The organism is Pseudomonas sp. URMO17WK12:I7 (genome assembly GCF_003269045.1).
In the GTDB taxonomy this organism is placed as follows: Bacteria; Pseudomonadota; Gammaproteobacteria; order Pseudomonadales; family Pseudomonadaceae; genus Aquipseudomonas; species Aquipseudomonas putida_J.
Map to the genome: position 1 here is coordinate 1 of NZ_QLTL01000014.1, position 56,291 is coordinate 56,291.

General features: G+C 60.6%; 53 protein-coding genes, 6 tRNA genes, 1 rRNA gene and 1 pseudogene (1 of these 61 running past the window's edge). 40 read left to right on the forward strand and 21 right to left on the reverse strand.

Features of this window, described 5'->3' with window-relative positions; genetic code table 11:
* Positions 1-42 precede the first annotated feature (42 nt).
* From rrf to H040_RS19560, 4 genes are all read left to right on the forward strand, one after another.
* Positions 43-158: ribosomal RNA gene (gene rrf, locus H040_RS19545) — 5S ribosomal RNA — on the forward strand.
* Positions 159-295: 137 nt separating this feature from the next.
* Positions 296-955 carry a paraquat-inducible protein A gene (locus H040_RS19550; RefSeq protein WP_027918211.1) on the forward strand — a complete coding sequence of 220 codons (660 nt, stop codon included), beginning with the start codon at positions 296-298 and terminating at the stop codon, positions 953-955.
* Positions 942-1,565 (forward strand): paraquat-inducible protein A, encoded by a 624-nt coding sequence (locus tag H040_RS19555; RefSeq protein WP_027918212.1) that lies wholly within the window; start codon positions 942-944, stop codon positions 1,563-1,565. The genes H040_RS19550 and H040_RS19555 overlap by 14 nt, the downstream gene beginning before the upstream one ends.
* Positions 1,558-3,858 carry a PqiB family protein gene (locus H040_RS19560; RefSeq protein WP_027918213.1) on the forward strand — a complete coding sequence of 767 codons (2,301 nt, stop codon included), beginning with the start codon at positions 1,558-1,560 and terminating at the stop codon, positions 3,856-3,858. Before H040_RS19555 ends, H040_RS19560 begins: the two co-directional genes overlap by 8 nt.
* 124 nt (positions 3,859-3,982) lie before the next feature.
* Here the strand turns inward: H040_RS19560 and rpsT are convergent, their stop codons facing one another.
* Entirely contained in the window at positions 3,983-4,261 is a 279-nt protein-coding gene (rpsT, locus tag H040_RS19565) for a 30S ribosomal protein S20 (RefSeq protein ID WP_003247625.1), read from the reverse strand.
* Between the two features lie 250 nt (positions 4,262-4,511).
* Here rpsT and murJ point away from each other — a divergent pair, with 250 nt between their 5' ends.
* The 6 genes from murJ (at position 4,512) to ispH (ending at position 11,847) form a co-directional block, all read left to right on the forward strand.
* A complete protein-coding gene (gene murJ, locus H040_RS19570; protein ID WP_027918214.1) occupies positions 4,512-6,050 on the forward strand; it encodes a murein biosynthesis integral membrane protein MurJ in 1,539 nt (512 codons plus the stop codon).
* Between the two features lie 118 nt (positions 6,051-6,168).
* Positions 6,169-7,119: a bifunctional riboflavin kinase/FAD synthetase gene (gene ribF / locus H040_RS19575; protein WP_027918215.1), complete on the forward strand. Its 951-nt coding sequence runs from the start codon at positions 6,169-6,171 to the stop codon at positions 7,117-7,119.
* Positions 7,116-9,947: an isoleucine--tRNA ligase gene (gene ileS / locus H040_RS19580; protein ID WP_027918216.1), complete on the forward strand. Its 2,832-nt coding sequence runs from the start codon at positions 7,116-7,118 to the stop codon at positions 9,945-9,947. The genes ribF and ileS overlap by 4 nt, the downstream gene beginning before the upstream one ends.
* On the forward strand, positions 9,940-10,455 hold the full coding sequence (gene lspA / locus H040_RS19585) for a signal peptidase II (protein ID WP_027918217.1): 516 nt from the start codon (positions 9,940-9,942) through the stop codon (positions 10,453-10,455). Before ileS ends, lspA begins: the two co-directional genes overlap by 8 nt.
* Entirely contained in the window at positions 10,448-10,885 is a 438-nt protein-coding gene (gene fkpB / locus H040_RS19590) for an FKBP-type peptidyl-prolyl cis-trans isomerase (protein WP_027918218.1), read from the forward strand. The genes lspA and fkpB overlap by 8 nt, the downstream gene beginning before the upstream one ends.
* 14 nt (positions 10,886-10,899) lie before the next feature.
* Complete coding sequence (gene ispH / locus H040_RS19595; RefSeq protein ID WP_027918219.1) at positions 10,900-11,847, forward strand: 4-hydroxy-3-methylbut-2-enyl diphosphate reductase; 948 nt, start codon at positions 10,900-10,902, stop codon at positions 11,845-11,847.
* Between the two features lies 1 nt (position 11,848).
* Here ispH and H040_RS19600 read toward each other — a convergent pair whose 3' ends face one another.
* A complete protein-coding gene (locus H040_RS19600; protein ID WP_027918220.1) occupies positions 11,849-12,328 on the reverse strand; it encodes a GspH/FimT family pseudopilin in 480 nt (159 codons plus the stop codon).
* 109 nt (positions 12,329-12,437) lie between these two features.
* Between H040_RS19600 and H040_RS19605 the strand changes: the two genes are divergently transcribed.
* The 5 genes from H040_RS19605 to thiO are packed head-to-tail and all read left to right on the forward strand — an operon-like array spanning position 12,438 to position 15,276.
* Positions 12,438-12,620, forward strand: coding sequence for a prepilin-type N-terminal cleavage/methylation domain-containing protein (locus H040_RS19605; protein WP_027918221.1), 183 nt, complete (start codon positions 12,438-12,440; stop codon positions 12,618-12,620).
* On the forward strand, positions 12,617-13,264 hold the full coding sequence (locus tag H040_RS19610) for a PilW family protein (RefSeq protein WP_027918222.1): 648 nt from the start codon (positions 12,617-12,619) through the stop codon (positions 13,262-13,264). Before H040_RS19605 ends, H040_RS19610 begins: the two co-directional genes overlap by 4 nt.
* Positions 13,261-13,734, forward strand: coding sequence for a hypothetical protein (locus H040_RS19615; protein ID WP_027918223.1), 474 nt, complete (start codon positions 13,261-13,263; stop codon positions 13,732-13,734). Before H040_RS19610 ends, H040_RS19615 begins: the two co-directional genes overlap by 4 nt.
* Before the next feature lies 1 nt (position 13,735).
* Positions 13,736-14,125 (forward strand): type IV pilin protein, encoded by a 390-nt coding sequence (locus tag H040_RS19620; RefSeq protein ID WP_027918224.1) that lies wholly within the window; start codon positions 13,736-13,738, stop codon positions 14,123-14,125.
* Positions 14,126-14,178: 53 nt separating this feature from the next.
* The gene (thiO, locus tag H040_RS19625) at positions 14,179-15,276 is read left to right on the forward strand and encodes a glycine oxidase ThiO (RefSeq protein ID WP_027918225.1); all 1,098 of its coding nucleotides are present in this window, start codon (positions 14,179-14,181) and stop codon (positions 15,274-15,276) included.
* Between the two features lie 143 nt (positions 15,277-15,419).
* Here the strand turns inward: thiO and H040_RS19630 are convergent, their stop codons facing one another.
* A complete protein-coding gene (locus tag H040_RS19630; protein ID WP_027918226.1) occupies positions 15,420-15,650 on the reverse strand; it encodes a PP0621 family protein in 231 nt (76 codons plus the stop codon).
* Positions 15,651-15,743: 93 nt separating this feature from the next.
* Positions 15,744-16,763 carry an outer membrane protein assembly factor BamD gene (locus H040_RS19635; RefSeq protein WP_027918227.1) on the reverse strand — a complete coding sequence of 340 codons (1,020 nt, stop codon included), beginning with the start codon at positions 16,761-16,763 and terminating at the stop codon, positions 15,744-15,746.
* 147 nt (positions 16,764-16,910) lie between these two features.
* Between H040_RS19635 and rluD the strand changes: the two genes are divergently transcribed.
* The 8 genes from rluD to H040_RS19675 all read left to right on the forward strand — a co-directional run bounded on the left by rluD (position 16,911) and on the right by H040_RS19675 (position 22,308).
* Positions 16,911-17,873 (forward strand): 23S rRNA pseudouridine(1911/1915/1917) synthase RluD, encoded by a 963-nt coding sequence (gene rluD / locus H040_RS19640; RefSeq protein WP_027918228.1) that lies wholly within the window; start codon positions 16,911-16,913, stop codon positions 17,871-17,873.
* Positions 17,870-18,610 carry a peptidoglycan editing factor PgeF gene (gene pgeF, locus H040_RS19645; RefSeq protein ID WP_027918229.1) on the forward strand — a complete coding sequence of 247 codons (741 nt, stop codon included), beginning with the start codon at positions 17,870-17,872 and terminating at the stop codon, positions 18,608-18,610. Before rluD ends, pgeF begins: the two co-directional genes overlap by 4 nt.
* 230 nt (positions 18,611-18,840) lie before the next feature.
* A complete protein-coding gene (clpB, locus tag H040_RS19650) occupies positions 18,841-21,405 on the forward strand; it encodes an ATP-dependent chaperone ClpB (protein ID WP_027918230.1) in 2,565 nt (854 codons plus the stop codon).
* 459 nt (positions 21,406-21,864) lie between these two features.
* A tRNA-Asn gene (locus tag H040_RS19655) sits at positions 21,865-21,940 on the forward strand.
* 4 nt (positions 21,941-21,944) lie between these two features.
* Positions 21,945-22,021, forward strand: a tRNA-Pro gene (locus tag H040_RS19660).
* A gap of 6 nt (positions 22,022-22,027) precedes the next feature.
* Positions 22,028-22,103, forward strand: a tRNA-Lys gene (locus H040_RS19665).
* A 47-nt stretch (positions 22,104-22,150) separates the two neighbouring features.
* Positions 22,151-22,227, forward strand: a tRNA-Pro gene (locus tag H040_RS19670).
* Positions 22,228-22,232: 5 nt separating this feature from the next.
* A tRNA-Lys gene (locus H040_RS19675) sits at positions 22,233-22,308 on the forward strand.
* A 199-nt stretch (positions 22,309-22,507) separates the two neighbouring features.
* Here the strand turns inward: H040_RS19675 and H040_RS19680 are convergent.
* The 3 genes from H040_RS19680 to H040_RS19690 all read right to left on the reverse strand — a co-directional run bounded on the left by H040_RS19680 (position 22,508) and on the right by H040_RS19690 (position 24,823).
* A complete protein-coding gene (locus tag H040_RS19680; RefSeq protein WP_027918231.1) occupies positions 22,508-23,803 on the reverse strand; it encodes an NAD(P)/FAD-dependent oxidoreductase in 1,296 nt (431 codons plus the stop codon).
* An 84-nt stretch (positions 23,804-23,887) separates the two neighbouring features.
* Complete coding sequence (locus H040_RS19685; RefSeq protein ID WP_003247547.1) at positions 23,888-24,061, reverse strand: DUF3094 family protein; 174 nt, start codon at positions 24,059-24,061, stop codon at positions 23,888-23,890.
* A gap of 132 nt (positions 24,062-24,193) precedes the next feature.
* Positions 24,194-24,823, reverse strand: coding sequence for a DUF1780 domain-containing protein (locus H040_RS19690; RefSeq protein WP_027918232.1), 630 nt, complete (start codon positions 24,821-24,823; stop codon positions 24,194-24,196).
* Between the two features lie 144 nt (positions 24,824-24,967).
* On the opposite strand from H040_RS19690, the gene H040_RS19695 reads away from it, so the two are divergent.
* Entirely contained in the window at positions 24,968-25,651 is a 684-nt protein-coding gene (locus H040_RS19695; protein ID WP_027918233.1) for an energy-coupling factor ABC transporter permease, read from the forward strand.
* Between the two features lie 136 nt (positions 25,652-25,787).
* On the opposite strand, the gene yacG is transcribed toward H040_RS19695, so the two are convergent.
* Genes yacG through H040_RS19715 form a run of 4 tightly spaced genes read right to left on the reverse strand, consistent with a single transcriptional unit; the run spans position 25,788 to position 28,685 of the window.
* The gene (yacG, locus tag H040_RS19700) at positions 25,788-25,988 is read right to left on the reverse strand and encodes a DNA gyrase inhibitor YacG (RefSeq protein ID WP_027918234.1); all 201 of its coding nucleotides are present in this window, start codon (positions 25,986-25,988) and stop codon (positions 25,788-25,790) included.
* Positions 25,985-26,608 (reverse strand): dephospho-CoA kinase, encoded by a 624-nt coding sequence (coaE, locus tag H040_RS19705; RefSeq protein ID WP_027918235.1) that lies wholly within the window; start codon positions 26,606-26,608, stop codon positions 25,985-25,987. Before coaE ends, yacG begins: the two co-directional genes overlap by 4 nt.
* Entirely contained in the window at positions 26,608-27,474 is an 867-nt protein-coding gene (locus H040_RS19710; protein ID WP_027918236.1) for a prepilin peptidase, read from the reverse strand. Before H040_RS19710 ends, coaE begins: the two co-directional genes overlap by 1 nt.
* 2 nt (positions 27,475-27,476) lie before the next feature.
* Complete coding sequence (locus H040_RS19715) at positions 27,477-28,685, reverse strand: type II secretion system F family protein (protein WP_027918237.1); 1,209 nt, start codon at positions 28,683-28,685, stop codon at positions 27,477-27,479.
* A gap of 215 nt (positions 28,686-28,900) precedes the next feature.
* Between H040_RS19715 and H040_RS19720 the strand changes: the two genes are divergently transcribed.
* From H040_RS19720 to H040_RS19745, 6 genes and pseudogenes are all read left to right on the forward strand, one after another.
* Positions 28,901-29,311 (forward strand): pilin, encoded by a 411-nt coding sequence (locus H040_RS19720; RefSeq protein WP_027918238.1) that lies wholly within the window; start codon positions 28,901-28,903, stop codon positions 29,309-29,311.
* 71 nt (positions 29,312-29,382) lie between these two features.
* Positions 29,383-29,458 (forward strand) — tRNA-Thr (locus tag H040_RS19725).
* 161 nt (positions 29,459-29,619) lie between these two features.
* A pseudogene (locus H040_RS28185) lies at positions 29,620-29,841 on the forward strand (integrase arm-type DNA-binding domain-containing protein); the annotation flags it as partial.
* Between the two features lie 15 nt (positions 29,842-29,856).
* Positions 29,857-30,942 (forward strand): tyrosine-type recombinase/integrase, encoded by a 1,086-nt coding sequence (locus H040_RS19730; protein ID WP_256208047.1) that lies wholly within the window; start codon positions 29,857-29,859, stop codon positions 30,940-30,942.
* Positions 30,943-31,840: 898 nt separating this feature from the next.
* Complete coding sequence (locus H040_RS19740) at positions 31,841-32,821, forward strand: integrase domain-containing protein (RefSeq protein WP_027918240.1); 981 nt, start codon at positions 31,841-31,843, stop codon at positions 32,819-32,821.
* Positions 32,818-33,093: a hypothetical protein gene (locus H040_RS19745; RefSeq protein WP_027918241.1), complete on the forward strand. Its 276-nt coding sequence runs from the start codon at positions 32,818-32,820 to the stop codon at positions 33,091-33,093. Before H040_RS19740 ends, H040_RS19745 begins: the two co-directional genes overlap by 4 nt.
* A gap of 213 nt (positions 33,094-33,306) precedes the next feature.
* Here H040_RS19745 and H040_RS19750 read toward each other — a convergent pair whose 3' ends face one another.
* The 3 genes from H040_RS19750 to H040_RS27515 form a co-directional block, all read right to left on the reverse strand.
* On the reverse strand, positions 33,307-33,930 hold the full coding sequence (locus H040_RS19750) for a hypothetical protein (RefSeq protein WP_143512527.1): 624 nt from the start codon (positions 33,928-33,930) through the stop codon (positions 33,307-33,309).
* A 221-nt stretch (positions 33,931-34,151) separates the two neighbouring features.
* Positions 34,152-34,247, reverse strand: coding sequence for a 4-fold beta flower protein (locus H040_RS28190; RefSeq protein ID WP_371260241.1), 96 nt, complete (start codon positions 34,245-34,247; stop codon positions 34,152-34,154).
* A 68-nt stretch (positions 34,248-34,315) separates the two neighbouring features.
* A complete protein-coding gene (locus tag H040_RS27515) occupies positions 34,316-34,462 on the reverse strand; it encodes a hypothetical protein (RefSeq protein ID WP_177326693.1) in 147 nt (48 codons plus the stop codon).
* Between the two features lie 372 nt (positions 34,463-34,834).
* Here H040_RS27515 and H040_RS19755 point away from each other — a divergent pair, with 372 nt between their 5' ends.
* On the forward strand, positions 34,835-35,746 hold the full coding sequence (locus H040_RS19755; RefSeq protein WP_033696103.1) for a helix-turn-helix transcriptional regulator: 912 nt from the start codon (positions 34,835-34,837) through the stop codon (positions 35,744-35,746).
* Between the two features lie 109 nt (positions 35,747-35,855).
* Here H040_RS19755 and H040_RS19760 read toward each other — a convergent pair whose 3' ends face one another.
* Positions 35,856-36,986 (reverse strand): hypothetical protein, encoded by a 1,131-nt coding sequence (locus H040_RS19760; protein WP_081784268.1) that lies wholly within the window; start codon positions 36,984-36,986, stop codon positions 35,856-35,858.
* Between the two features lie 539 nt (positions 36,987-37,525).
* On the opposite strand from H040_RS19760, the gene H040_RS19765 reads away from it, so the two are divergent.
* The 3 genes from H040_RS19765 to H040_RS19780 all read left to right on the forward strand — a co-directional run bounded on the left by H040_RS19765 (position 37,526) and on the right by H040_RS19780 (position 40,119).
* Positions 37,526-38,020: a DUF1543 domain-containing protein gene (locus tag H040_RS19765; RefSeq protein ID WP_081784269.1), complete on the forward strand. Its 495-nt coding sequence runs from the start codon at positions 37,526-37,528 to the stop codon at positions 38,018-38,020.
* 988 nt (positions 38,021-39,008) lie between these two features.
* Complete coding sequence (locus H040_RS19775; RefSeq protein WP_027918244.1) at positions 39,009-39,239, forward strand: hypothetical protein; 231 nt, start codon at positions 39,009-39,011, stop codon at positions 39,237-39,239.
* Between the two features lie 79 nt (positions 39,240-39,318).
* Entirely contained in the window at positions 39,319-40,119 is an 801-nt protein-coding gene (locus H040_RS19780; RefSeq protein WP_027918245.1) for a class I SAM-dependent methyltransferase, read from the forward strand.
* Between the two features lie 58 nt (positions 40,120-40,177).
* Here H040_RS19780 and H040_RS19785 read toward each other — a convergent pair whose 3' ends face one another.
* On the reverse strand, positions 40,178-40,567 hold the full coding sequence (locus H040_RS19785) for a tautomerase family protein (protein WP_027918246.1): 390 nt from the start codon (positions 40,565-40,567) through the stop codon (positions 40,178-40,180).
* A gap of 103 nt (positions 40,568-40,670) precedes the next feature.
* Here H040_RS19785 and H040_RS19790 point away from each other — a divergent pair, with 103 nt between their 5' ends.
* Positions 40,671-41,513 (forward strand): LysR family transcriptional regulator, encoded by an 843-nt coding sequence (locus H040_RS19790; RefSeq protein ID WP_027918247.1) that lies wholly within the window; start codon positions 40,671-40,673, stop codon positions 41,511-41,513.
* 89 nt (positions 41,514-41,602) lie between these two features.
* Positions 41,603-42,049: a GFA family protein gene (locus tag H040_RS19795; RefSeq protein ID WP_027918248.1), complete on the forward strand. Its 447-nt coding sequence runs from the start codon at positions 41,603-41,605 to the stop codon at positions 42,047-42,049.
* Between the two features lie 47 nt (positions 42,050-42,096).
* Here H040_RS19795 and H040_RS19800 read toward each other — a convergent pair whose 3' ends face one another.
* Positions 42,097-43,482, reverse strand: a complete 1,386-nt coding sequence (locus H040_RS19800) for a GntP family permease (RefSeq protein WP_027918249.1) — start codon at positions 43,480-43,482, stop codon at positions 42,097-42,099.
* Between the two features lie 379 nt (positions 43,483-43,861).
* Here H040_RS19800 and H040_RS19805 point away from each other — a divergent pair, with 379 nt between their 5' ends.
* Complete coding sequence (locus H040_RS19805) at positions 43,862-44,791, forward strand: malate dehydrogenase (protein WP_027918250.1); 930 nt, start codon at positions 43,862-43,864, stop codon at positions 44,789-44,791.
* A 99-nt stretch (positions 44,792-44,890) separates the two neighbouring features.
* On the opposite strand, the gene H040_RS19810 is transcribed toward H040_RS19805, so the two are convergent.
* The 4 genes from H040_RS19810 to H040_RS19830 all read right to left on the reverse strand — a co-directional run bounded on the left by H040_RS19810 (position 44,891) and on the right by H040_RS19830 (position 52,165).
* Complete coding sequence (locus H040_RS19810; protein ID WP_027918251.1) at positions 44,891-45,844, reverse strand: arsenic resistance protein; 954 nt, start codon at positions 45,842-45,844, stop codon at positions 44,891-44,893.
* A gap of 180 nt (positions 45,845-46,024) precedes the next feature.
* Positions 46,025-46,618, reverse strand: a complete 594-nt coding sequence (locus H040_RS19815) for a hypothetical protein (protein WP_027918252.1) — start codon at positions 46,616-46,618, stop codon at positions 46,025-46,027.
* 146 nt (positions 46,619-46,764) lie between these two features.
* On the reverse strand, positions 46,765-48,018 hold the full coding sequence (glyA, locus tag H040_RS19820; RefSeq protein ID WP_027918253.1) for a serine hydroxymethyltransferase: 1,254 nt from the start codon (positions 48,016-48,018) through the stop codon (positions 46,765-46,767).
* A 316-nt stretch (positions 48,019-48,334) separates the two neighbouring features.
* Complete coding sequence (locus H040_RS19830) at positions 48,335-52,165, reverse strand: sensor domain-containing protein (RefSeq protein ID WP_027918254.1); 3,831 nt, start codon at positions 52,163-52,165, stop codon at positions 48,335-48,337.
* A gap of 260 nt (positions 52,166-52,425) precedes the next feature.
* On the opposite strand from H040_RS19830, the gene H040_RS19835 reads away from it, so the two are divergent.
* The 3 genes from H040_RS19835 to gdhA form a co-directional block, all read left to right on the forward strand.
* Positions 52,426-52,836 (forward strand): hypothetical protein, encoded by a 411-nt coding sequence (locus H040_RS19835; protein ID WP_027918255.1) that lies wholly within the window; start codon positions 52,426-52,428, stop codon positions 52,834-52,836.
* 388 nt (positions 52,837-53,224) lie between these two features.
* A complete protein-coding gene (ettA, locus tag H040_RS19840; RefSeq protein ID WP_027918256.1) occupies positions 53,225-54,892 on the forward strand; it encodes an energy-dependent translational throttle protein EttA in 1,668 nt (555 codons plus the stop codon).
* A gap of 314 nt (positions 54,893-55,206) precedes the next feature.
* Positions 55,207-56,291 carry the 5' portion of an NADP-specific glutamate dehydrogenase gene (gdhA, locus tag H040_RS19850; protein ID WP_027918257.1) on the forward strand. Its footprint extends 256 nt past the window's final position, so the window shows 1,085 of its 1,341 coding nt (coding positions 1-1,085); the start codon lies at positions 55,207-55,209; its stop codon lies off the right edge, out of view.

The window sequence follows — 56,291 nt, forward strand, 5'->3', positions numbered from 1 at the left end:
ATTCGCTGGGCTGTCCATCTGGACATTCTGGCTACAGAATTTCTTGACGACCATAGAGCATTGGAACCACCTGATCCCATCCCGAACTCAGCAGTGAAACGATGCATCGCCGATGGTAGTGTGGGGTTTCCCCATGTGAGAGTAGGTCATCGTCAAGATTCATTTCGCAAAACCCCTATCTGCGCATGCAGGTAGGGGTTTTGTCTTTCTGGATCCATGGCAGGCGTTAGTCGTCTCCCACATTTTGAGCTGAGACCACTAGAATAGAGCTGACGTACCTATTCAGAATCTCGAGATGCCCGATCCCGTCGAAACCCAAGCCTTAGAGCAGTTGCCGCTGGACGAACTGGTCGCCTGCCACGAGTGCGACCTGCTGATGCGCAAGCCGGTGCTGCAGCATGACGAAAAAGCCCAATGCCCACGCTGTGGCTATGAGCTGTACGCCCACCGGCACAATGTGGTCAGCCGCAGCCTGGCCTTGGTGCTGACGGCCCTGCTGCTGTTCGTGCCAGCCAACTTCCTGCCCATCATGCAGCTGCACCTTCTTGGTCAGACTTCGGACGACACCGTTTGGAGTGGTGTGCTAGGTCTGTATAACTCGGAAATGCGTGGCGTGGCCGTGGTGGTGTTCCTGTGCAGCATGGCCATCCCCTTGCTCAAGTTGCTGTGCCAGCTGGCCGTGCTGCTGAGCATCCGCCTGAATGTCGGGCGCAGTTACGGTCTGCTGTTCTATCGCGTCTATCACCACCTGCGGGACTGGGGCATGCTCGAGGTCTATTTCATGGGCGTGCTGGTGGCGATCGTCAAACTCGTCGACCTGGCCGAATTGACTATTGGCCTTGGCCTGTTCTGTTTCATCAGCCTGTTGCTGATCCAGGTCTGGCTCGAAGTGGTGATGTCGCCACACCAGATCTGGAGCGCATTGTCGGGGGAGGATCTCCATGCGGGCGATTGATGCAGGCATTCTGGTTTGCAATGAGTGCCATGAGCTGAACCGCCAGGACGCCGAGAGCGATTCGCAGACCTGCACGCGCTGCGGCGCCGTCGTGCATGCGCGGCGACCCAACAGCATCATCCGTACCTGGGCGTTGTTGATCACTGCCTCGATTCTGTACATACCAGCCAATCTGTTGCCGATCATGACGGTCAGTACATTGGGGCAGGGTAGCGGCGACACCATCATGTCCGGCGTCATCACCTTGCTCAAGCACGGCATGCTGCCAATTGCCGCCGTGGTTTTCATTGCCAGCATCCTGGTGCCTACCTTCAAGCTGGTGGGTATCGGCCTGCTGCTGTATTCGGTCCAGCGCCGTCAGCCGCTGTCGGCAAGGCAACGAATCCTGATGTACCGCTTCATCGAGTTCATAGGGCGCTGGTCCATGCTGGACATCTTCGTTATCGCCATTCTGGTGGCGGTGGTGAATTTTGGCCGTATCGCCAGTGTCGAAGCCAACCTGGGCGCTGTCGCCTTCGCTACTGTGGTGATCCTCACAATGCTTGCTGCTTTAACTTTCGATCCCCGACTGATCTGGGATAACACGGAGTCGGATGACGACCATGAGTGACATGCCAACGGCTAAAACCCGCCCTGCGTCGAACTGGTCGGCGATCTGGATCCTGCCGCTGATCGCGCTGATGATCGGTGGCTGGCTGGCCTGGCAGGCCTACCGTGATGCTGGCGTGGAAATCGAAGTGCGTTTCGAGACTGGCGAGGGCATTGTCGCCAACAAGACCGAAGTGATCTTCAAAGGTATGCCGGTTGGCAAGGTCACGAAGCTGGTGCTGGATGCAAAGGGTGAGAACCAGGGGGTAATCGCCACCATCGAGATGAACAAGGCCGCCGAACCGCACCTGACCAAGGGCACACGGTTCTGGCTGGTCAAGCCAAGTGTCAGTCTGGCTGGTATCTCTGGTCTGGAGACGCTGGTATCCGGCAACTACATCGCTGTCAGCCCGGGTGAAGGCGAGCCGACCAAGCGCTTTAACGCACTCAAGGTCGCGCCACCACTGTCCGACAGTGAGCCTGGCCTGCACCTGACGCTCAAGGCCGACCGCCTAGGCTCGCTCAATCGTGACAGCCCGGTGTTTTACAAGCAGATTCAGGTTGGCCGGGTGAAAAGCTATCGCCTGTCTGACGACCAGAGCACGGTCGAGGTCAAGGTCTTCATCGAACCGGCCTACGCCAGCCTGGTGCGCAAACACACGCGCTTCTGGAATGCCAGCGGCATCAGCATCGACGCTGACCTGTCGGGCGTGAAGGTGCGCAGCGAGTCACTGTCGAGCATTGTTGCTGGCGGCATCGCCTTTGCCACGCCCGAGTATCGCAAGGACAGCCCGCCTACAGACCCGAGCCTGCCGTTCCGCTTGTATGAAGACTTCGATGCGGCCCAGGCAGGTATCCGCGTCAAGGTGAAGCTCAGCGACTATGAAGGCCTGCAGGCCGGTCGTACGCCGGTCATGTACAAAGGTATTCAGGTCGGTTCGTTGAAAGCCCTGAAGATGGAAGACAACCTGAGCAGCGCCACGGCCGAGCTGACGCTGGACCCCTTGACCGAGGACTATCTGGTCGAGGGTACGCAGTTCTGGGTGGTCAAACCGTCCATTTCCCTGGCGGGTATTACCGGCCTGGAAGCGTTGGTCAAAGGTAACTACATCGCCATTCGCCCAGGCGAAAAAGGCGCCAAGCCGCAGCGCGAGTTCGAGGCCCGGCCCAAGGCGCCGCCGCTGGACCTGAAGGCCCCAGGCCTGCACCTGGTGCTGTTCGCCGATACGCTGGGCTCGCTGGAGATCGGCAGCCCGGTGATGTACCGCCAGGTCAAGGTCGGTAGCGTGCAAAGCTACCAGTTTGCCCGCAACAGCAACCGTATCCTGATTGGTGTGCATATCGAAAAGGACTACGAAAACCTGGTCAACGGCTCCTCGCGGTTCTGGAATGTCAGCGGTATTACCCTGACCGGCGGCCTGTCGGGCATCAAGATCAAGAGTGAGTCGCTGCAGACGCTCATGGCCGGGGGCATCGCCTTCGATACACCCACGCCCAATGTTGCGCTCAAACGCCATATCCCACGTTTCCGCCTGCTGGAAAGCCAAGAGGCGGTGAACCGCACCGGTACCTTGGTCACCATACGGGTAGACCGTGCTGATGGTCTTAAGCCTGGCACGCCAATCCGCTTCCGTGGCCTGGATGTCGGTAGCGTCGAGAGTGTGGACCTGACAAAAGACCTGCAGGCGGTACTGCTGCGAGCACGCATTACCGAGGCGGCTGATCGTATTGCCCGGGCGGGCACGCAGTTCTGGGTGGTCAAGCCGGCACTTGGGCTGGTGCGGACCGAGAACCTCGATACCTTGATTGGCGGGCAGTACATCGAAGTGCAGCCAGCGGTGAAGGACAAGGGGCCGCAGCGTGATTTCATCGCGTTGAGCGAAGCGCCTGAAGTCGTAGGCGAGGAAGTGGGCCTGCCGTTGACGCTGAGTGCGCCGCGCCGTGGTTCGATCAAGCCGGGCGTGCCTGTTACCTATCGCGAGGTGGCGGTCGGCAAGGTGACCGGTTTCGAGCTTGGTCAGACTGCGGATCGCGTGTTGATCCATATTCTGATCGAGCCGCGTTATGCCGCCCTGGTGCGCGGTGGCAGCAGGTTCTGGAACAGCAGTGGGTTCGGCTTCGACTGGGGGCTGTTCAAGGGTGCCACGGTGCGTACCGAGTCGCTTGAGACGCTCATCGATGGCGGTATTGCCTTCGCCACGCCTGAGGGCGAGCAGATGGGCAATCCGGCGCGGCCGCAGCAAACCTTCGCCTTGTTCGAGAAGCCAGAGGATGCCTGGCTGCAGTGGGCACCGAAGATCCAGATCGCCAAGTAAGTTCCAAGGCTGGCGCGGTTCCAGTGGGAGCGGGTAAGCCCGCTCTCACCAGGATCGCGTGAGCCTTGAATTGCAGGCATAAAAAAACCGGCCCTAGGGCCGGTTTTTTCGACAAGAACGTCGCTTAGGCAGCTGCAGCTTCTTTCAGCGCCTTGATGTGGCCATTCAGACGGCCTTTGTGGCGAGCAGCTTTGTTCTTGTGGATGATGCCTTTATCGGCCATGCGGTCGATTACAGGCACAGCCAGAACGTAAGCGGCTTGCGCTTTTTCGGCGTCTTTTGCGTCGATGGCTTTAACTACATTCTTGATGTAGGTACGGACCATGGAACGCAGGCTGGCGTTGTGGCTGCGACGCTTCTCAGCCTGTTTTGCACGTTTCTTGGCGGAAGGTGTGTTGGCCACCGTCGAGCTCCTCGAAAGACTTTAGGTAAATAGCAAACAAAATAGGCCGCGAATCATGCCGATGAGTCGACCGGATGTCAAGGCCACCTGCAGGGTTCCGCCGAGTGGTGCAGCAACAGGCGGGAAATATTCCTTTCTGCCGTGCTACCTGTAAACTCGGGATTTTTTGGCTCCCCTGCGAAGGCGCGGGAGTATCGCACATTCGGACGCTGTCTGGCAGCGCCCTCTGTCCCTGGCGTGAATCTTTTCGATGAATCTGCTCAAATCCCTGGCTGCAGTCAGCTCCATCACCATGATTTCGCGGGTGCTGGGCTTCGTGCGCGACACCATCCTGGCCCGTGTTTTCGGGGCCGGTATCGCCACCGACGCCTTCTTCATCGCCTTCAAGCTGCCCAACCTGCTGCGGCGGATCTTTGCCGAAGGGGCATTTTCCCAGGCGTTCGTGCCGATCCTGGCCGAATACAAGACCCAGCAGGGCGAGGAGGCGACGCGCACCTTCATCGCCTACGTCAGCGGCCTGCTGACCCTGGTGCTGGCCCTGGTCACGGCCGTCGGCATTCTCGCCGCACCCTGGGTGGTCTGGGCCACTGCCCCGGGCTTTGTCGACAGCGCCGAGAAGTACGCGCTCACCACAGACCTGTTGCGGGTGACCTTCCCTTATATATTGCTGATTTCGCTGTCCTCCCTGGCCGGCGCGATTCTCAATACCTGGAACCGCTTTTCCGTCCCGGCGTTCACGCCGACCCTGCTCAACGTGGCGATGATCATCTTCGCCGTGCTGCTCACGCCGTATTTCGATCCGCCGATCATGGCCCTGGCCTGGGGCGTGCTGGCCGGAGGCCTGGCGCAACTGCTGTACCAGCTGCCAGCGCTGAAGAAGATCGGCATGCTCGTGCTGCCGCGCCTGAACCTGCGCGATGCGGGCGTATGGCGGGTGCTCAAGCAGATGCTGCCGGCGATCCTCGGGGTATCGGTGAGCCAGATCTCGCTGATCATCAACACCATCTTCGCCTCCTTCCTGGTGGCCGGTTCGGTGTCGTGGATGTACTACGCCGACCGCCTCATGGAGCTGCCTTCCGGTGTGCTGGGCGTGGCCCTTGGCACCATCCTGCTGCCAACCCTGGCCAAGACCTACGCCAGCAAGGACCGTGAGGAGTATTCGCGAATCATGGATTGGGGGCTGCGTCTGTGCTTCCTGCTGGTGTTGCCGTGTACCCTGGCCCTGGCGATCCTCGCCGAGCCGCTGACCGTGGCATTGTTCCAGTACGGCAAGTTCAGCGCCTTCGACGCCGCGATGACTCAGCGTGCGCTGATTGCGTACTCGGTCGGCCTGCTGGCGATCATTCTGGTCAAGGTGCTGGCACCAGGCTTCTATGCGCAGCAGAATATCCGTACCCCGGTGAAGATCGCGATTTTCACCCTGGTCTGCACGCAGCTGTTCAACCTGGCACTGGTCGGCCCGCTGCAGCACGCCGGCCTGGCCTTGGCCATCAGCCTGGGTGCCTGTCTGAACGCAGGCCTGCTGTTCTGGAAACTGCGCAGCCAGCAACTGTTCCAGCCGCAACCGGGCTGGGCGAAGTACCTGCTCAAACTGGTGCTGGCAGTCACCCTGATGGCAGCAGTGCTGCTGGTAGGCATGCACTATTTGCCGGCCTGGGAACAGGGCAACATGCTTGAACGGTTCCTGCGCCTGGGCGCGTTGATCGCAGTGGGTGTGGTGACCTATTTCGGTTGCCTGTACCTGTGCGGCTTCCGGCCCCGGCACTTCGCCCGCAACGCCCTGCATTGAGGTAGAAGGCGGGTCAGGCGTCGGTTTTTCGCATTCCACGCCACCCCTTGGCGCTGCTGCCTGTCACCAGCGCCCGGGTGTGGTTATAATCGGCCACTTTATGAGCAAGAAGCGCGTTATGCAGCTGGTTCGAGGTCTTCACAACCTGCGCCCCGAGCACCGGGGCTGTGTCGCCACCATTGGCAACTTCGACGGGGTTCACCGGGGCCACCAGGCAATCCTGGCGCGCCTGCGCGAGCGCGGGCAAGAGCTGGGCCTGCCGACTTGCGTGGTGATCTTCGAGCCGCAGCCGCGCGAGTACTTCGCCCCGGACACTGCACCCGCCCGCCTGGCGCGCCTGCGCGACAAGGTCGAACTGCTGGCCGCCGAGGGCATCGACCGTGTCCTGTGCCTGGCGTTCAACCAGCGCCTGAGCAAGCTCAGCGCCGATGGGTTCGTCAAGGCAATCCTGGTCGACGGCCTGGGCGTGCGTCACCTTGAAGTGGGCGACGACTTCCGCTTCGGCTGCGACCGCGCCGGCGACTTCACCTTCCTGGTCGCTGCCGGCAAGCAGTACGGGTTTACCGTCGAAGCCGCCAACACCGTGATCCAGGACGGCCTGCGGGTCAGCAGCACCGAAGTACGCAAGGCGCTGTCCGAAGGCAACTTCGAGCTGGCCGAGCATCTGTTGGGCCGCCCATACCGTATTACTGGCCGTGTGCTGCATGGCCAGAAGCTGGCCCGCCAGCTCGGCACCCCGACTGCCAACATCCAGCTCAAGCGCCGCCGTGTGCCGCTGTCCGGGGTCTACCTGGCCAGCATCGAGATCGACGGCAAGGCCTGGCCGGGTGTCGGCAATATTGGTGTGCGCCCGACGGTGGCCGGTGACGGCCGCCCGCACCTCGAGATTCATCTACTGGATTATGCCGGCGATCTGTATGGCCGGCGCCTGACGGTGGAATTCCACCACAAGCTGCGTGAAGAGCAGCGATTCGCCTCCCTGGAGGCGCTGAAGTCGGCGATCGATGCGGATATCGCCGCCGCACGTGCACATTGGCACGCTCAACCGCTAACGAAGAGCCTGAAATGACCGACTACAAAGCCACGCTAAACCTTCCGGACACCGCCTTCCCCATGAAGGCCGGCCTGCCTCAGCGCGAACCGCAGATCCTGCAGCGCTGGGACAGCATTGGCCTGTACCAGAAGCTGCGCGAAATTGGCAAGGATCGTCCGAAGTTCGTCCTGCACGACGGCCCGCCCTATGCCAACGGCAAGATTCACATCGGTCATGCGCTGAACAAGATCCTCAAGGACATGATCGTCCGCTCCAAGACCCTGTCGGGCTTCGATGCGCCGTACGTACCGGGCTGGGACTGCCACGGCCTGCCGATCGAGCACAAGGTCGAGGTCACCCACGGCAAGCACCTGACCGCCGACCGTACCCGCGAGCTGTGCCGCGAGTACGCCGCCGAGCAGATCGAAGGGCAGAAGTCCGAATTCATCCGCCTGGGCGTGCTGGGTGACTGGGACAATCCGTACAAGACCATGAACTTCGCCAACGAGGCCGGTGAAATCCGTGCCCTGGCCGAGATGGTCAAGCAAGGCTTCGTGTTCAAGGGCCTCAAGCCGGTGAACTGGTGCTTCGACTGCGGTTCGGCCCTGGCTGAAGCCGAAGTCGAGTACGCCGACAAGAAATCCCAGACCATCGACGTGGCCTTCCCGGTCGCCGACGAGGCCAAGCTGGCCGCCGCCTTCGGCCTGGCCTCGCTGGCCAAGCCAGCTGCCATCGTGATTTGGACCACCACCCCGTGGACCATCCCGGCCAACCAGGCGCTGAACATCCACCCGGAGTTCAAGTACGCCCTGGTCGACACCGGCGAGCGCCTGCTGGTGCTGGCTGAAGAACTGGTCGAAGCGTGCCTCAAGCGCTACAACCTGGAAGGTTCGGTGATCGCCACCGCCCCGGGCTCGGCCCTGGAGCTGGTCAACTTCCGCCACCCGTTCTACGACCGCCTGTCGCCAGTCTACCTGGCCGACTACGTCGAACTGGGCGCCGGTACCGGCGTGGTGCACTCGGCACCTGCCTACGGTGAAGACGACTTCGTCACCTGCAAGCGCTACGGCATGGTCAACGACGACATCCTCACCCCGGTGCAGAGCAACGGCGTGTACGTCGAGTCGCTGCCATTCTTCGGCGGCCAGTTCATCTGGAAAGCCAACCCAGCCATCGTCGAAAAGCTGAGCGAAGTCGGCGCGCTGATGCACACCGAAACCATCAGCCACAGCTACATGCACTGCTGGCGTCACAAGACCCCGCTGATCTACCGCGCCACCGCGCAGTGGTTCGTCGGCATGGACAAGCAGCCGAGCACCGGCGAGCCGCTGCGCGAGCGCGCACTCAAAGCCATCGAAGAGACCAAGTTCGTCCCGGCCTGGGGCCAGGCGCGCCTGCATTCGATGATCGCCAACCGCCCGGACTGGTGCATCTCGCGTCAACGCAACTGGGGCGTACCAATCCCGTTCTTCCTGCACAAGCAGACCGGCGAGCTGCACCCGCGCACCGTCGAACTGATGGAGGCCGTGGCCAAGCGCGTCGAGCAAGAGGGCATCGAAGCCTGGTTCAAGCTGGACGCCGCCGAACTGCTGGGTGACGAAGCCAGCCAGTACGACAAGATCGCCGATACCCTGGACGTCTGGTTCGACTCCGGTACCACCCACTGGCACGTGCTGCGTGGCTCGCACGACATCGGCCACGCCACCGGCCCGCGTGCCGACCTGTACCTGGAAGGTTCCGACCAGCACCGCGGTTGGTTCCACTCGTCCTTGCTGACCGGTTGCGCCATCGACGGCCACGCGCCGTACCGCGAGCTGTTGACCCATGGCTTCACCGTGGACGAAAGCGGCCGCAAGATGTCCAAGTCGCTGGGCAACACCATCGAGCCGGAGAAGGTCAACAACACCCTGGGTGCCGACATCCTGCGCCTGTGGGTTTCCGCGACCGACTACTCGGGCGAGATGGCTGTTTCCGAGCAGATCCTGCAGCGCAGCGCCGATGCCTACCGCCGTATCCGCAACACCGCGCGCTTCCTGCTCTCCAACCTGTCCGGCTTCGACCCGGCCCGCGACCTGCTGGCCCCGGAAGACATGCTGGCCCTGGACCGCTGGGCGGTGGACCGTACCCTGCTGCTGCAGCGTGAGCTGGAAGAGCATTACGGCGAGTACCGCTTCTGGAACGTCTACTCGAAGATCCACAACTTCTGCGTGCAGGAGCTGGGCGGCTTCTACCTCGACATCATCAAGGACCGCCAGTACACCACCGGCGCCAACAGTGTTGCCCGTCGTTCCTGCCAGACCGCGCTGTACCACATCAGCGAGGCACTGGTGCGCTGGATCGCGCCGATCCTGGCGTTCACCGCCGATGAAATCTGGCAGTACCTGCCGGGCGAGCGCAACGAATCGGTAATGCTCAACGGCTGGTACCAGGGCCTCAGCGAGCTGCCGGAAGGCACCGAACTGGACCGCGCCTACTGGGACCGCGTCATGGCCGTCAAAGCCGCGGTCAACAAGGAGCTGGAAAACCAGCGTACCGCCAAGGTCATAGGCGGCAACCTGCAGGCTGAAGTCACCCTGTTCGCCGAGGAAGGCCTGAGCGCCGACCTGAGCAAGCTGGGTGATGAACTGCGCTTCGTGCTGATCACCTCGGCCGCCAGCGTGGTGCCGTTTGCCCAAGCGCCGGCCGAAGCCGTGGCCACCGAAGTCGAAGGCCTCAAGCTGCAGGTGGTCAAGTCCGGTCACGTGAAGTGCGGCCGTTGCTGGCACTTCCGCGCCGACGTCGGCAGCCACCCGGAGCACCCGGAAATCTGCGGCCGTTGCGTCGACAACCTGACCGGCGAAGGCGAGGTGCGCCACTATGCCTAACCCTACGGCGGGGCGCTTCGGGCGCCTTGCATGGCTTTGGTTGAGCTTGCTGGTCCTGGTCCTGGACCAGGCCACCAAGCTGTACTTCAACAATGCCCTGACCATGTACCAGCAGGTCGTCGTCATCCCTGACTACTTCAGCTGGACCCTGGCCTACAACACCGGCGCGGCGTTCAGCTTCCTGGCCGACAGCTCCGGCTGGCAGCGTTGGCTGTTCGCCTTGATCGCCGTGGTGGTCAGCTCGGTGCTGGTCGTCTGGCTCAAGCGCCTGGGGCGCAACGAGACCTGGCTGGCCGTGGCGCTGGCGCTGGTGCTGGGTGGTGCCATCGGCAACCTGTACGACCGCATCGTGCTTGGCCACGTGGTCGACTTCATCCTGGTGCACTGGCACAACACCTACCGCTTCCCGGCCTTTAACCTGGCCGACAGCGCCATCACCGTTGGTGCGGTGATGCTGGCGCTGGATATGTTCAAGAGCAAGAAGTCCGAGGATCCGGTCCATGACTGACACCCGTATCGGCCAGAACACCGAAGTCACCCTGCACTTCGCGCTGCACCTGGAAAACGGCGACACCGTCGACAGCACCTTCGACAAGGCGCCAGCCACCTTCAAGGTCGGCGACGGCAACCTGCTGCCAGGCTTCGAGAGCGCCCTGTTCGGCTTCAAGGCCGGTGACAAGCGCACTGTGGTAGTGGCCCCGGAGAATGCCTTCGGTCAGCCCAACCCACAGAACGTGCAGGTCATGCCACGCTCCAACTTCGAAGGCATGGAGCTGTCCGAAGGGTTGTTGATCATCTTCAACGACGCTGCCAACACCGAGCTGCCGGGTGTGGTCAAAGCCTTCGACGACGACCAGGTGACCATCGACTTCAACCACCCACTGGCTGGCAAGACCCTGAGCTTCGAGGTGGAAATCCTCGAGGTGAAGGCCCTGTAAGCCTGGAGCCGAGCATGCAAATCAAACTCGCCAACCCTCGCGGTTTCTGTGCTGGGGTCGACCGGGCGATCGAGATCGTCAACCGTGCGCTGGAAGTCTTCGGCCCGCCGATCTACGTGCGCCACGAAGTGGTGCACAACAAGTTCGTGGTGGAAGACCTGCGTAACCGTGGCGCCATCTTCGTCGAAGAGCTGGACCAGGTGCCGGACGATGTCATCGTCATCTTCAGTGCCCACGGCGTTTCCCAGGCAGTGCGCCAGGAAGCCGCCGGCCGTGGCCTCAAAGTGTTCGACGCGACTTGCCCGCTGGTCACCAAGGTGCATATCGAAGTGGCCAAATACAGCCGCGATGGCCGTGAGTGCATTCTCATCGGCCACGAAGGGCACCCGGAAGTCGAAGGCACCATGGGGCAATATGACCCCAGCAACGGCGGTGCCATCTACCTCGTCGAAGACGAAGACGATGTTGCCCAACTGCAGGTGAACGACCCCGACCACCTGGCCTTCGTTACCCAGACCACGTTGTCGATGGACGACACCAGTCGCGTCATCGACGCCTTGCGTGCGCGCTTCCCGAACATTGGCGGCCCGCGCAAGGACGACATCTGCTACGCCACGCAAAACCGCCAGGATGCGGTCAAGCAGCTGGCTGGCGAGAGTGATGTATTGCTGGTGGTGGGCAGCCCTAACAGCTCCAACTCCAACCGCCTGCGCGAGCTGGCCGAGCGCATGGGCACCCCCGCATACCTGATCGATGGTGCCGAGGACATGCAGCGTGTCTGGTTTGAAAAGGCACAACGGGTAGGCATCACTGCCGGTGCTTCGGCCCCCGAAGTGTTGGTGCAGGGCGTGATTGAACAACTCAAGGCCTGGGGCGCCACCGGCGCCGAAGAGCTTGATGGGCGGCCGGAGAACATCACGTTCTCCATGCCTAAAGAGCTGCGGGTTCGCTCGCTGATCTGAATCAGGGGCCTGCGTACGATGAGTTTGTTTGTTCATTTGTGCGCAGGTCTACCTTGCCTGTACTTGATATCACTACCTCGTATTTGCAGCTCGCTGAAGAGCCCTCACAAACTTTCAATGTCGCGCCTAATCGCCCCACTGGCATTCCCAGGGCGCTGAATTTCACCTGTCCCTTGGTGTTTTCGACGATTCTCATTGAACGCGTCAGCCTGTATTCGCGCAGCACTTGCTGATTATGTTCGAGCAGTACAACCCAGCCCTTGCTCCAATCTTTTTGCAGTGGTCGCACAAGCACGGCCCGGCTTTGCAGCATGGCGTGGCTGCGCGCGCTGCGCAGTGCCTGGGCCAGATCCCGGGCTGCGGCCGCTCTATGCAGATCATCGCTCAGCCTCGCGTAGGCCGGCATGCCAAGTTGCGTCAGCAAAACGGCCATGACCAGGGCGAACATCATTTGAATCAGTGTTACACCACGTTGCCTCACCGTGCATTCCTCCCTGGAAGTGCTTGGCTATAGCTTCACGGTCATGGGGCATGAGGTCCAGTCGACCAAGTTCCAGGCAATTGCAGGAAAAGGCGCAGGAGGTGCAGGGATGCACAAGAAACAGCGGGGCATGACGCTTCTGGAAGTGCTGTTGTCGGTCGTTGTGGTGGCTGTTGGCATCTTTGCTTGCGCAGCCATGCAGCTGAAGGCATTGCAAGCGACTGACGGTGCGCGCCGCGATGGGCAGGCGGCATTTGCGGTGCACAGCGAAAACGAGCGGGGCCGACCATGAAGCGCATGCAAGTCGGCTTCGGTCTGCTCGAAGTGATGCTGGCGCTGGCGATCGGGCTGATGGTGCTGGCGGCTGCTAGTCAGCTCTTTGCCACTGCCCATCAGGCATGGCGGCTTCAAGGCGCAGCGCTGCGCCTTCAGGATGATGCACGCCTGGCGTTGCTGCGTATGGCTCAGGATATCCGCATGGCAGGCATGTTCGGTTGCCTGCGACTGAACCCCGACGACTTCGAAGACCCGATTGCTAGGCAGGCATTTGCCCAGCCACTGGTGATTGGCCCGTCCAGCCTGGAGTTGGTGGTCGCCGAGTCATCAGAGCATGCAGGCGAGCCTGACTGGGCACTGCTGACTGACTGCCATACCGAAGCCCTCGTGAAAAAAGATTTCCCGTCGAAACCGGGCACGCTCATGGCCTTGCGAATCAGCCGTCATCGATATGAGCTACGTGGTTCCACCCTGCAGTTCATCTGGAAAGGAAGGTCCCAATCGCTGATTGAGCATGTACGCAAGTTACAGGTGACCCGCGTTGATACGCCCAAAGGGGGGAGGGTTGACCTGAAGCTGACGTTGTTCGAACCGACGCTACAACTTGAGCAGCGCCATGAACTAAGCGTGGCTCTACGTAATCTGGAGTCCGATTCATGAGTCGTGAACGCGGGATGGTTCTGCTGCTATCTCTGGTGCTAAGCCTGCTGCTGGCCTTGCTGGCAGCCTCGGCTTTACGCGACGCGCTGATCGAAACCCGAATGACCGGCGCCATGACGGATGGCCTGCAGGCTTTTGAAGACGCGGAAGCCGTGCTGCTAGCTGGCGTCGAGGCGTTAATGCGCACGCCGCCAGGGAAGTGCAACGACTGCCAACCACCGCCACGCCCGCACGACCTGCAAGGCCAATGGCAAAACCACGAACGCGGTTACTTTCAGCTACAGAACCTGGGTGAAACCGACCGAGCCGCACACATGCCCGAGGGTGAGTGGGCCACCTTGTACCGGATAACAGCCGTCAGCCGGCAGCTGGCAGCCAGGCAGGTACTGGAAGCCGTATACGCCGTACCCACCGCTCAAGCACAAGCCCCCCAGCGCATTCTCTGGCGGCAGAGACTGAGGCAAGACTGACATGCAGCAAGGTATGAGCCTGATCGAATTGTTGATTGTCGTGGCCGTGACCGGCATTCTGGCAGCCATTGCCTACCCCAGTTACAGCGACCAGCTCAGGCGAGCCGCACGCAGCGAAGTGGTTGGCCTGCTGCATGACGCCACCTTGCGCCTGGAGCGCCATCGCGTGCGCACCGGCCAGTACGCCGAAGGCGACCCGCAGTTGCCCGCCGCCAACCGTCATTACCGCCTGCAGGCCCAGCGCGACAGCGATACCTTCACGCTGACCGCCCACCGGCTGCCCGATGGCCTGATGGCCGATGATCGCTGTGGTGACTTCCAGCTCGACCAGGCCGGTGTGCAGAGCAATCCGGGCGCCACTGAAAGCAGCGAGCGCTGCTGGGGAAGCTGAAGGTTGAATGATGCCCGTGCATCGCGGTTTTACTTCAGGTGTTGGATCGACAGATGAGCAAGCAAGTAGTGGTGGTCGGCGGCGGGGTGATCGGCCTGCTGACCGCGTTCAACCTGGCGGCGAAGGTCGGCCAGGTGCTGGTGTGTGACCAGGGCGAAGTTGGGCGCGAGTCTTCCTGGGCTGGTGGCGGTATCGTTTCGCCGTTGTACCCCTGGCGCTATAGCCCGGCGGTGACCGCATTGGCGCACTGGTCGCAGGACTTTTATCCACAACTTGGCGAGCGCCTGTGCGCAGCGACAGGCATCGACCCCGAGGTGCATACCACTGGCCTGTACTGGCTCGACCTTGACGACGAAGCCGAGGCCTTGGCCTGGGCCGAGCGTGAACAGCGGCCACTCAGCGCCGTGGACATCTCGGCAGCCTACGATGCGGTGCCGGTGCTTGGCCCGGGCTTCAGGCACGCGATCTACATGGCTGGTGTGGCCAACGTGCGCAATCCGCGGCTGGTGAAGTCGCTCAAGGCGGCGTTGCAGGCGCTGCCCAATGTGACCTTGCGCGAGCACTGCCAGGTCAGCGGCTTCGTTCATGAGAACGGCCGCGTGACTGGCGTACAGACGGCTGACGGTGTGCTCAAGGCTGATGAAGTGGTGCTCAGTGCCGGCGCCTGGAGTGGCGACCTGCTGCGCACCCTGGGGCTCGAGCTGCCGGTCGAGCCGGTGAAGGGCCAGATGATCCTGTTCAAATGTGCCGAAGACTTCCTGCCGAGCATGGTGCTGGCCAGGGGGCGCTATGCGATTCCGCGTCGTGATGGGCACATTCTGGTGGGCAGTACGCTGGAGCATGCCGGCTACGACAAGACCCCGACCGAGGAGGCGCTGGCCAGCCTCAAGGCGTCGGCCATCGAACTGTTGCCTGAGCTCGAGGATGCCACGGTTGTGGCGCACTGGGCCGGACTGCGCCCAGGCTCGCCTGAAGGCATTCCGTACATCGGGCCAGTGCCTGGGCATGACGGTTTGTGGCTGAACTGCGGGCACTACCGCAACGGGCTGGTGCTGGCGCCGGCTTCGTGTCAGCTGTTCACCGACTTGCTGACCGGGGCCGAGCCGATCATTGATCCTGCGCCTTATAAGCCAGAGGGGCGTTTGGGCTGAGATTGCTGGGCCCGCTTTGCGGGCCTTTCGCGACAAGAGGCCGCTGCTACTGGGATCGCGGCCTCTTGTAGGAGCGGCCTTGCCGGGCGCCGGACCGGTCGGAAAGGGCTGCACAGCAGCCCCCATTTCACCAAGCTAAAAGATCACTGCGATTGGCCGGGCCCCTGCTGCAAGTGCGCCTGGCTGCAATACCAGTCATTCCCCTGCTGCAGCGCCCGGTCATCGGGCAGGTGTACGCCACAGTGGGCGCAGCGCACCATCTTCAGCGGCGCGTCGAGCTTCGGCTCGGAGTGCGATTGCTGGCTGACTTTGAACTTGCGCCACAGCCAGAACGCGGCGGCGATCAGGGCGATCCAGAAAAGTAGGCGAACCATGGTGTCCAGCTTGTTGGTTGTAGAAGCCGACAGTCTAGGACGCAGCCATAAAAAAAGGGAGGCCTCAGGCCCCCCTTTCTCATTGCGCGTGTGTCAGTCGAACAGACCAAAGGTCATGTAGCTGAACCACGAGCGGTCTTTCTCGGCTTCTTTCGGGCCTGCCGGCACGATCGGGTCGCCGTTCTCGTCCTTAGGCAGCAGCTCTTGCGGCATCTCGTCGCGCGCGTCCTGGAACTGCTTGACCACGTCCTGGTTGGCGCGGGTTTCGCCCGGCGGCAGCGGGGTGTCGGTCTCGATCAGGCCCAGGGTGGCCTTGGACAGCCAGCCGCGGCCGTCAGACTCGGTCTGCTTGGGCTGGAACTGGCCATCGACCAGGCTTGGGTGGTCCGGGTAGTTGAGCTTGAGGGTTTCCAGGCTGGTGGCTGCCAGTTCGTCCAGGTGCATCTTCTGGTACGACTCGACCATCACGGCCAGGCCGTCGCCAACCGATGGGGTTTCCTGGAAGTTCTCGACCACGTAGCGGCCACGGTTGGCAGCGGCCACGTAAGCCTGGCGGCTCAGGTAGTAGTCGGCCACGTGGATTTCGTAGGAAGCCAGCAGGTTGCGCAGGTAGATCATGCGCTGCTTGGCGTCTGGCGCGTAGCGGCTGTTGGGGAAGCGGCTGGTCAGCTGGGCGAACTCGTTGTACGAGTCGCGCGCGGCGCCCGGGTCACGCTTGGTCATGTCCAGCGGCAGGAAGCGCGCCAGCAGGCCACGGTCCTGGTCGAACGAAGTCAGGCCCTTGAGGTAGTAGGCGTAGTCGACGTTCGGGTGCTGCGGGTGCAGGCGAATGAAGCGCTCGGCAGCCGATTTGGCAGCCTCAGGCTCGGAGTTCTTGTAGTTGGCGTAGATCAGCTCGAGCTGCGCCTGGTCGGCGTAGCGGCCGAACGGATAACGCGACTCCAGAGCCTTGAGCTTGTTCACGGCGCTGGTGTAGCTGGAGTTGTCCAGGTCAGCCTGAGCCTGTTGATACAGCTCGGCCTCACTGAGGTTCTCGTCAATGACTTCCTTATTGGAGGAACAGGCCGCGGTGAGCCCGAGGATGGCGATCAGCAGCAGGTGTTTCACTTGCATGGCGGCTTGCGTCCCTTTGACGGCCGCTGTCTTGGGCGGTGCCGTCCTGTTATGATGAGCGCCCCGGCAAACCCCGGGACAAAAGAAGCCGTATTTAACCACAAGCTCGCAGCCGAAACCAAAGGCTGTGCGCCCGCCGAATCGAGCATGTCCGAGATCATTCAACTTAGCGCAGAGGTCCCGTCCGAACTGGGCGGTCAACGCCTCGACCAGGTCGCCGCCCAATTGTTCGCCGAGTATTCGCGTTCGCGGCTTACTTCGTGGATCAAAGAGGGCCGCCTGACGGTCGATGGCGCGGTCGTGCGCCCTCGGGACCCGGTCCATGGTGGCTCGCAACTCATCCTGGAGGCCGAGCAAGAGGCCCAGGGTGAGTGGATCGCAGAAGATATCGAACTGGATATCGTCTACGAAGACGACCACATCATGGTGATCAACAAGCCTGCCGGGCTGGTTGTGCACCCGGCTGCCGGGCATGCCAGCGGTACGCTGCTCAATGCGCTGCTGCACCACGTGCCAGACATCGTCAACGTGCCGCGCGCCGGTATCGTGCACCGCCTGGACAAGGACACCACCGGCCTGATGGTGGTGGCCAAGACCTTGCAGGCGCAGACCAAGCTGGTCGAGCAGATGCAGGCCCGTAAAGTCAGCCGTATCTACGAATGCATTGTGATTGGCGTGGTCACCGCCGGTGGCAAGATCGATGCGCCTATCGGCCGTCACGGCGGCATGCGCCAGCGTATGGCGGTCACCGACGGCGGTAAGCCGGCGGTCAGCCACTACCGTGTGCTCAAGCGCTTCCGCTCGCACACCCACGTACGCGTGAAGCTGGAAACCGGCCGTACCCACCAGATTCGTGTGCACATGGCTCATGTCGGTTTCCCGCTGGTTGGCGATCAGACCTACGGCGGGCGCTTCCGCATTCCGCCGGCTGCCAGCCCAACCATGGTCGAGGCGGTGAAGACCTTCCCGCGCCAGGCGCTGCATGCGCGTTTCCTCGCCTTGGCTCACCCGATCACCGGTGAAATCATGAAGTGGGAATCGCCGTTGCCGGACGATTTCGTCTGGTTGCTGTCGCTGCTCAACCAGGACCGCGAGAGCTTTATCGGATGAACGGCCTGACGCAGTCGCTGCTGATCCCCGACTGGCCAGCCCCGGCCTCGGTTCGCGCCTGCGTCACTACCCGTGAGGGCGGGGTCAGCCTGCCGCCCTATGAAACATTCAATCTCGGCGATCACGTCGGCGATGACCCGGCCGCAGTCGTCGAGAACCGCCGTCGCCTGAGCGACGCATTCACCATCCAGCCAGCCTGGCTCAAGCAGGTGCATGGCTTGGTGGTGGCCGATGCCGACCCAGCCGTGGTGGCCGAAGCTGACGCTAGCTGGACCGACCAGCCTGGCATCGCCTGCACCGTGATGACTGCCGATTGCCTGCCGGCACTGTTCTGCGATCGCGCCGGTACGCGGGTGGCTGCAGCCCATGCTGGCTGGCGCGGGCTGGCAGGCGGCGTGCTCGAGGCTACCCTCGATCGCCTGGCGCTGGCGCCTGAAGAGGTGCTGGTGTGGCTCGGGCCGGCCATTGGCCCCAAGGCGTTCGAAGTCGGGCTGGAAGTGCGCGATGCATTTACCGCCGTGCATCCCGAAGCGGCCAGGGCGTTCGTCGACGGCGAGCGGCCAGGCAAGTTGATGGCCGACATCTACGAGCTGGCGCGCATTCGGCTGGCCGCGCGTGGGGTGACGGCTGTTTATGGCGGTGGCTACTGCACGGTCAGTGATGCCCGCTTCTTCTCCTATCGCCGCACCCCTCAAGGTGGGCGCTTCGCCTCGCTGGTCTGGCTGGCCCCGCGCTAGCCTGTACTGGCCTCTCGCGGATAAATCCGCTCCTACACGGGAACGCGAAACCTGTAGGAGCGGATTCATCCGCGAATGCCCCAGCGCTGATCCAGAAAGCTGACCCCGGTCAACCGCGCTACGCTTGAATCTTCCAGAATCACCCTTATCTATAAGGTCATCTCAGGCAGGTTTCTTCATAAACAGGCGCTGTCCATCGCTCCGACCTGCCCTTTAAAGGAAGGTACACCATGCGAATAGACCGTTTGACCAGCAAGCTTCAGCTTGCAATATCCGATGCCCAATCCCTGGCCGTTGGCATGGACCACCCAGCCATCGAGCCCGTGCACCTGCTGCAGGCCCTGCTCGAACAGCAGGGCGGTTCGATCAAGCCGCTGCTGATGCAGGTTGGCTTCGACATCAACAGCCTGCGCCAGGCATTGGTGAAAGAACTCGACCAGTTGCCGAAAATCCAGAACCCCACCGGCGACGTGAACATGTCGCAGGACCTGGCACGCTTGCTCAACCAGGCCGACCGCCTGGCTCAGCAGAAGGGCGACCAGTTCATTTCCAGCGAACTGGTGCTGCTCGCTGCCATGGACGAGAACAGCAAGCTCGGCAAGCTGCTGCTCAGCCAGGGTGTGAGCAAAAAGGCCCTGGAAAACGCCATCAACAACCTGCGCGGCGGCGCGGCGGTGAATGACGCCAACGCCGAAGAGTCGCGCCAGGCCCTGGACAAGTACACCGTCGACCTGACCAAGCGCGCCGAAGAAGGCAAGCTTGACCCGGTGATCGGCCGTGACGACGAAATCCGCCGCACCGTGCAGGTGCTGCAGCGCCGCACCAAGAACAACCCGGTGCTGATCGGTGAGCCTGGCGTGGGTAAAACCGCCATCGCCGAGGGCCTGGCCCAGCGCATCATCAACGGTGAAGTGCCCGATGGCCTGAAAGGCAAGCGCCTGCTGGCGCTGGACATGGGGGCGCTGATCGCCGGTGCCAAGTACCGTGGCGAGTTCGAAGAGCGCCTCAAAGGCCTGCTCAACGAGCTGTCCAAGCAGGAAGGCCAGATCATCCTGTTCATCGACGAACTGCACACCATGGTCGGCGCCGGCAAAGGCGAGGGCGCCATGGACGCCGGCAACATGCTCAAGCCGGCCCTGGCCCGCGGCGAGTTGCACTGCGTTGGCGCTACCACGCTCAACGAATACCGCCAGTTCATCGAGAAGGACGCGGCGCTGGAGCGGCGCTTCCAGAAAGTGCTGGTGGAAGAGCCGAGCGAGGAAGATACCATCGCCATCCTGCGTGGCCTGAAAGAACGCTATGAAGTGCACCACAAGGTGGCCATCACCGACGGTGCGATCATTGCCGCAGCCAAGCTCAGCCACCGCTACATCACCGACCGCCAGCTGCCGGACAAGGCCATCGACCTGATCGACGAAGCGGCCAGCCGCATCCGCATGGAGATTGACTCCAAGCCGGAAGTGCTCGACCGCCTTGACCGTCGCCTGATCCAGTTGAAGGTGGAGTCCCAGGCGCTGAAGAAGGAAGAAGACGAGGCGGCCAAGAAGCGCCTCGAGAAGCTCACCGAGGAAATCGAGCGGCTGGAGCGCGAGTATTCGGACCTGGAGGAAATCTGGGCGTCGGAGAAAGCCGAAGTGCAAGGTTCGGCGCAGATCCAGCAAAAGATCGAGCAGGCTCGCCAGGAACTGGAGGCCGCCCGTCGCAAAGGTGACCTGAGCCGCATGGCCGAGCTGCAGTACGGGGTGATCCCGGACCTGGAGCGCAGCCTGCAGATGGTCGACCAGCACGGCAAGACCGAGAACCAGCTGCTGCGCAACAAAGTGACCGAGGAAGAAATTGCCGAAGTGGTGTCCAAATGGACGGGCATCCCGGTGGCGAAGATGCTCGAAGGCGAGCGTGAGAAGCTGTTGAAGATGGAAGCGTTGCTGCACCAGCGCGTAATCGGCCAAGGCGAAGCGGTGACCGCAGTTGCCAACGCCGTGCGCCGTTCGCGTGCCGGGCTGTCCGACCCGAACCGGCCGAGTGGTTCGTTCCTGTTCCTCGGCCCGACCGGTGTGGGCAAGACCGAGCTGTGCAAGGCACTGGCCGAATTCCTGTTCGATACCGAAGAGGCCATGGTGCGCATCGACATGTCCGAGTTCATGGAGAAACACTCCGTGGCTCGCCTGATTGGTGCCCCGCCAGGCTACGTCGGTTATGAAGAGGGCGGTTACCTGACCGAGGCCGTGCGCCGCAAGCCGTACTCGGTGGTGCTGCTGGACGAAGTGGAGAAGGCCCACCCGGATGTGTTCAACGTGCTGCTGCAGGTGCTGGAAGACGGCCGCCTGACTGATAGTCACGGCCGCACCGTGGACTTCCGCAACACGGTGATCGTGATGACCTCCAACCTGGGCTCGGCGCAGATTCAGGAGCTGGTGGGGGATCGCGAGGCGCAGCGTGCGGCAGTGATGGACGCGGTGGGTTCGCACTTCCGTCCGGAGTTCATCAACCGTATCGACGAAGTGGTGGTGTTCGAGCCACTGGGCCGCGAGCAGATCGCCGGTATTACCGAGATCCAGCTTGGCCGCCTGCGCAGCCGCCTGCTCGAGCGCGAACTGTCGCTGAGCCTGAGCCCGGAGGCGTTGGACAAGCTGATCGCCGTGGGTTACGACCCGGTATATGGCGCGCGTCCGCTGAAGCGGGCGATCCAGCGCTGGATCGAAAACCCGCTGGCGCAGTTGATCCTGGCTGGCAAGTTCGTACCAGGGACGGCGATTACCGCCAAGGTCGAAGGCGACGAAATCGTCTTTGCCTGATTGCTGCTATAAATGAGCCCCGCATCTGCGGGGCTTTTTTTTGCCTGTTTACCTGTGCGGGCCCCTTCGCGGGTAAACCCGCTCCCACAGGATTACCTACCGTTTCAAGGCCTGTGCAGTACCTGTGGGAGCGGGTTTACCCGCGAAGAGGCCCGTGCAGCCCCAGCAAATCCGGGGCTTTACGGGCTTGTTGGTTAACTTGCTGAAAATTTTGAAATTTTTGCTTGCATCATAAAACGAGTGCCCCTAATATACGCCGCGTTGTCAGGCACTAAGCGAATCACCCGCAACATCGGTGACCGCAAAACAACTTACAAATCAGTAAGTTGAATGAAAAAAAGTGGTTGACAAGCAAAACGAAGAATGTAGAATAGCCGGCCTCAGCAGCGACAACGCGAAAGCGGAGAAGCTAAAGGGTCCGAAGCGAACACAGTCTTCGGAGTTGTACCGAAGTTCAGTTCCGCGATAGCTCAGTCGGTAGAGCAAATGACTGTTAATCATTGGGTCCCTGGTTCGAGTCCAGGTCGCGGAGCCAATCTCGGGGTGTAGCGCAGTCCGGTAGCGCGCCTGCTTTGGGAGCAGGATGTCAGGAGTTCGAATCCCCTCACCCCGACCATTTTCCGGGTCGTTAGCTCAGTTGGTAGAGCAGTTGGCTTTTAACCAATTGGTCGTAGGTTCGAATCCTACACGACCCACCATGTAGAAAAGGGCATCTCCAATGAGATGCCCTTTTTTTTGAAAGACCCGGGGTGTAGCGCAGTCCGGTAGCGCGCCTGCTTTGGGAGCAGGATGTCAGGAGTTCGAATCCCCTCACCCCGACCATTTTTGGGTCGTTAGCTCAGTTGGTAGAGCAGTTGGCTTTTAACCAATTGGTCGTAGGTTCGAATCCTACACGACCCACCATGTAAAAAGGGCATCTCGAATGAGATGCCCTTTTTCTTTGCCTCGAAAAACTGCGCCTTCGGTGCAGGCTGCGGGCATCTGATTACAACCACGCCTGTGGGAGTGGGCTTGCCCGCGAAGAAGGCAGCGCGGTGCATGGCACGGGCTTCGCCCGTGTTCGCGGGCAAGCCCGCGGCCACAGGGGAAGCCCTTTGGCCTGTCAGTGCAGCTTCAGGCGCGGCTCAGTGCCCCGACCAATCTTGCTACCCAGCATCATCAAAGCCGTGCGGAAGAACCCATACAGCGCCATCTGGTGCATGCGGTACAGCGACACGTAGAACATCCGCGCCAGCCAGCCCTCCAGCTTCACGCTGCCCATCAGGTTACCCATCAGGTTGCCCACCGCCGAGAAGCGCGACAGCGACACCAGCGAACCGTAGTCCTTGTACTCGTAGGTCGGCAGTGCCTTGTTCTCCAATCGCGCCTTCAGGCTCTGCGCCAGCATCGAAGCCTGCTGGTGCGCGGCCTGTGCCCGTGGCGGCACATTGCGGTCGCTACCTGGCTGCGGGCAGGCAGCGCAGTCACCAAAGGCGAAAATGTTGTCGTCGCGGGTGGTCTGCAGGGTAGGGCGCACCACCAGCTGGTTGATGCGGTTGGTTTCAAGGCCATCGATATCCTTGAGGAAGCCCGGCGCACGGATACCCGCCGCCCACACCTTGAGGCTGGCCTGGATCACTTCACCGTCTTTGGTCTTCAGGCCATCTTCGGTCACTTCACTGACGGCGGCGTTGGTCAGCACCTTGACCCCGAGTTTCTCCAGGGTCTTGTGCACCGGCACGCTGATGCGCTCCGGCAGCGCAGGCAACACGCGCGGTCCAGCCTCGATGATGGTGATGTGCATGTCCTTGGGCTGGATGCGGTCCAGGCCATAGGCCGCCAGTTCGTGGGCCGCGTGGTGCAGCTCTGCCGCCAGCTCCACGCCGGTGGCACCAGCGCCGACGATGGCCACGCTGATCTGCTCGCTGGCCACATCGCCGGCGTGGGCACGCAGGTAGTGGTTCAGCAGCTGCTGGTGGAAGCGCTCGGCCTGCTTGCGGGTGTCGAGGAACAGGCAGTGCTGCGCGGCGCCCAAGGTGCCGAAGTCGTTGGTGTTGGAGCCGACGGCGATCACCAGGGTGTCGTAGCCCAGGGTGCGCGCAGGCAGCAGCTCACGGCCCTCTTCATCCAGGGTAGCGGCCAACTGGATTTGCTTGCCTTCACGGTCCAGGCCGCTCATGCGCCCCAGCTGGAAGTTGAAGTGGTTCCACTTGGCCTGGGCCACGTAGTTCAGTTCGTCTTCCGAGGAGTTCAGCGAGCCGGCGGCCACTTCGTGCAGGAGCGGCTTCCAGATGTGCGTGAGGTTGGCGTCGACCAGGGTGATCTCGGCCTGCTTGCGCTTGCCCAGGCTTTTACCCAGGCGGGTCGCCAGTTCCAGGCCGCCGGCGCCGCCGCCGACAATCACGATGCGATGAGTCATGGGAATATCTCATAAGGTTTACGGAATTCGTGGCCCCAAGGGCCGGCCGCAAACTGCGAGAGAGGAGGGCGAGCGCAAGGCAGCTCATAGCACCAGTCCACTCAGCAGGCGGCTGATGAGACCCAACCCGATGGTCACGGCCAGTACCAGCGCAAGGAGCAGCCAGGGCCGAAATGGCCGGCGCTCGACTTGGTGCTGGGGGGCTCGCAGATACTCATCGACACGACGCTGATCTTCCGGGTTCAGGCGGCTGGTCATGGTGGGCCTCGTCAGGTAGACGTCTGTGACTGCACGAACGCCACAGCGTTCATGCAAGCGCTTCAAACAAATGATAATGCTTTCTATCCCTGGCGCCGAGTTTACGCCATCGCAAAGACTCTCGGCACTGGATCAAAGACTGATGCCCACGTCGAAGACGATGCTGCGCCCCAGGTTGCCACGCAGAAAGTCCGGTGCATCGGGGTGGGCGAACAGTACACGGGCAAAGGTCGGCCCGACCAGCGACAGCGAGCGCCAGCCCTGGCGCAGGTACTCGGTGGGCGGCGGGAAGTGGGTGTTGAGGTCCAGCACTTCGCGCTTGAGGCTGGCAAAGGCGATGATGTCCAGCTCGCTCAGGTCCAGCCCGCGCTCGCGGTAGTTGTGCGCCTTCTTGCGCAAGGTCGGCGCCAGGCGCCCCAGCAGCTCGGCGGCGGCGATGCGCCGGGGGCGGGCTTCGCGGCGCACCAGCTGGGCCAGGGAAAACGCACTGCGCCGACGCTGCAGCTCTTCGCGCCATTCGTCGTTGAGGCGGCGGCCTTCGTCGAGCACGAAAAACACTTCAAAGGCGGCATCGCGGAACAGCACATCCGGGGGCTCCTGGCCGGCCGGGGTGAAGTCCTCGCTGCGGTATGGGATATTCAGCCCCTGCAACAGGCGCTGGCACACCCACCGCTCCCGCTCCCACTTGCGGGCGTTGGATAGAAAGGCATTGGCTTGTTCGGCCTGGATGGTAAGCAGGCGCAGGTAGTCTGAGTCATCCATGGGAACAAGCTTAGCCGCTAATCGATGACGGTAAGATGCTGTTTGTGCGTGGGAATCAGGCCAATGTCGGCCACCGCTGCAGGCGTTGACGAGAATCGATGTAGACTCAGGTTTATCCACAGGCCAGACAGGGGCATTGTTCGGGTGATCAGCGCGCAGGTTTTATCCACAACCAGCCTGGCCATGGGTTGGCTTGGCTACATACCGCTGCTGATCTGGGCCGCCAGCCGCACGCGCTGGGTCGAGCTGGTGACCGACCGGCGCCGCCAGCACCTGCTGTTTGGCACCGTGTTCTGCCTGTTTGCCCTGTGGCTGGTCAGGCGCGATTTCGATACAGGCGTGTCGTATCACTTCATCGGCATGACGGCGGTGACCTTGTTGCTGGACTGGCCACTGGCAGTGCTCGGTGGCTTCTTCGCCCAGCTCGGCTTGCTGGCGTTGGGGCGGCAGGACTTCGCGGCGCTCGGGGTCAACGGGTTGCTGCTGGTGGGGTTGCCGGTGCTGATCACCGAAGTGTGCGCGATCCTGGTCGAGCGGGCGCAGCCGCGTAACCTGTTCGTCTACATCTTCTGTTCAGGGTTCTTCCCCGCTGCACTGACGGTGCTGATTTGCGTGCCGGTGGCGTTGGGGGTGTTATGGCTGGATGGTCGCTTTGCGATGCCGGAGTGGCTCAGCGATTTTATCGGCTACCTGTGGCTGATGATGTTCCCGGAGGCGTTCATCAACGGCATGGTGATCAGTGCCCTGGTGGTGTTTTGCCCGGAGTGGCTGGAAACATTCAACCGTACGCGGTATCTGCAGGCGCCGTGGAAGGATGATGAGCGCTGAAAGTTGTATTGGCTATGCCGGCCTCTTCGCGGGTAAACCCGCTCCCACAGGGATTTCACCGCTTTCAGATCCTGTGAAGGTCCTGTGGGAGCGGGTTTACCCGCGAAAGGGCCGGCACAGGCAGCCCAAGCGTCCGTCAGTGCCGCGGCTCCAGCTCCCCGGAAAACAGCTCATCCTCGGCATCCGGCGCCACCGGAATCTTGTGCTCCTCCGCGGCCCAGGCCCCCAGGTCGATCAGCTTGCAGCGATCGGAACAGAATGGCCGGAACGTGTTTTTCTCGTTCCATTCCACAGGTGCGCCACAGGTCGGGCAATCGACGGTCAATGGCTGGCTCATGGCTGGCCTCCTCGTAAAGTCAGGTAAAAGTGGTGCAGGCGGTCAATCTGCTCATGCAGTGCGGCCAGGTCGCCGTCATTGACCACCACATCGTCGGCATGGCCCAAGCGCTCCTCCCGGCCCAGCTGGGCCTTGAGAATGGCCTGCACCTGCTCGGCACTGGTGTTGTCACGTGCCAGGGTGCGCGCCACCTGCAGCGCTTGCGGCACATCGATGACCAGCACGCGCTGGACCTTCTGGTGCTGGCCCGACTCGATCAGCAGCGGCGACACGTACACCGCATAGGGTGATTCCGCCTTGGCCAGATAACTGAAGATCTCCTGCCCGATCAGCGGGTGCAGCAGTTGTTCCAGCCACTTGCGCTGAGCAGGGTCGGCAAAGATCAGCTGGCGCAAGGCCGCGCGATCAAGCTGGCCATCGCCCAGCAGCACGCCGGGGCCGAAGCGCTCGACGATGCTGGCCAGTGCCGGGCGGCCGGGTTCGACCACCCAGCGCGCCGCCTGATCGGCATCGACCAGGTGCACGCCAAGTTCGACGAAGCGTTCGGCGGCGGCGCTCTTGCCGCTGCCGATGCCGCCGGTCAGCCCGAGAATCCAGGGGGTGAAGGCCTTGGTGGTCATCACATTCCAAACAGTTGCAGGTAGGAGGCATATATTTCATCACCCCAGAGCACAGCAATCCACCCCGCAATGGCCAGATAAGGGCCAAAGGGTATAGCAGTGCCGACGGACTGCCTGCGCACGCGCAGCAGGCACAGGCCCGCCACCACGCCGATCACCGATGACAGCAGCAAGGTGACCGGCAATACCTGCCAGCCACCCCAGGCCCCGATCAGCGCCAGCAGCTTGAAGTCGCCATAGCCCATGCCTTCCTTGCCGGTGACCAGCTTGAACACCCAGTACACCGACCACAGGCTCAGGTACCCGGCCACTGCGCCCCACAGTGCATCGGGCAATGGCACCACAGTGTCGAAGGCATTGACGACCAGGCCCAGCCACAGCGTCGGCAGCACCAGCACATCGGGCAATAGCTGCTGGTCATGGTCGATCAGGCTCAGCGTCAGCAGGCTCCAGGTCAGCAGCAGCAGTGCCAGGGCCTCGGTGCTTGTGCCGGAATGCCAGGCCACTGCCATCGACAACAGCGCACAGGCCACCTCGACCAGCGGATAACGCGCACTGATCGGCTGCTTGCACGCTGAGCAGCGCCCACGCAACGCCAGGTAACTGATTACGGGAATGTTCTCCCAGGCGCGGATCGCGTGGTTGCAATGGGGGCAGTGGGAAGCGGGGAGGGACAGGTTGAAGCGCTCGTGCTCGGTGGTCGGCAGGCCCAGTACCTCCTGCGCTTCGCGCTGCCACTGGCGCTCGAGCATGATCGGCAGGCGATGCACCACCACATTGAGGAAGCTGCCCACCAGCAGGCCGAGCACAGCCGCCAAGGGGATGAAGTAGGCCGGCTGTTCGGCCAGCAAAGTCCATGAAGTCATGTTCAGATCAAGCTACCCAACTGGAAGATCGGCAGGTACATCGCCACCACCAGGCCACCGACCAACAGGCCCAGGATCAGCACGATGGCTGGCTCCAGCAGGCTGGTCAACTGGTCCAGCGCCTGGCTGACCTGTTCCTCGTAATGGCTGGCGGACTTCGCCAGCATCTGCTCCAGCGTGCCGCTGGATTCACCAATGGCGGTGAGTTGCACCAACAAGGGCGGAAACAGTGGTTCATTGGCCATCGCCTGATTCAGCGCCTGCCCGTTGGCCATGCCCTGACGCAAGCGCTGCACGGCCTGTTCGTGCAGTTCATCGCCGCAAGCCTTGGCCACGGTGACCAGCGCATCCAGCATCGGCACCCCGGCAGCATAAGACGTGGCCAGGGTGCGGGCGAAGCGCGCCAGGGCCGCCTGGCTCAACAGCCTGCCGAACACAGGAAGGCGCAAAGCCTGTGCAGTTATCCACAGCCGTGCTGGCGCATGCCTCTGATACAGCCGGGTAAAGGCGAATGCCAGGCCAACTGCGGTTATCAACAGCAGCGGCGCATAGCGCCCCAGCCCTGTGGACAAGTTGATCACCCACTGTGTGAAGGCCGGTAGCGCTGCATCGAAACCGGCAAACAGGCTTTCGAAGCGCGGAATCACCTCCAGCAACAAGATCGCCGAAACCCCCAAACCGGTCAGCAACAACAGCAACGGATAGAGCATCGCCTTGCGCACCCTTTTACGCAGTAGCTGGCGTTGCTCCAGCATCCCCGCCAACTGCTCCAGCTGCCGATCGAGCGTGCCGGATTGCTCACCCACGCGGATCAGGTTGCAGTACAACCCATCGAACCACGCCGGGTGGCGCTGCAGCGCATCGGCCAGCCCCAGGCCCGAGGCCACATCCCGTTTCAATTTATCCAGCAAGGCTGCCTGCGCCGCATTGCAGCCACTGCGCCCCATCACCTCGAAGGCCTGCAACAGCGGCACCCCGGCCTTGAGCAAGGTCGCCAGCTGGCGACTGAAACCCGCCGGGTCGGCCTTTTCCCGAGCCTTCGGCATACGCCATTCAAACCCGCCGGCCGCCCGCAGGCTGACCACGCGAATGCCCTGGCGCTGCAAGCCGGCCCGTGCGTAAGCCAGGCTGCGCCCGCTGACCTGGCCGCTGACCTTGGCGCCACTGGCATCAGTGCCGCGCCACGAATAAAGATGCGTCGATGAGTTCATGCAAAGGTCCTTTTGTGCTCGTGCGACAAGCCTGGAAACAGCTTGCCGCGTCCATGAGCGGGCGTACGTCCGTGATGCTCACTAGAGTAGTTCAGCGAAGATGACGCCCCGGCGGGCAGGGGTGACAAAAGGTGTCTGTTCAGGCCTACTGCGCCGCTGCCAGCTGGGGGCGAGCCTGACCTCCACGAGTACACGTATCAAAAAGGAAATCGTTCATGAAAGGGCAACGCGGTATCACCCTGATCGAACTGATGATCGTCGTCGCGATCATCGGCATTCTGGCGACCATCGCCATCCCGATGTACACCAACCACCAGTCCCGCACCAAGGCGGCGGCCGGGTTGCTGGAAATCAGCGCGCTGAAGACGGCGATGGAACTGCGCCTGAATGAAGGCAAGGACGTGACCAATGTGGCCGAGCTGGGCGGCCAGCCCGCCACGGCGAACTGTGCGATTGCGGTCAGCAGCAAGGCGGCTGACGGGACTGGCTCGATCGAGTGCACCCTGGTGGATGCGCCGGCCAATGCGGTGGGCAAGCGCCTTACGCTGACCCGCTCGGCGACCGGCTGGAGCTGCACGACCGACATCGAGGAAGACCTTGCGCCGAAGGGCTGCAAAGCGTCCTGAGACGAGGGGGAATAAGGCTGGGGAAACAGGGGTTTACGCAGCGGGTGCGGCAGTGGTACGTTGCGCTACACGCCGGTGTAGCTCAGTCGGTAGAGCAGCGCACTCGTAACGCGAAGGTCGCAGGTTCGATTCCTGTCTCCGGCACCAGTTCAGGTTCCAGCGAAGGCCACCAAAATCTCTGGAACCCCCGTAAAACCCGCCTTCTGGCGGGTTTTTTCGTTATGACGTTCCTTCGGAATCCGACAGCTGCCAGCCGATTTAGGGGTAACGTTTGGGATAAAGTCGATTCGATAAAGGGGTTTACCCTTATGGCTCGTACTACTGCTCCCCTGACTGACACCGCATGTCGCTCGGCCAAACCTACTGACCGCCCATACAAGCTTTTTGACGGTGACGGTCTTTACCTCCTCGTTTACCCCAATGGCCGCAAAGGCTGGCGCTTCCGGTATGTGAAACCGGATGGGCGAGAGGGGCTAACCTCGTTTGGCAACTATCCCGTCATAGGTCTCGCAGATGCTCGGCAGAAGCGTCTAGAGACTAAGCGGATGCTGGCTGAAGGCATTGATCCGATTGCGTCCAAGCAGCAGGCTAAGGCCGAGGCGGTTGTCAGAGGCCACACGTTCGAGCGTGTTGCCTTGGACTGGCATAAGGAAATGTCCGTGAAGTGGGCGCCTGGCCATTCGAGGACCGTGCTGAGTCGTTTGAAGACTCACGTATTCCCACTGCTAGGCGCACGCGCCATCGTTGATCTGGATACCTTCGACCTCATGCAGCCGCTTGAGGCGATCAAGAAGCGCGGCACGATCGATGTGGCCTTAAGGGTACAAAACTATCTTCAGAGCATCATGCGTGAGGCTAAGCGGCAGCGGCTGATCACGGTGAACCCTGCATATGACCTTGAGGGCTTCATCAGCGCGCCACGGGTGACGCATCGGCCTGCACTCCCGCTGTCACGTCTGCCTGAGTTAATGGACCGCATCGAGAACTACAAAGGACGCACGCTCACTCGGCTGACCGTGATGTTGTCGCTGCATGTGTTTGTCCGCTCCAGCGAATTGCGCTTCGCACGTTGGAGTGAGTTCGATCTGAAACGCGGCATATGGGAGATACCTGACACGCGGCCCGCTTTGGAAGGCGTCCCGTATTCGACCAGAGGCACGAAGATGGCGGGCGACATCCATCTGGTGCCTCTGTCACCGCAAGCGGTGGCGTTGCTCGAACAGATTCATGCGATCACGGGGTACTTCGATCTGGTGTTCACCAGTGACGCTCGCTCGTGGAAGCCTATGTCCGAAAATACGGTCAACAGCGCTTTGCGGAACATGGGTTACGACACCAAGACCGAAATCTGCGGGCATGGCTTCCGGTCCATGGCGTGCAGTGCCTTGGTCGAATCCGGGCTTTGGTCAGAGACGGCTATTGAGCGGCAGATGAGCCACAGGGAGCGCAACAACGTTCGGGCGGCGTATATCCACAAGGCCGAGTTCCTGGAGGAACGGCGAATGATCATGAGTTGGTGGAGCCGTTACCTCGAAGCGAATCGGCAGGAGCATATCTCGCCGCATGAGTTCGCGAATCAGACCGGGGCAAACGTATCGAGCCTTAGAACAAGGCGTGGCGCAGTCGAGTGAGCGCACAGCTTTGAAATTTCGGTGATCCGCTTTCCATGCGGGTCCATCCAAACAGGGCTGCAAAGCCGCCCTGTTTGGATGGACCTCACCTAAAAAATCAAAAGCACCAAATCGGTCACTGGAAACCACGGGATTCCGTACACGCCCAATGCCATTTTCAACCGCAAAATCGTGCGGGCGAGTCGCTTGACCCTCTCGGATTGCGGGCGTAGAAAAGACAGTGCAAAGGCTGTCGTTGACAGCACCCCAGGTGACCCGAACCTTAAAGGTCACGCCGCTCCCGCGGTGGTTCTCCCCAATGGCGATTCGCATCCGGCAGCTCGCCCGGTCACTACCCATGTGATGGATGCTCTTATACCTATGGCGCTCGTGCGCCAGATACACCGTAACTCGCTGCCCTGCAGCAACCTATGCACTTGGCCGACTATTGCGCCAACCTGTGCCCGTCTCTTTCTTCTGGAAAGAGACGGGCACCTCTACCACTGCTGCAGCCCTGATCGTACATGGCTTTGCGGCATTCCCCCTCGTGACAATCGGCGTGACAAACGCCGATGTCACCAGCAACAGCCATGTAGATGATGGTGCCGCAGGCCAAGGAATGGACTGCACCTGACTGACAGTCAGGCATGCCCCGGTCATCGCATTGCTGCTTGCACATGGCTCAGGATCTTCAGGCGCAGGTCTCGTCAGCCAGCGCTGCCTCCACCCGCCCACCGGTAACGGTGCTCAGGAGGCCAGATCATGAGATGCCCTTGCTCCCGGACGTAAGGAGCCGCCAGTCCCGCGCTAGAGGACATCCCCACAGGTCGCAGGGGCCTTGATCCCTGATAACACTCAACATTCTTGGCGGGATGACGTGGGGCCGAGGATCGAAGACCAGGCGATGAGGTGATTCGACATGGCATTGGTGGGTAGACGCGATGGCCGTAATTTTGGCTACGGCAGGCAACTGAGCTATGCAGGGCCGCAGGCGTTGAAAGACATGTTCGGCGGCGGCCACTACGGCACAGTCAAGGCGCACAGTGATCGGTGGCAGGCATTCGTGAAGTGGTGCCGCTCCGAACAGGGGCCGGGTATCAATGATGCGCGGCAGATTGATTGGAAGGTATTGGCGGACTATGCGGCGTATCTGCGCGATGTGATTAGGCGCGGTGACCTCGCCATCAGCACCGCGCAAAATCGGCTATCCAGCGTTAACAGAACCATGGCGGCGCTTCGCGGTGATCAGTACGTGAAATTGCCCAGCCCGAGCAAGGCGTTGGGTATGCAGCGCACCGGGGTTCGCCACTCGGTGCCACAAGGACAAGATCGCGAGCACGTGAAGCAGATCGTCAATGCACTTTGCAGCCAACATCATCAACGCGCCGCCGCGATTGTTCTGTTGGCGCGAGCCACCGGCATGCGCTTGCGTGAGGCCATCTTGGCTCACCTGCCACGGCTAAGTGGTGAGGCTGAAAAATTCGGCAAGATCAACATCCAGGATGGCACCAAAGGCGGCCGCTCCGGGGCCTCGGCGCCACGTTGGATTACGGTAGACAACAATGTTCGAGATGCACTTCGGTTTGCACGGCAGGTGTCGTCAGCGGGTAGCAGCAACCTGATAGCCCCGGGCGAAAGTTACCTGGACGTTCTGCAGAAAGTCGTCCGTCCGGCGCGCGACATCCTTCATGCCCACAACCTCAAAGGTTTTCATGAACTACGGGCGGCGTACGCGTGCGAACGCTATGAGCAGATCACCCGACTTCGCGCGCCTATCAACGGTGGTAAATGCTGCCAGATAGATCGGCGCCTTGATCGAGATGCCCAAAGGCAAATCAGCTACGACCTAGGGCACGGTCGTGTCGACGTGGTTGCTGCGTACATTGGGGGGCGGGCATGAGTAAGCCATTCGATATGGAATTGTTCTTGGCTGGCGTGCTGAACGGTTCGCACGCGACCCGGCAACGCCATTTGCGGCAAGCAAAGCTTATCCAAGTTGAAATCGCAGAGCGCTGGCAGCGAGAGACGCCTTGGGCTTGGCAGAGAAAGCATTTGGCTTGGTTTCTCGAGCATCGCCTAGGCCGGCGCAGTGAGGCGACGCGCTATTACTACGTGCTGACTATGCGGGTGCTTACTCGCCGGTTAGAAAAGGCATGGGTATTCGCCCGCTAAGCGAGGAGCCGTTATTGATAGTCGCGGTCGGCAGCAATCGACCCAGCGGACATTCACAGATGGATGATTCGCCAGAAGCAGCATGGAGGAAAAAGAACGGGGCTTTCCTCTCCAGATAATCGATGATGAGCAAAGCTGCGTCGAAGAAAATTTTATGAGGTATTCATGCAGACGCAGTTAACAACCGGATTGTAAGTTAGCGGTTATCTCGCTCTAGGCTTCTCCATTCGAAGGTACATGGACATGCGAATCCCTCGTCGAGGATTGTCTAAGAGCCGTATCCACGAAAACTTCACCATTTTGCATCCGTAGGACTGTGGTTAGTTCATATAATATTCCGTTATAAGTAAACTTAAGATTTTTGGGATTGTTGTATTTTCTTAAAGTAAATTGATATGGTTGAGAGTCGACAAAGCTAATTTGTATGTAGGCATATGGACCATTGTCCCCTTCTAGGAAGTCCATAAAACCTACGTAGAACTCAGGGTTCTTAGGGTGCCAGATCTGCTTCACCATAAGCTGTCTTGAGTCGCTTTTCAATGCGGAGTCAACAAGTTCGGCTTTCTCTGTTAATTCGCTTACGGTCGATTCCAGCTTCCTGAACTGTGCAATCGGAACGTAGCCTGCCTCGACCTCTTTCCTAGGCAGGTAATCCTTCTCAACATCATCTTTTCTTAAATAATTCTGCTCTAGTTGGTCCTTTGTGATGTAGGTGCCGTTCTGAAGGATTTTTGAATTGGTTTTTTCCAGCACCCAATCGGTTTGCTTTAAGCCCATCTGGTAAGCCCCCGCAATCGAGGTCAGTAGAAAAGCCAGGATTAAGCGTTCAGATTTCATAGCAAACATTGTTGAAAAGATCTCTGTATTATTTTCAGCAAAAGATAAGTGTTGTCACTCAGCGGGTGTGCGCAGGGCGTAGCTATATTCCTTGGTTTGCCAAGGTGTATCTGGCGGCGACCATCGATCTTCGATGAAGATTGCGGATGTAAGCATTACTGGCTGAATAACAGGTTCGCTAACGCTCATCAAAACAGCACATCTTGGGAAGCAAGGTGCGATTAGGCGACCGGTCGGCCACTGAAGGTAAAAATGTGCTCGCCATCGTCGGTATACGCGACGGGAGTCCCGTTGCGGTCGTAAAAATCCAAGCTCATGCAGAATTTCCATCCGAAAGGGAGAGGGCAGGGCACTGCTGTGCCCTGAGCTCTGTTAAGCGGTCAACTTAATTGGCCGCTTTAGGGCGAATGACGATGCGGAACGGCTGGCCGTTTGCACGTCGAATCACCTTGCCCGATTTGGTGGTGATGGTCATACGATAGATGACCTCGCCTTCCCCCTCGGGTTTTTCGAACAGCTCAAGCTGGGACATAGAATGTCTCCTGTGAGGCGGCTCGAACACAGAACTCGCTCCCTTGCGAAAGGAGCCCATAGGGGCTACCATCCACAAGCTTTTTCCACAAAGCGCGAGAGACATCTGGAGCCAGTTCAGACGTCTTTTCCCGAAGGCCGGTCAAGTTCGTACCTTGACCGGCCTTTCTGTTTCTGGCGTTCTGAGATCCCATCCATGCCTCCTTTTTGAATCGCCTGAGGTGCTATGGATAGAGATGTATCGCGACCATATCCAAAGGCTATCATCATCATTTTGATTACGTCAAGCGCTCGTGTGTTATCATTGACTATCAGATGTGCCCGACCGGATGTTGGGTCAGCAAGGCAGGTAAAACGGTAAGCCGGAGAGCAAATGATTGATTTGAGCGAATACAGCCAAGCGCAACGGGAGCGCCTGGTGTACATAGATTTCCGCCTGTACTTCACGGGAGCCGTTTCAAGAACTGATCTCATGGAGCGATTCGGGGTGGGGGCTGCAGCTGCCACCCGTGATTTCGCGCAGTATCGGGAGATTGCTCCTGAGAACACTGAGCTCGACACTGTGACCAAGCATTACGTGATACGCGAGACGTTCTCGCCTTTAATCGCGCACTCGCCTGAGCGAGTGCTCACGGCACTTTCCCAAGGGTATGGATACGGCCTGGATGGAGAGAAGCCGCTAATCTTGAACGAATCCGTTTCGCTGCTCAGCAAGCCGAAGGTGGAAGTTTTGGCGCCGATCTCGCGCGCGATCAGCCTCAACCAAGTGGTAAAAATTAGCTATACCTCGGGATCAGGCGAGTCTGAACGGGAAATCGTGCCGTTCGCGATCAGTTGTGATGGCTTGCGCTGGCATGTCCGAGCGTATGATCGGAAACGCCGGAAATTTGTGGACTTCGTTTTAGCTCGAATCGGCAATGCTCAGACTCAGTGGGGTGTTAAACCCAAGAGCGAAGAAAACCAAAAGCACGATGATCAATGGAATCGAATGCTGGATCTCCCCCTCGTGCCGCACCCTGATAAGAATTATGCGCAGATCGTGATGCTCGACTATGAGATGCCTGGCGGCGTTCTCAGGCTTCGAGTACGCGCTGCGATGGCAGGGTACGTCCTGCAGCAGTATCACGTGGACTGCTCACCTGACCACAGCATCGAAGATAAGGCATACCGCCTATGGCTCAGTGATCCCTTGATTCTCTATGGAGTGGAAAGCTCAGTGTTTGCGCCAGGATACAAAAGCCCGAATGGCGGTCTGGGCGGGAGCGATAAAGTTGAAGCCAGTTAAAGAGCTGCGCCTGATGTAAAGTCACGATCAAGTATAGTAAGCGGCCTTCCCATCCAATGGCGTGAGACCAGCGGCCGCTATTCTAACCAATTGTCGATCAGTGGGCTGGTTAATATATTGTATTTTTCGCCATCTCCTGCCACAGGATCTTCCTGTCTAGCTCTTGGCCTTGGTATATGACTTTTCCAAAAGTATCATCTACCAAACGTCGCCCTTTCTCATAGATATGAACGTGAATACCCAGTTCCTGGGGCCTGTCCGCTGTCCATAGAACGGCTGGAGTAGAAGACCAAACCTCGAATTTAAGTCCGGTGTACTCGTCCATATTAAGCGTGCGTTCTGGGACTATATATTTGTTGCTGTTATTGAATTGATCATGCAGAGGTTTCAGTGGTGTTGATACAATTTTTCCTTCACTCCATACGCTGTCATTGCCACAGTTCCCACAGAAATGTTTTGCGTGTGGTGTATTGGCGAAACTACCTAAATCCAAGTGAGGATATCCGCATTTCTTGCACGTCACGCATGCCATTTCTCGGTCATTTTCCAGTGATTTAACGAACTCAAACGCAGCAGGCGGCGTAATCTGGATTTGGGTAATTTCGCTACTGGAAAATAGCCCTAGGTTTTGATTGTACGAGCACACGATAGCGTCAAAATCTCTGTCTAATAGCTTTTTGTTGTCGCCAGAAAAACGCTTATGCACATGTATTTTTGGTGCTCTCGGGACTATCTTGTCACTGGAGAGTGCTGGCGGTAATGAACACCAAACGCCAATTTCCTCAAAGTCGTTAAAGTCCACTACCAACGGGTCAACTACATAGCTCATTCCCATAAGGTGATTACTACAGGTTACCTCCCCGGTAGGAGGCACGGCAGCAATGTCCGCTTTTATACCCCAATGGATTTGGTGGGTCTTGCAATACCATCTATCTGCGCCATTTCTGAATTTTCCACATGGAACAATATTACAAGGCAGTACTGCATTGTCGCCGGATTTTGCCGTGAAGCTACCGAAAACTCCTTCCGAATTTACAGCGATATTTCCGATTGTTCTTCCAGGGGCCCAACATATCGCTGAAGCAGTAGAATACTGTTCAGGGCTATCTTCCTGTTCGCCCTCATTACAGTACTTTCTAATGAAATTTTTTTTTGCCATCCCCGTGCCGGGGTCAGACCATTCGCACTCCCAAACCTCAACCTGCCCTGTTTCTTGGTTTAATTTTCGCGAATAAAACATTAAGTAATCCTTTATCCTGATAGTCAGGTTTTTATAGTGTTGGAGTGCTAGTTTCGTGCTTCGTCTAGCCGCCTCTAGGCTGTGCTGATTTCTGGGTTGACCACGAACCTATGCACACATACAAACATCCGGGGAGGGGATGGCTAAAGGGCACACGATTCGATTGAAGCAGGTCCACAATCGGAGTTCAAGGTAAACCCGTATCCTGCCCGTGCACCCCCTATAAATTAGGCGTCTGGACTGATTGGGGGCCTCGACAACTGGATGCATCGGCCGCCCACCTTGGCGCCTGTGGGCCCAGACATTTTTACGGGTTCCTGACAGCTGTTAAATTTCCATTTATACTCCTACGTGCTCATCCTTTTCTATAGGGTTGTAGCGGGGCGTGCGTTGACTTGATGTTTGAATCAGATGATCGCGTTAATGCTTTATCAGCTTCGAAGGATAGGAGCAGGTTGCAGGTTGAAGTCCCACAAATCAGGCGGCATATCTGGCTTGATTTTTTGACTCATTAATTATTTATATCTGGTAGGCGGATAATGCTTTTTGTTGTAATGCTAGGAGGTAAACATCCTAGAGCGAAAATTGAAGTCCACGACGTGGCCTTTGTAGCCGCTGATAGCCTAGAGGATACGTATCCTCAGCTCAGACAGAACTGGTTTGGAGCTCCCGTAGGCCTTCATATTGATGCATGGATGGCGGTTGATGGGGTTGAAGGCTGGAAAGTAGAACTTAGCCCTCTAGCTCCTCGCCCCGGATCTCTCCGTTTGTACTTCATCAATCTTGGCGGTTATGAGGATAATTCCTTCGGCGAAGCACACCACTATTCGCTGATAGTCGCGAAAGATAAGCGTGACGCGATGAGCCGTGGTAAGCGCCAGATATTTAAGCATTGGGCCCAACCTCATACCGATAACTTATTTGATGTAGACGACTGTTTGCCGATTGATGCGATAGACGGACGTTACGTTCATTTGGTTCCGGAGCCACACGACGGCATAACTCAGCGCAATGACTACATTGTCCTGTCATAACGATCCGTTGAGTTTCCTTAGCATTAAGGCCCGCGAAAGTTAGCTGAGCAGAAACCACCGAGGGTCCAGGCCACCGCTTATCAGATCGCCAACCGCGATGAGTTGCAAGCCATGCTGAGAAGGGCCTTGGCTATATTGCCATGGCTCGTTGAGATGTCTTACGGAGTAGGACCTACAGGTTCTGACATCGTCTTGGACTGACTCCGTCTAGCCTGTTTTCGGTCTTCACTGCGGGGCAAAAATGGGCCGTTTGCTGCTCTCCCCCGTGGGCAGTCTGCTAATGACCCAGAGGTGGAATCACCTGCGTCACGCCAGCAATTCGTGTCCAAAATAGTCCTTTACATCCTGCTATGGATTCTTTTCACAGGTGCGAGAAATCGGCGAGTGACTGGGGGTAGTTTTAGAGATAGCAAGCTGTATCCCCACACATAATATTCATCAAATTCAACCGCTTGTGTATTGATACGATTCCTGTCTCCGCTACATATCAAGGCTTGCAACAATGCAGACCTTTTTTGTTTCTCATCGCCAGTAGATCAAACATTTCCTACAGAACGCGTAGAGGCTTTGCTCCGCTCGAAGGCTTGCGAATACAGCCTCGGGGGGATAAATTGCCCCAGTCGCGGCCAATTCCGTGACCGGGTTTGGCGACCCGTACGAAAAGGCGCAACGGCGCCCCGACCACGATTGCAGGCGCTTTTTTTGCGTCCGCAGTTTCGTGTAATGGCGGCTGTGCGTGGGAGACCTTCGGGTCTGCCGAGTTCCTTTTCCTCGGTTCGCCAACCTGCGTACAGCTGCCACCCTAACCGTTTGGCGACGGTCAGCGTGGTGCTTCAACCGAAAAGGACCTCATGCATGCTCATCCGAAGTCTATCCAGGATCCTCGCATCCGTTCTCCGCCGCCGCCCCGCGCCGGCCCCGAAACCTCACCGCTTCTACCCGATCTGCAACCTGGCGCGCCCCACCTCCCCATCAAGGCAGGTGCCCCATGACTGACCAAGAACGCCTATCCACAATCCAAAGCTACGCCTGGACCCTGGAACTGCTCGGCGAAGCCTTGGTCCAGCACGATGAAGTGCTGGAGTGCGAACACAACCCTCAGCTGAGCTTCCGCAACACCGCAGGTATTCACCAGGCGATCCGGATCATCAGCCGGCTGGCCAGTGAGCAATGCGGGAAGATGATCGATCCCAACGAACTTAGTCACCTGGTCGACTAATGAAAGCAACGCTGTCGCCAGCCTACGGCTGGCGCAGCTGCTAATGTCAGAACCTCAGCGAACAAAGACGAGGTTCAAGATGGTTTCGCACAAGGATGTCATCACCAGCAACCGTGACGCCTGGAATGCCTCCGCCGACCACCACCGGCGCAGCGCCGAGTGGGCTCGGCTTACCGACGCCGTGGCGGACAAAGGCTTTTCTTGCCTGGATTCGACCCTGACTGAACAGTTGCAACAGGTAGGCGTAACAGGCAAGTCAGTTATCCAGTTGGGCTGCAACAATGGCCGCGAGGTGCTATCGCTGTTTGCCCTTGGCGCACTGGAAGTGGTGGGTGTCGATCAGTCTTCGGCGTTTCTCAAGCAAGCGCAGGAGCTGGCCGAGCGCTCCCAGTATTCGCCTGAATTCGTCGAGGCCGACATTCACGCGCTGCCGACCATGCTCAACGCGCGCTTCGATGTCGCCCTGATCACCATCGGTGTTGTGAACTGGATGCCCGACCTTGGTCTGTTCTTCAGCCACGTTGCCAGGACGCTGAAACCCGGCGGGACGCTGGTGATTTACGAGACGCACCCGTTTCTGGAAATGCTCGATCCCGAAGCCAGCGACCCGTGGCGCATCAGTGGTTCCTACTTCCAGACCGAGCCGGTGGTCGAAACGGGTGCGATTGTTTACGAGGGCAGGGGCGAGGCGACCGGGCAGCGGTCTTACTGGCATATCCACCGGCTGGGCGATCTGCTCATGGGGGTGTTGGGCGCGGGGTTGAGGCTGTGCGCATTCAACGAATACGCGCATTCCAATCGGGAAGATCTGTACGACGTCTACACCCAGGGCGTGGTGCAGGTACCCATGTGTTATGCCCTGGTAGCAGAAAAATTGTGAGGCAGCAGATGGGCAGCAGGGTGTTCAGGGGCGTTGTGAATCGCCCCTGATTCCTCTTTCAGCCCCATAGCTTTGCAGCTTGCGGCACCCCGCCATAGCCATAAGCCGTAGCGCGCACGTCTATGATGTAGACGTTCGAATGAGGGTGCACATTCCCGATGCGTCCCGAGAGCAAATCATAGGCTTCACGCTGATACTGCCGTTTCTGCTCCACAGTTGTCGTTTCGTCGGTGATCGTGACCTCCAGGCGAAAGCTGTTTCGCCCTAAGCTCTCGAGCGATTCGCTGTCGATAAACCACAAACCAGCATCGACGAACCGAACGATCACCATCGTTTGTGATGGTTGCTTGTCCAGAACACGTGCAGTCAGTTCAGTAAGTTCATGGCTGAGGTCGGACGCCAGCGCAGCATTCGGCGCGCCGGACAAGGTCAGGGTGATACCAGGCATTTGAGTCATCCTCGTCAGTGAATGTGCCTGTAACTTAGCCTTTGAATATGTTCCTAAAAAGCGGGAAAATCAGTGCTCATCTTCCTGTTTATCCGGAATCTGTATGTACCACCTCGACCTTGCCCAGCTCCACGTCTACTTGGCGGTCTGTGACGCAGGCAGTATCTCTGCAGCCGCTCCGGCCCTGTTTCGCTCAACCTCCGCCATCAGCGAACAGCTGCGCAAGCTGGAAGATGCCATCGGTGTGGAGTTGCTCATTCGAGGCAAGCAAGGCGTTCGCCCCACCCCTGCGGGTGAGCGTCTTGTGCGCCATGCGCGGCAGCTCCTTACCCTGGGAGAGCGGGCGCTGTCGGATGTAAGAGGCGAACAATTCGAAGGGGAGATACGGCTGGCGATCACCGATTACTTCCGCCCCGACGACATTGCTGGCCTACTGAAAAAACTACGTGAATGGCATCCCCGGCTGCGACTTCATGTTGTTATGAAAAAGAGCCTGGAAATTGATCAGGCAAGTGACTACCTGGACATTGGCTTGGCCATGCGTTTTAACGAGCGCGTGTCCACAGCCAACACCTTTGAGGTGAGGCAGGAACCACTGCAATGGGTAGCCGCTGCAGGCTGGGTTCCAGAGCCCGGCCAGCCGCTGCCACTGCTTGCGATCAGCGGGTGCGGATTGTCGGAATACAGCTGCCAGGTGTTGGAGCGCGCCGGGGTGGAATACGAGATCGTTTATTCGACTTCAGGTGTGGCGGGGCTGCAATCGGCGTTGCGGGCAGGGCTTGGAATAGCCTGCCTTAACGCGAGTGCCGTACCGCATGGCGTGGAGCCTTACCGGGCTGGCATGCCGGTGTTGGCGCAAGCCAGGTTCTTGTTGCTTGCGCCGCGTAAGGGGGAGTCTGCGCTAGTGGAAAATGTGCGGCGATTGTTGCAGGGTTATCTCGCATAGGGTTCGGGACGAGGCACTGATCGTTTCATTACCCGTTTTGGCCTTGCCCCGTGAGTATCCAGGTTGGCTTCTCAGACTAGAGTAACGCTATGACTGATGAAAAAAGCGATGATCGCCCTGTTTACCAAGCAGCCTGCCATTGCGGAACAGTGCGCTTTTCACTGCGCTTGACCGACGGCCTGCGTACAGCACGAAGGTGCAACTGCTCGCTCTGCCGCATGCGGGGTGCCGTGGCTGTATCAGCCAACCTGAACGACATCACTGTCACCCAAGGCCAAGAAGCGCTCACCCTTTATCAATTCAACACACACGAAGCCAAGCACTACTTCTGCTCGAAGTGCGGCATCTACACCTTCCACCAGCGTCGTTCTGCGCCGGATCAGTACGGGGTGAACGTGGCCTGTATTGAGGGCATGAGCCCCTTTGACTTCCCAGAGGTGCCGGTCAGTGACGGGCGGAATCATCCTAAAGACCGCGTAGGTGGCGGGGTAGGGGTTGCAGGATGGCTGCGATACGAAAGCAACCGGCACCCCTGAACCCTGTGCCATTGGCTCAGTGTGCCGGCCTCTTGTCCCGACACGGCTCAGCTCACCGTGATCGCCGCATTCAACACCAACACCACGATCAACCCGACCACAGCCACGATGGACTGCACCACCGAGATGGTCTTGGTCGCTTCGCCCATGGTCATGCCGAAGGACTCCTTCACCATCCAGAAGCCTGCATGGTTGGCGTAGTTGAAGAACAGCGAACCGCAACCGATGGACAAGGCCAGCAATGGCAGGTTGAGGCTAGGGTCTGCACCGGCAAGCGGCGCCAGCAACCCGGCAGCCCCTACGATACCGACCGTGGCAGAGCCGGTAGACACCGAGAGCAACATCGCGATCAGCCACCCCAGCAGCAATGGCGGGAAGGCCGACTGCTGGGTGAGGTGCACAATGGCATCGCCCACCTTGGCGCTGGTCAGCATTTCCTGGAAGGCTCCGCCGCCGGCGATGATCATGATGATCGAGGCGATAGGCTTGAGGCTTTTGCCCAGCGCATCGCGCAGCTGTTCGGCGTCGCCGCCGCGCGCCAGCACCAGGCTCGCACCGGCGAACAGCACGCCCAGCAGCATGGCAATCAGCGGGTTGCCCAAGAAGCTGGCCATTTCCAGAACCGCATTGCCCTTGGGCAGCACCATCTCGGCGACGGCGTGCACCAGCATCAGGATCGCCGGTAGCAACGCGGCCAGCATGCCGATCAACACGCCGGGGCGGGGTTGATTACCGGCTTTTTCAGTCAGGGTGAACTGGTCCAGCAACGCCTGGTCGGGCCGCGTGCTCATGCGCGGCGCAATGAACAGGCCATACAGCGGACCGCCCAGGATCATGGCCGGGATAGCCGCAAGGAAGCCATAGAGCATGGTGGGCCCGACCGAGGTCTTGAGCACGGCGATGGCGGTCAACGGGCCTGGGTGCGGCGGTACCATGCCGTGCATGGCGGCAAGCGCCGCAATCACCGGCACACCGACATACACGTACGCCGAGCCCTTGAAGCGAGCCTGGCCTTCCAGCTTGCGCGCCACACTGAAGATCAACGGCAGCATGATCACCAGGCCTACCTCGAAGAACATCGGAATGCCGATGACAAAGGCAACCAGCATCATGGCCCACGGGATCATGCGGTCTGACGTGCGCTTGAGGATGACATCCGCGACCTGTTCAGTAACGCCAGCGTCAGCCAGGATTTTGCCCAGCATCGCGCCAAGTGCGATCACCACCCCGACCGCACCCAGCGTCTTGCCGGCGCCAGTGAGCAGGTGGGAGACGATGCTACCGGGCTCCATGTGGGTCGCAAAGCCCACGCCAATGGACACCACCAGCAAGGCCAGCAGCGGGTGCATCTTGAGACGGGACACGATCAACGCTACCAGCACCAGAACACTGACCAGTGCGGTCAGCAACAGCTGTAGATCTAAAGGAGTCATTCAGGGAATCTCGGTTGGGCTGGCGCGCTAGCGGCACTCAGGCATTGCAGGCATGACAGGGGATTCTGCGGGCAGTAGCGAGCCGTTATCGGTCGCGGGCAGCTGGCCGACTGGATGCGCAAACGTCGAACTTCGGAGGAATGGGGTTGGCGGACGGCGGTGTGACGCCGGGCAAACGCCTAAGGCTGGGCAGTGCGGTCATGAAGCGATTCACCTTGTTATTTGGTCATCTATATGAATCTTTACAAAGTATTTCCGGGACGGTGGGAGGCTGTCAATAGCATGCGGTCGCATCACATGGTCTTTTCGCTTTGGCAGGCAATACTTCTCTGTATACGCAGGCGTGCTCCTGGTGGCGCGCGCCGCTGGGAGGTGTCAGGTGAACAAGCTATCAATCGTAGGTGCCGGGATCGTGGGCGAGGCGGCGGCGCAGATCATCGCCCGGGATGAGTTGTGCCGTGAGCTGGTGTTGATGGATGTGCAGGGTGAGCTGGCGCAGGGCAAGGCGCTGGACGTCTGGCAGGCGGCGGTCGAATCAGGTTCTGATACCCGGGTTGTCGGCGGGGCCAAGGCCGACATGCTGCAGGGCTCTGACCTGGTGGTGATCACTGCGGGTGTGCCGCGCAAGCCTGGCCAGTCGCGTCAGGATGTGCTGAGCATCAACCTGCCAATCCTCGACGGCATCATGCAGGACATCAACAATCATGCGCCTGCAGCGACGGTGCTGGTGGTGTCGAATCCGGTCGATGTGTTGACCTATCGCGCCTGCTCGCTCAGCAAGCTGGGGCGCAGCAGGGTATTCGGCCAGGCCGGCGTGCTGGATACCGCGCGCATGAAGTGCTTCATTGCCGAGCAGACGGGGTTTTCGGCCCGGGATATCACGGCGCTGGTGCTGGGCGGGCATGGCGACAGCATGGTGCCGCTGATGCGTTACTGCCAGATCGGGTCGGTGCCGCTGTCGCACTTCCTGTCCGATGAGCAGATCGAGCGGATCGTCGAACGCACACGCAAAGGTGGCGGCGAGATTCTGGGCTTGAAGAAGGTCGGCAGTGCTTGCGATGCACCGGGTGTGGCCATTGCCCAGATGGTGGATGCGATCGCCAATGGGCGTAACCGCATTCTGCCGGCGGTTGCGATTCTTGAAGGGGAATACGGTCGCACCGATATCGCCATGGGCGTTCCCTGCGTGCTGGCCGAGGAGGGGATTACCAGGGTGATCGAGGTGCCGCTGGATGCCCAGGAGCAGGCGATGTTTGATCGCTCTGCCGATCAGGTGGTGCGGGATATTGCGGAGATGAAAGCGCTTTAAACCGGGAGAAGTGGCATCAGCTGGCGAGATATTGGGGCTGCTTTGCAGCCCTCTCGCGACGCAAGGGCGTTCCCACAGTGATCGCGTGATTGCCTATCGTCATCTTATGAGGGCTGGGATGGCTCGGACGTAAATCAACTCGCTGAGCAATTCCACCAGCGTTTGGGTGATTACCGCAGCTGCCGCCAGCCCGCGCAGGTCCTCGGGCAACGCCAGCGCCAGCGGCAATACCACCAGCGAGTTTCGCGTCGCGGCGCTGAAGGTCACGGAGCGTGCCTCGGCCACGGGCAGGCGCATCAGCCGCGCCGAGACAAACCCGAGTAATGGCGCCAGCAGCATGAAGCCGACATACACCGGAATCACTGGCAGCAACCGATCAAAATCCCGCAGCACCACGGCAATCTGCGAAGCGATCACCGCTATCAGCACCAGTGCCATGGCCGGCACTGGCATCCATGCCCAGGCGTCGTTCCAGGCCGACACTGCGCGGAAGCGGCGGGCGCCGGCGCTGGTGAGCACGGCAAGGATCATTGGCAGCACGATCAGCAGCACGAAGGCTTGCACGAACGGGGCGATGCGGATGGTTACGCCGCTGCTGTGGCCAAGCATCAGTGCCAGGTACACAGGCAGCAGCACCAGCTGCACCAGCAACAGCACGGGCGTGGCGGCGAGGGTCAGGCGCGAGTCGCCTTTGCCGATGTGGGTGAACACCACCACGTAGTCGATGCACGGCGTAAGCAGCACCAGCAGGGTGCCGATGAGGATCGCCGGGTGGTCGGCCAGGCCGCGGGTGAGGGCCCACACCAGCAAGGGCACGAGGATGAAGTTGGCGAGCAGCAGCGCGGCCATGAAGCGGCGGTTGCCCAAGCCTTGGCGCAGGTCGAGGAAGGGGATTTGCAGGAACATCGCGTACATCAGGATGGCGATGGCGGGGGTGACCAGGGTTTGCAGGTGTTGCGCAGTGTCGCTGGCCAGCATGCCGAAGGCCAGGGCTGCGAGAACGGCAGCGAAGTAGATGGGGATCTGTTGGGTTTCGAGTTGCTCTCTGGTCAAAGCCGGGCCTGTGTTTGTTTGCGCTTGGGGTGGCACAGGTTAATACGTGACGGCCAGGGCTGCATGATCTGAATGAACCTGAAGAGACCCAGGTTCACCCGCGTGCACCGCGTCGCCTGCTTCGCGGGTGAACCCGCCCCCACAAGGGTTGGGTCAGTACCGAGGAGGTGAGCAAACACATCAGTCAGGCTTGAGCCAATCGACACCGCGCTCTTGAATGATCAGGCTCAAGGTCCCTTGGCGCGCTGCCGGATAGCACGCCAGAAAGCCGCCTACCGGGTACAGGTTGTGGATCTCCACGGGGTGCCCCTGAGCATTGCTCAGCTGAACTTCTCGCCGGCCATCCTCAAGCTGAGTCAGGTCGAACGCCACACCCGTCTGTGCATCGGTCAGCTTCCACAGGCTTGGGTCTTTTGCCTTGATCGGCTGCACGTTTACCAGGCCATCGCCGGTGGTGAACACCCCTTGGCCCGAATGGGGGCCGCTGCGCAGGTAGATGCGGTAGCCCGCTTCGGTGTGGCGAAAATACAGCAGCAAGGCTGCGGGTTGGGCGGCCTGCTCGAATGTGATCAATCCGACTTCCTGGCCGTGACGCCAGTCTGATTCGTTGCCATTCAGCATGCCCAGGGTCGTGGCCCCCTCAACGGTATATCCCGGCGCCTGGTGAGGGCTTACCAGCGATACGGGCCCGGTGGTCATGTCGCCCAGAACATTGACCGGCGCTTCAGCGACTTGCAAGGTGGCGGTGAAGGACAGTGCTACGTGGTCAGCCATCGCTGGCCTCCTGCTCGTTTTCCAAAAGAGGCGGCAGGTTAGGCGGCCGGGTTCGCTCAGCCCATCCGGAAGCGGTTCCGCTGCTGGGCGACAGGCATGAAAAAGCCCGGCACAAGCCGGGCTTTTTCACATCAGGCTTTCGCCAATCAGTTGCCGTAGACCGGCAGCTTCTTGCAGATGGCCTTGACTTTCTCACGTACGGCGTCGATCACCGCTTCGTTGTTCAGGTCAGCCAGGATGTCGCAGATCCAGCCGGCCAGCTCGCGGCACTCGGTTTCCTTGAAACCACGGGTGGTGACGGCTGGGGTGCCGAAACGCAGGCCCGAGGTGACGAACGGGGAACGTGGGTCGTTCGGTACCGAGTTCTTGTTGACGGTGATGAAGGCTTTGCCCAGGGCAGCGTCAGCATCTTTGCCGGAGATTTCCTGCTTGATCAGCGACAGCAGGAACAGGTGGTTCTGGGTGCCGCCGGAAACGACGTCGAAACCACGCTCGATGAACACTTCGGCCATGGCCTGGGCGTTCTTCACGACCTGCTGCTGGTAAGCCTTGAACTCAGGCTGCAGTGCTTCCTTGAAGCAGATGGCCTTGGCGGCGATCACGTGCTCCAGCGGGCCGCCCTGGGCGCCTGGGAAGACGGCGGAGTTCAGCTTCTTCTCGATGTCGGCGTTGGCACGCGCCAGGATCAGGCCACCACGTGGACCGCGCAGGGTCTTGTGGGTGGTGGTGGTGACCACGTCGGCGAATGGCACCGGGTTCGGGTACACGCCAGCGGCAACCAGGCCAGCAACGTGGGCCATGTCGACGAACAGGTAGGCACCGACCTTGTCGGCGATGGCGCGGAAGCGGGCGAAGTCCAGGACCTGCGAGTAAGCCGAGAAGCCGGCAACGATCATCTTCGGCTTGTGCTCGACCGCCAGGCGCTCGACTTCGTCGTAGTCGATCAGGCCGTTACCGTCGATGCCGTACTGGATGGCGTTGTACAGCTTGCCCGACGAGCTTACCGAAGCGCCGTGGGTCAGGTGGCCACCGTGGGCCAGGCTCATGCCCAGGATGGTGTCACCGGCCGACAGCAGGGCCAGGTAGACCGCGGCGTTGGCTTGCGAGCCAGCGTGCGGCTGGACGTTGGCGTAGTCGGCGCCGAACAGTTCCTTGGCACGGTCGATGGCCAGCTGCTCGACCACGTCGACGTACTCGCAGCCACCGTAGTAGCGCTTGCCTGGGTAGCCTTCGGCGTACTTGTTGGTCAGGACCGAGCCCTGGGCTTCCATGACTGCCGGGCTGGTGTAGTTTTCCGAAGCGATCAGCTCGATATGCTCTTCCTGGCGCAGGGCTTCTTGCTGCATGGCTTCGAAGAGCTCGGCGTCGTACTTGGCAATGGTCAAATCACGGCTGAACATGGCGGTCCTCAAGGATCGGGGTAATTTGGGGGGGCATTCTAACCGATTGATCCACGCCTGGCATATGAACTGGCATCAAGTCGCGGACCAATGGGGCTCATGTTGCATCCCGCGCCGTGTCTGGGCTGGCTGGGGATTGAAGTTGACTCTAAGGTCCGCTTTTGCGGGTGCAAACCCCAGGCCTGGCGCAGCCATTGTAGGAGCGGCCTTGTGTCGCGAAAGGGCTGCGCAGCAGCCCCGGCAATATGTGCAGCGCTGCTGATAGCCTGGGGCCGCGCTGCGGCCCTTTCGCGACACAAGGCCGCTCCTACAACGGTCACTGGAACATGAACAGGGTTTCGTTGGCGAACTGCGCCTCGAACTGGTTGGCCGGCATCGGCCGCCCGAACAGGTAGCCCTGCACCTCGTCACAGCCATGTTCGCGCAGGAACTCCAGTTGCTCATGGGTCTCCACGCCCTCGGCGATCACCGCCAGGTTAAGGCTGTGCGCCATGGCGATGATCGCCCGGGCAATCTGCGCGTCCTGCTCGCCTTCGGGCAGGCCGTCGACGAAGGTGCGGTCGATCTTCAGCACGTCGATCGGGAACTGCTTGAGGTAGTTCAGCGACGAATAACCGGTGCCGAAGTCGTCGACCGCGATGCTCAGGCCGAGGTTCTTCAGGCTGGCCAGAATCTGCAGCGCCTCGTTGACCTCGCGCATCAGGATGCTCTCGGTCAGCTCCAGCTCCAGGCACGCCGGCGGCAGGCCGGTTTCTTCAAGGATGGTGGCAATCCGCGTACCCAGCTGGCCGTCGGAGAACTGCCGCGCCGAGATGTTCACCGACACCTTCGGCACGCGTACCTTGTTCTTGTGCCAGACCTTGAGCTGGCGGCTGGCCTCGCGCAGCACCCAGTCGCCGACATCCACCACCAGGCCCAGTTCTTCGATCACCGGGATGAAGTCCCCCGGCGGCACCAGGCCGCGGGTCGGGTGGCGCCAGCGCAGCAGCGCTTCGGCACCGGTCAGGCGCTTGCCGTCACCGCTGAACTGCGGCTGGTAGTAGAGGATGAACTCGTTCTGTTCCAGCGCGTGGCGCAGGTCGCTCTCCAGTTCCAGGCGCTCCAGGGCGCTGGCGTTCATTTCGGTCTGGTAGAACTGGAAGTTGTTCTTGCCGCGCTCCTTGGCGTGGTACATGGCGGTGTCGGCGTTCTTCATCAGCTGGCTCAGCTCGTTGCCGTCTTGCGGGCTGAGGGCGATGCCGACACTGGCCGTGACGAAGAACTCCCGGCCTTCCAGCACGAACGGCCGCACCAGGCTGCCAAGAATGTTCTCGGCCACGTGGATGGCGCGGTTCAGGGCCATCTCGCGGGTGGCGCGGGGCTGCAGCAGCAAGGTGAATTCGTCGCCGCCCATGCGCGCCACGGTGTCGTCATCGTCGACGCAGGCCAGCAGGCGCAGGGCCATGTCCTTGAGCATGCGGTCGCCCGCGGCGTGGCCGAGGGAGTCGTTGATCGGTTTGAAACGGTCGAGGTCGAGGAACATCAGCACCACCCACGACTTCTGCCGCTCGGCCTGCTGCAGCGCAGTATGCAGGCGGTCCTGGAACAGCGTGCGGTTGGGCAGGTGAGTCAGGGCGTCGTAGTAGGCCAGGCGGTGGATGCGCTGTTCGCTGGCCTTGCGCTCGCTGATGTCGGTGAAGAAGCACACATAGCTGGCCAGGTCGCCTTCGTCGTCGAGTACTGCGGTAATGCCGACCCAGGCCGGGTAACGGTCGCCGTCGCGGCGCTTGAGCCACACTTCGCCTTCCCAGCTGCCGCGCTGGTGCAGTTGCTTGAGCACGTAGCGCAGGTGGCTTTCCTGCTGGTCCTCGACCACCAGCATGGCCGGCAGCTGGTCGAGCACGTCGCTGACCGCGTAGCCACTGACCCGGCTGAATGCTTCGTTGGCCTGCACGATGTAGCCGGCCGGGTCGGTGATGAGGATCGCCGACGTGGAGTGTTCGAAAACCGTCGCGGCCATGCGCAGGTCTTTTTCCGCACGGCGTTGCTGGCTGATGTCGCGGCCCACGCCGAGCACGCCCTCGAAGCGTTGCTGGTCGTCCCACACCAGCACCAGGCGCAATTCGATGGGGATCTTGCGGCCATCGGCGCGCAGGCAGTCGAACAGGAACAGTTGCGTCGGCAGCTGGCTGCGCAGATGTGCCAGTTGCTCGCTGTCGCCCATGGCCTTGCTGACCCGCTCCATCAGGCTGTAGATGCCGGTCAGTTGGGAGGGGTTGGCGATGATCGACTGCCAGCCGTTGTCGAAGATCCAGTCGGCCTGGTAGCCCAGCACGGCCTGTACCGAGGGGCTGAGGTAGTTGAGTTGCAGGTGGCTGTCGGTGGAGAAGATCACGTCGCTGATGCTTTCGGCGAGCATGCGGTAGCGCTGCTCGCTGTCGCGCAACGACTGGCTGGCCTCGATCTGCACGGTGACATCCTTGCCCACGCCGATGATGCGTGTGACCAGGCCACCTTCGTCACGGGTCAGCACCTGCTCGCGGATTTCGTAGCAGCGCCAGCCGCCGTCGCGGTGGCGGAAGCGCAGCTGAGTGTGCAGCGACTGGGCGTGAGCACTGTCACGCTGTTGCTGGCGCAACGCCTGATAGTGCGCGGCGTCTTCGGGGTGCAGCAGCAGTTCCCAGAAGCGGTCGCCCATCTGTGCAAGCTCGGTGCGGTCGTAGCCGAGCGTCTGGCCGAGGTGGCGGTTGCTGAAGATCATCCGCTGGCTGTGCACGTCCTGCACGTACAGCTGGTCGGGCACTGTGCGCACCACGTCGGACCAGAAGCTTTCGCGCTCCAGCAGCGACAACTCCACCTGCTTGCGGCTGGTGATGTCGCTGATGCTGAGGATCACCGCCTGGTAGTCGCGACGCTGTTGCGGCAGGCGTGCCATCAGCCACAGGTGCAGTTCGCCACCCAACGGGGCAGGCAGGCGCACTTCCAGTTCCAGCGACGGGCGTTGTTCGATCAAGGCGTCGATCAGTTGCATGCCGATGCTGTCGCGGCCCGCGCCGCTGCCGTCGATCAGCCGCTGCCAGGCCCCTTCGTGGCACTCGACGTTGAGCAGCTGGCGCGCCACCTGGTTGATCTCGGTGATCTTCAGTTCCAGCAGCAGCGAGCGGCGCAGGTTAGGGTCCAGCGCCAGGCTCTGCTTGAGCCCGGCCAGGTTGCGCAGGTGATGGCGGTCGAGCTGGCCGGGCAGGCTCGACAGGTCGAGCACGCACAACGCCACGCCCGTGCCTTCGAAGATTTCCTGGTAGCGCCGGCGGTCTTCCTGCAAGGCGCGCTGGCGGCGGCGCATGTTGATCAGTGCCAGCACTGGCAGCAGGGCGCAGAACAGCGCCAGCAGGCACTTGCCGATCAGTGCCGGCAGCAGTTTCTGCTGGGCCAGGCCTGCGTCGAACAGGCCACGCAATTGCCAGGCGCTGTTGTCGATGAACGCGAGCATCACGCTTTGCAGCGGTTCACCGCTGGTCTGTACCGGGGCGTGGCGCTCCAGCACCTCGCCGCTGCGGCTGTTTTCCAGCAGCCAGAGTGGGTGCCCGGGGCCGTCCAGGTGCACGGTGAGCGCCTGATAATAGTCAGGGGACAGGCGCAGCAGCCAGTATCCACGGTCCTGTTCGGCCGCTTGACGCAACAGCAGGTAGACGGTGCGGTTGTCCGCCGCGTTGGCGAAGTAGTAGTTTCGGCCTTGGTTCAGCCCGACCAGCTCGTCAATCAGCTGGCGGTCGGGGCTGCCGGCCAGGCTGTCGCTGCGCAGTTGCCCGGCATGGTCCAGCCACGCCACGTCGCGCAAGGCGGGCAGGCGTTCGCGCAGGGTGGCCAGCAGGCTCGGCAGGGCGGCGGGCGTCGGTGCTTTGACGTAGGGCTGGACGACATTCAGGGCCTGCTGGGCCTTGAGCGCCATGTTCAGGCTCAGGTGGTCGGCCAGTTCGGCACTGGCGTCCAGGTTCATCTGGCGCTGGTCGGCCTGGGTGTGGCGGAACTGCGAGAACAGTTGCCACAGCAGCAAACCCAGCAGGATCAGGGCCAGCAGGGCCAGCGCACCTTTGACCGAACCACGCAGCGAAGCGACTGGGGCCGTCGAAGCGGGGCGCAGCAGAGTCGGATGATTGAGATTGGTCAAGCGTTGGTCCTGCTATTGGGCTGGCGATGGCAGGGTGGGAACATGCACGGTGTATGCCGGTATCTGCACAAGCCTTGACCGCGGCGGCGCACTATAAAGCCGGACATCTGAACGGGCTAGCATGCCTGTGATTATGGCAATGTGCCAGCCCTGTTGTCCGGCACCGATGGTCGTGGTGCGGCCGGCCCGTTCGGCAAGACCTTGCATCCTGTGCGAGAATGCCGCCCGCTTCAATGACAACGCATCGGAGATGTTCGGTTTTGGTTACTCACTTTTCCACCAATGGCCTCGATTCCGCCTGTGGGCGCAGCAGTCAGACCCTTGTCAGCACTGCCGTGACCGCGGACGTATCCTGCAAATCGTGCCAGCGCTCGCTGGTCAAACCAGACGCGGCTGCGGCCTCGAAAAACAAGACGCCATCGCTGGCTGAACTGCGCAAGACCGCCAAGGGGGCGGTGCCGGCGGTAGAAGCAGCGCCAGCGGCCGTTGTCGCCAAGCCGGCAAGCAAGGTAGTGAGCACGCCTGCTGCAGCCAAGCCTGCCAAGGTTGCCGAGCAGCCGGCCCGCAGTGGTGGTTTCAGCGTCAAGGCCGCTTATGCCGCGCGCCTGGCCGAGCAGAGCGACCGTTGCCGGCTGCCGCGGGGCAAGGCTGGTAAGCAGCGCCACGTCTGAGCCATTTCAGGCTGCTGTGCCGGCCCTTTCGCGGCTAAAGCCGCTCCCACAGGTACTGCACAAGGCTTCAATCCTGTGCTGTACCTGTCCCACAGGTACTGCACAAGGCTTCAATCCTGTGCTGTACCTGTCCCACAGGTGCTGCACAAGGCTTCAATCCTGTGCTGTACCTGTGGGAGCGGCTTTAGCCGCGAAAGGGCCGGCACAGGCAACAAATGCCTCCCAGGATCACCAAGATCCCACCCCCACCATCCGACCACCCTGTGCAACGCCGCGCGTTGGCGTAGAATGGTCGACTTTGTTCAATACACTCCGTAAACACATCCCCCTGGCCACGCTGCCGGGGCGATCGTCGATGTCTTTACCTATCTGATTAGAGGGCTTGGTTTTGGCTCAATACGTCTACACCATGCATCGGCTGAGCAAGGTCGTGCCGCCGAAGCGGGAAATTCTCAAGAACATTTCCCTGTCGTTCTTCCCAGGCGCCAAGATCGGCGTGCTCGGCCTGAACGGCGCCGGTAAATCGACCCTGCTGCGGATCATGGCGGGCGTCGACAAGGAATTCGACGGCGAAGCCCGTCCGATGCCCGACATCAACGTGGGTTACCTGCCACAGGAACCGCAACTGGACCCGAACAAGTCCGTGCGTGAAGTGGTCGAGGAAGCCGTCAGCGTGATCAAGGACGCCCAGGCTCGCCTGGACGAGGTCTACGCTGCCTACGCCGAGCCGGATGCCGACTTCGACAAGCTGGCCGCCGAACAGGCCAAGCTCGAAGCCATCCTGCAGGCCGCCGACGGCCACAACCTGGAGCGTCAGCTGGACGTCGCTGCCGACGCCCTGCGCCTGCCGGCCTGGGATGCCCGCATCGAACACCTGTCCGGTGGCGAGAAGCGCCGTGTGGCCCTGTGCCGCTTGCTGCTGTCAGCGCCCGACATGCTGCTGCTCGACGAACCGACCAACCACCTGGACGCCGACTCGGTAGCCTGGCTGGAGCGTTTCCTGCACGACTTCCCGGGCACCGTGGTAGCGATTACCCACGACCGTTACTTCCTCGACAACGTCGCCGGTTGGATCCTCGAGCTGGACCGCGGCGCCGGTATCCCGTACGAAGGCAACTACTCGGGCTGGCTGGAAGCCAAGTCGGACCGCCTGGCGCAGGAATCCAAGCAGCAGAGCGCCCACGAGAAGGCCATGAAAGAGGAACTGGAGTGGGTGCGCAAAGGCGCCAAGGCCCGCCAGTCCAAATCCAAGGCCCGCCTGCAGCGCTTCGAGGAAATGCAGTCGCAGGAATTCCAGAAGCGCAGCGAGACCAACGAGATCTACATCCCGGCCGGCCCGCGCCTGGGCGACAAGGTCATCGAGTTCAAGAACGTCACCAAGGGCTACGGCGATCGCGTGCTGATCGACAACCTGTCGTTCGCCATGCCAAAAGGCGCCATCGTCGGCGTGATCGGTGGTAACGGTGCCGGTAAGTCGACCCTGTTCCGCATGCTGATGGGCAAGGAACAACCGGACTCGGGCAGCATCGAGATCGGCGAAACCGTGCAGCTGGCTTGCGTGGACCAGAGCCGCGAAGACCTCGACGGTTCCAAGACCGTGTTCCAGCAGATCTCCGACGGTTCCGACCAGATCCGCATCGGTAGCTACGAGATCCCGTCGCGTACCTACGTTGGCCGCTTCAACTTCAAGGGTGGCGACCAGCAGAAGTTCGTCAAGGACCTGTCCGGTGGTGAGCGTGGCCGCCTGCACCTGGCCCTGACCCTGAAGGAGGGCGGCAACGTCCTGCTGCTCGACGAACCGTCCAACGACCTCGACGTCGAAACCCTGCGTTCGCTGGAAGAAGCCCTGCTGGACTTCCCGGGCGCCGCCATCGTGATTTCCCACGACCGTTGGTTCCTGGACCGTGTGGCCACTCACATTCTGGCGTACGAAGACGACTCGAACGTGGTGTTCTTCGAGGGCAACTACACCGAGTACGAAGCCGATCGCAAGAAGCGCCTGGGCGATGCCGCTGCCCAGCCGCACCGCGTACGGCACAAGAAGCTGGCCCAGTAAGCCGGTTTTCTGATGCACAGGAATGGGGCCCTTAGCGGCCCCATTTTTGTGCCTGGCTGGAAAGTGCTGTTGGCCTCATTCGCGGGCAAGCCCGCTCCCACAGGTAAGGCGCTGTACCCAAGGTTTGCATGACACCTGTGGGAGCGGGTTTACCCGCGAAGAGGCCACCACTGAAGGGTGATCTTGTATACATTTATATAAAACGCACCAAATAATTTCAAAAAAACGACATTTCGCCCTATTCCGGTGCGATTGCTTCTTGGTACATTCCAGAAAAAACCAATAAGTCCAATCCTCTTGGTGAGATGTCTACCATGATCGAATCTGTCGACAATTTCCTTGCACGCCTGCAGCAACGCGACCCGGGCCAACCGGAATTCCACCAGGCGGTGGAAGAAGTGCTGCGCACCCTGTGGCCGTTCCTCGAAGCCAACCCTCACTACCTGCAGTCGGGCATTCTCGAGCGCATGGTCGAGCCTGAGCGCGCCGTGCTGTTCCGCGTGTCGTGGGTCGATGACCAAGGCAAGGTCCAGGTCAACCGCGGCTACCGCATCCAGATGAGCAGCGCCATCGGCCCTTACAAGGGCGGCCTGCGCTTCCACCCGTCGGTGAACCTGAGCGTGCTCAAGTTCCTGGCCTTCGAACAAGTGTTCAAGAACTCCCTCACCTCGCTGCCCATGGGTGGCGGCAAAGGTGGCTCGGACTTCGACCCGAAAGGCAAGAGCGATGCTGAAGTCATGCGCTTCTGCCAGGCCTTCATGAGCGAGCTGTACCGCCACATTGGCGCTGATTGCGACGTGCCGGCCGGTGACATCGGCGTTGGTGCCCGCGAGATCGGCTTCATGTTCGGCCAGTACAAGCGCCTGGCCAACCAGTTCACCTCTGTGCTGACCGGCAAGGGCATGACCTACGGCGGCAGCCTGATCCGCCCTGAAGCCACCGGTTACGGCTGTGTGTACTTCGCTGAAGAAATGCTCAAGCGCCAGGGCCTGCGCATCGACGGCCGCCGCGTGGCCATCTCCGGTTCCGGCAACGTCGCCCAGTACGCTGCACGCAAGGTCATGGACCTGGGTGGCAAGGTGATTTCGCTGTCCGACTCCGAAGGTACCCTGTACGCCGAAGCCGGCCTGACCGATGCCCAGTGGGATGCGCTGATGGAGCTGAAGAACGTCAAGCGCGGCCGCATCAGCGAGCTGGCTGGCCAGTTTGGCCTGGAGTTCCGCAAGGGCCAGACGCCTTGGAGCCTGCCGTGCGACATCGCACTGCCGTGCGCCACCCAGAACGAACTGGACATCGAAGACGCCCGTACCCTGCTGCGCAACGGCTGCATCTGCGTGGCCGAAGGTGCCAACATGCCGACCACCCTGGCTGCCGTGGACCTGTTCATCGAGGCCGGCAT

Coding starts and splice junctions, on each gene's coding strand:
- pgeF (WP_027918229.1), top strand. CDS start 17,870: ATGAACGGCCTGACGCAGTCGCTGCTGATCCCCGACTGGCCAGCCCCG.
- H040_RS19620 (WP_027918224.1), top strand. CDS start 13,736: ATGCAGCAAGGTATGAGCCTGATCGAATTGTTGATTGTCGTGGCCGTG.
- H040_RS19685 (WP_003247547.1), bottom strand. CDS start 24,061: ATGACCAGCCGCCTGAACCCGGAAGATCAGCGTCGTGTCGATGAGTAT.
- H040_RS19715 (WP_027918237.1), bottom strand. CDS start 28,685: ATGAACTCATCGACGCATCTTTATTCGTGGCGCGGCACTGATGCCAGT.
- thiO (WP_027918225.1), top strand. CDS start 14,179: ATGAGCAAGCAAGTAGTGGTGGTCGGCGGCGGGGTGATCGGCCTGCTG.
- H040_RS19755 (WP_033696103.1), top strand. CDS start 34,835: ATGATTGATTTGAGCGAATACAGCCAAGCGCAACGGGAGCGCCTGGTG.
- H040_RS19690 (WP_027918232.1), bottom strand. CDS start 24,823: ATGGATGACTCAGACTACCTGCGCCTGCTTACCATCCAGGCCGAACAA.
- lspA (WP_027918217.1), top strand. CDS start 9,940: ATGCCTAACCCTACGGCGGGGCGCTTCGGGCGCCTTGCATGGCTTTGG.
- yacG (WP_027918234.1), bottom strand. CDS start 25,988: ATGAGCCAGCCATTGACCGTCGATTGCCCGACCTGTGGCGCACCTGTG.
- H040_RS19740 (WP_027918240.1), top strand. CDS start 31,841: ATGGCATTGGTGGGTAGACGCGATGGCCGTAATTTTGGCTACGGCAGG.
- H040_RS19710 (WP_027918236.1), bottom strand. CDS start 27,474: ATGACTTCATGGACTTTGCTGGCCGAACAGCCGGCCTACTTCATCCCC.
- H040_RS19790 (WP_027918247.1), top strand. CDS start 40,671: ATGTACCACCTCGACCTTGCCCAGCTCCACGTCTACTTGGCGGTCTGT.
- glyA (WP_027918253.1), bottom strand. CDS start 48,018: ATGTTCAGCCGTGATTTGACCATTGCCAAGTACGACGCCGAGCTCTTC.
- H040_RS19765 (WP_081784269.1), top strand. CDS start 37,526: ATGCTTTTTGTTGTAATGCTAGGAGGTAAACATCCTAGAGCGAAAATT.
- H040_RS19550 (WP_027918211.1), top strand. CDS start 296: ATGCCCGATCCCGTCGAAACCCAAGCCTTAGAGCAGTTGCCGCTGGAC.
- murJ (WP_027918214.1), top strand. CDS start 4,512: ATGAATCTGCTCAAATCCCTGGCTGCAGTCAGCTCCATCACCATGATT.
- H040_RS19750 (WP_143512527.1), bottom strand. CDS start 33,930: ATGAAATCTGAACGCTTAATCCTGGCTTTTCTACTGACCTCGATTGCG.
- H040_RS19560 (WP_027918213.1), top strand. CDS start 1,558: ATGAGTGACATGCCAACGGCTAAAACCCGCCCTGCGTCGAACTGGTCG.
- H040_RS19635 (WP_027918227.1), bottom strand. CDS start 16,763: ATGCAAGTGAAACACCTGCTGCTGATCGCCATCCTCGGGCTCACCGCG.
- H040_RS19555 (WP_027918212.1), top strand. CDS start 942: ATGCGGGCGATTGATGCAGGCATTCTGGTTTGCAATGAGTGCCATGAG.
- H040_RS27515 (WP_177326693.1), bottom strand. CDS start 34,462: ATGTCCCAGCTTGAGCTGTTCGAAAAACCCGAGGGGGAAGGCGAGGTC.
- rluD (WP_027918228.1), top strand. CDS start 16,911: ATGTCCGAGATCATTCAACTTAGCGCAGAGGTCCCGTCCGAACTGGGC.
- H040_RS19680 (WP_027918231.1), bottom strand. CDS start 23,803: ATGACTCATCGCATCGTGATTGTCGGCGGCGGCGCCGGCGGCCTGGAA.
- H040_RS28190 (WP_371260241.1), bottom strand. CDS start 34,247: ATGAGCTTGGATTTTTACGACCGCAACGGGACTCCCGTCGCGTATACC.
- H040_RS19630 (WP_027918226.1), bottom strand. CDS start 15,650: ATGGTTCGCCTACTTTTCTGGATCGCCCTGATCGCCGCCGCGTTCTGG.
- H040_RS19780 (WP_027918245.1), top strand. CDS start 39,319: ATGGTTTCGCACAAGGATGTCATCACCAGCAACCGTGACGCCTGGAAT.
- H040_RS19720 (WP_027918238.1), top strand. CDS start 28,901: ATGAAAGGGCAACGCGGTATCACCCTGATCGAACTGATGATCGTCGTC.
- H040_RS19730 (WP_256208047.1), top strand. CDS start 29,857: ATGCTGGCTGAAGGCATTGATCCGATTGCGTCCAAGCAGCAGGCTAAG.
- H040_RS19800 (WP_027918249.1), bottom strand. CDS start 43,482: ATGACTCCTTTAGATCTACAGCTGTTGCTGACCGCACTGGTCAGTGTT.
- ileS (WP_027918216.1), top strand. CDS start 7,116: ATGACCGACTACAAAGCCACGCTAAACCTTCCGGACACCGCCTTCCCC.
- coaE (WP_027918235.1), bottom strand. CDS start 26,608: ATGACCACCAAGGCCTTCACCCCCTGGATTCTCGGGCTGACCGGCGGC.
- H040_RS19815 (WP_027918252.1), bottom strand. CDS start 46,618: ATGGCTGACCACGTAGCACTGTCCTTCACCGCCACCTTGCAAGTCGCT.
- fkpB (WP_027918218.1), top strand. CDS start 10,448: ATGACTGACACCCGTATCGGCCAGAACACCGAAGTCACCCTGCACTTC.
- H040_RS19795 (WP_027918248.1), top strand. CDS start 41,603: ATGACTGATGAAAAAAGCGATGATCGCCCTGTTTACCAAGCAGCCTGC.
- H040_RS19605 (WP_027918221.1), top strand. CDS start 12,438: ATGCACAAGAAACAGCGGGGCATGACGCTTCTGGAAGTGCTGTTGTCG.
- H040_RS19785 (WP_027918246.1), bottom strand. CDS start 40,567: ATGCCTGGTATCACCCTGACCTTGTCCGGCGCGCCGAATGCTGCGCTG.
- H040_RS19615 (WP_027918223.1), top strand. CDS start 13,261: ATGAGTCGTGAACGCGGGATGGTTCTGCTGCTATCTCTGGTGCTAAGC.
- H040_RS19760 (WP_081784268.1), bottom strand. CDS start 36,986: ATGTTTTATTCGCGAAAATTAAACCAAGAAACAGGGCAGGTTGAGGTT.
- H040_RS19610 (WP_027918222.1), top strand. CDS start 12,617: ATGAAGCGCATGCAAGTCGGCTTCGGTCTGCTCGAAGTGATGCTGGCG.
- ribF (WP_027918215.1), top strand. CDS start 6,169: ATGCAGCTGGTTCGAGGTCTTCACAACCTGCGCCCCGAGCACCGGGGC.
- clpB (WP_027918230.1), top strand. CDS start 18,841: ATGCGAATAGACCGTTTGACCAGCAAGCTTCAGCTTGCAATATCCGAT.
- H040_RS19745 (WP_027918241.1), top strand. CDS start 32,818: ATGAGTAAGCCATTCGATATGGAATTGTTCTTGGCTGGCGTGCTGAAC.
- H040_RS19775 (WP_027918244.1), top strand. CDS start 39,009: ATGACTGACCAAGAACGCCTATCCACAATCCAAAGCTACGCCTGGACC.
- ispH (WP_027918219.1), top strand. CDS start 10,900: ATGCAAATCAAACTCGCCAACCCTCGCGGTTTCTGTGCTGGGGTCGAC.